A 57,671-nucleotide genomic window follows, 5' to 3' on the forward strand; every position below is an offset into this window, starting at 1 on the left:
CACCCTCCGCTCAGCTCAGCTCAGCCGCTCGATGACCATCGCCATGCCCTGGCCGCCGCCCACGCACATCGTCTCCAGGCCGAACTGCTTGTCGTGGAACTGCAGGGAGTTGATCAGCGTGCCGGTGATGCGGGCGCCCGTCATGCCGAAGGGGTGGCCGACCGCGATCGCGCCGCCGTTCACGTTCAGCTTGTCGATGTCGATGCCCAGGTCCCGGTACGAGGGGATGACCTGCGCGGCGAACGCCTCGTTGATCTCGACCAGGTCGATGTCGTCGATGGTCAGACCGGCGCGGGACAGCGCCTGCCGGGACGCCTCGACCGGGCCGTAGCCCATGATCTCGGGCGACAGCCCGGAGACGCCGGTGGAGACGATGCGGGCCAGCGGGGTGAGACCCAGCTCACGCGCCTTGGTGTCGGACATGATCACCAGGGCCGCGGCGCCGTCGTTGAGCGGGCAGCAGTTGCCCGCCGTCACCAGGCCGTCCGGGCGGAAGACGGGCTTGAGGCCCTGGACGCCCTCCAGCGTGGTGCCCGCGCGCGGGCCGTCGTCCTGCGTCACCACGGTGCCGTCGGGCGTGGTGACCGGGGTGATCTCCCGCTCCCAGAAGCCCTTCTTGATGGCTTCCTCGGCGAGGTTCTGGGACCGGACGCCGAACTCGTCCATCTCCTGGCGGGTGATGCCCTTGAGCCGGGCGAGGTTCTCCGCGGTCTGGCCCATCGCGATGTACGCGTCGGGGATCAGGCCGTCCTCGCGCGGGTCGTGCCAGTCCGTGCCCTCCTGCCCGGCGCGCTCCGCGGTACGGGCCTCGGCGTCGGCGAAGAGCGGGTTGTGGGTGTCCGGCAGCCCGTCCGAGGTGCCCTTCACGCCGCGCGAGACCATCTCCACGCCCGCCGAGATGAAGACGTCGCCCTCGCCGGCCTTGATCGCGTGCAGCGCCATCCGGGAGGTCTGCAGCGAGGAGGAACAGTAACGGGTGATGGTGCAGCCCGGCAGGTGGTCCATGCCCATCTGCACCGCGACGATCCGGCCCAGGTTGTGGCCCTGCTCGCCGCCCGGCAGGCCGCAGCCCAGCATCAGGTCGTCGATCTCGCGCGGGTCCAGCTCCGGCACCTTGGCCAGCGCGGCCTGGATGATCTCGGCGGTCAGGTCGTCCGGGCGCAGGTCCTTCAGGGAGCCCTTGAAGGCGCGACCGATGGGGGAGCGGGCGGCAGAGACGATCACGGCTTCGGGCATCACGGCTCCATGAGGGGAGAAGGCTGGACTGAAGGGGAAGTTACCCGGACGTATAGCGGTGGTCACGGTTTGCGGGCTGTGATGCCGGACTCTTTTCTAAGCGGCCGCTCAGCGAGCTGGGTCCGGTGGGCGCGGCGGAGTCGGGCACCGCGGCGGAGACGGGCCGCGGCACCCGCCCGGCACCCTGCCCGGCACCTGCCCGGCGCCCGGCCCGCCACCTGCCCGGCGCCCCGCCCGGCACCTGCCCGGCGGACCCGCCGCGCGGCCCTGCGGCGACGGCGCGCTCCGCCGCCACCCGGCCGCGCGGCGCCCGCCCGGACCCGAGGGCAGCCGGCTTCCCCGAGCCGGCCGAGGGCGCCCCGGCGCGCCGCCGGTCAGTTCGGCACCGACGGCTCGGCCGCGGACGTCCCCGCCCCGCCGGACACCCCCGGCGCGCCGGCCGCCTCGGCCACCGCCTGCGCCGCCGGAGGCAGCCGCCGGCGGCGACGCCGCAGCAGCAGCGCCCAGGGGCCGCGGGCCGGGGTGACCTCCGTACCGCCCTCGGCCGCCGCCTCCGCGGCGGCCCGCGCCACCGGCAGGTACCCCTCCTGGCGGGCCGGTTCGGGGGTCTCGGCCTGCGGCCACAGCCCGAGCGAGGCGCACAGCGTGGGCAGCACCGCCATCGCGGCGGTCGCGTACCCCTCCGCCGACGGGTGGTACGAGTCCGGGCCGAACAGTTCCCGGGGCCGGGCCGCGAACTCGGGACCGAGCAGGTCGCCCAGCGACACCGTGCGGCCGCCGTGCCCGACCACCGCGATGGTCTGCGCGGCGGCCAGCTGACGGCTCAGGCGGCGGGCGATCCAGCGCAGCGGCTGGTAGACCGGCTCGATGGTGCCCAGGTCGGGGCAGGTGCCCACCACCACCTGGCAGTCGGCCTCGCGCAGCCGGCGCACCGCGTCGGCCAGCAGCCGCACCGACCGGGCGGGCGGCACCCGGTGCGTGACGTCGTTGGCCCCGATCATGATCACGCAGACGTCCGGGAGGCGGTCCGGGTCCGCCAGCAGCAGGTCGACCTGGAACCGGAGGTCCTCCGACCGGGCCCCCGGCCGGGCCACGTTGCGCAGGTCGACGGGGCGCTCGGCCACTGCGGCCAGGCCGGACGCCAGCAGCGCGCCGGGGGTCTGACTGGGCCGGTGCACCCCCTGCCCGGCGGCGGTGGAGTCGCCCAGGAACGCCAGCCGCAGCGGTGTCCGGCCGTTGCGCAGCGCGAACGCGAAGCCGTACCGGCCGTCCGCGGACGGCGGCGACGCCCCGGAATCGCCGATGACCCGCTTGGCCAGCGACACCTCGGTCAGCAGCAGGCCCGCGGCCATCCCGCCGACCAGCCCGACCCCGCCACCGCCGTAGGCCGCCGCGGCGGCGATCCGCCGGGCCACCCTCGCCCTCGACATCGACATCGACGCAGCACCTCCGCTCGCACATGCGGTCAATGTCTTGTTGCCCCGCGTGACCGCTCGTGCAACGCGCCAGGTGGGCGGCGTCGGCGGATTAGGCTGGCAGCACGGGCCGCGACGGCCCACCCCTTGACCGCGGGACGGCGCTCCACCACGAGTGGCGGCTCCCGCACAACCAGGAGTAGGGCGTGCAGTACTACGAATCGATGATCGAGCTGGTCGGCAACACCCCGCTGGTGAAGCTCAACAACGTCACCGAGGGCCTCCAGGCGACAGTGCTCGCCAAGGTCGAGTACTTCAACCCCGGCGGGTCCGTGAAGGACCGGATCGCCGTGCGGATGATCGAGGCGGCGGAGCGCTCCGGCGAACTCAAGCCCGGCGGCACCATCGTCGAGCCGACCTCCGGCAACACCGGTGTGGGTCTGGCCATGGTCGCCCAGCGCAAGGGTTACAAGTGCATCTTCGTCTGCCCGGACAAGGTGTCCACGGACAAGATCAACGTGCTCCGGGCGTACGGCGCCGAGGTCGTGGTCTGCCCGACCGCGGTGGACCCCGAGCACCCGGACTCGTACTACAACGTCTCCGACCGCCTGGTGCGGGAGACCCCGGGGGCCTGGAAGCCGGACCAGTACAGCAACCCCAACAACCCGCGCTCGCACTACGAGAGCACCGGCCCGGAGCTGTGGGAGCAGACCGAGGGGAGGATCACCCACTTCGTGGCGGGCGTCGGCACCGGCGGCACCATCAGCGGCACCGGCCGCTACCTGAAGGACGCCAGCGACGGCAAGGTCAGGGTGATCGGCGCCGACCCGGAGGGCTCGGTGTACTCCGGCGGCTCCGGCCGCCCGTACCTCATCGAGGGCGTCGGCGAGGACTTCTGGCCGACCGCCTATGACCAGACCGTCGCCGACGAGATCGTCGCGGTCTCCGACAAGGACGCCTTCCAGATGACCCGGCGGCTGGCCAAGGAGGAGGGCCTGCTGGTGGGCGGCTCCTGCGGCATGGCCGTGGTCGCCGCGCTCCGCGTCGCCGAGGGCCTCGGCCCGGACGACACCGTCGTGGTGCTGCTGCCGGACAGCGGCCGCGGCTACCTGTCGAAGATCTTCAACGACGACTGGATGGCCGACTACGGCTTCCTGGAGGAGGCCGGCCCGGCGGTCCGCGTCGGCGACGTGCTGCAGGGCAAGGAGGGCGGTCTGCCGTCGCTCGTCCACATGCACCCCGACGAGACCGTCGGCGAGGCGATCGAGGTGCTGCGCGAGTACGGCGTGTCGCAGATGCCGATCGTCAAGCCGGGTGCCGGGCACCCGGACGTGATGGCCGCCGAGGTCGTCGGCTCGGTGGTGGAACGCGAGCTGCTGGACGCGCTGTTCACCCAGCGCGCCTCCCTCGACGACCCGCTGGAGAAGCACATGAGCCCGCCGCTGCCGCAGGTCGGCTCCGGCGAGCCGGTGGAGGACCTGATGGCGGCGCTGGGCGACGCCGACGCCGCCATTGTGCTGATCGAGGGCAAGCCCAAGGGTGTGGTGAGCCGTCAGGACCTGCTCGCCTACCTGGCGAAGAGCAGCCGGTGACGGCCGGAGGGGCCGCCACCGACTGACACCCGTACGGCGGCGGTCGCCCCGGCGGCCGCCGCCGAATGAACGTCAAGAGGACGTCAGGGAAAGGGCTGTCGGCACGGACGGGCGTCAACGGTACGTATGCGTCACGCGCCCGCAGCACGCGCTTAACACTGGTACGGCACATTGGTGGGCGTCGGCAGAAGGACGGCACCGACACCCAGATGCGGCGACACGGACCTCCGGAGCGGCTCCCGGACCTCCCTGGTCGCCCGGACGTGGCAGCCCGGCCCTGACCCCGGCCCCGCGTCCCGCGCGGGGACCGCCGTCGTCCCGCCCTCGGTGCTCACACCGGGGTGCGGTGGTCCCCGCGCCTCATCCCCGCCCCGGGCCTCGTCGCCGCCCTCGCAGCCCTCGCCGTCCGGCCGTCACCGCGGTCATCGCGCCGTCACCACGGTTCTCGGGCCCGGCCGTCGCCGTCCTCACGCCCCGCCGCCACCGCCGGCGTGACGCGGCCGGAAAGGCCGGGGAGCGGCCGCCCGGCTCCGGGCGCCGCACCGCGCCGGACCGGCTCAGTCCCGCTCGCCCTGGCCCTCGCCCTCGCGGTCGCTGCGCCCGCCCCGGCGCAGCAGGGCGAACCCGCCGAACGCGTGCACCGCGTTGACCCCGAAGATGCCGGACCAGGCGATGAGCAGCCCGGGCAGCCCCTCGTTCGCCACGGCGATGGCGGTCAGCGGGATGGCCAGGACCAGCGACACCGCGACGAACCCGAACCGTTCGCCCAGTCCCATGGCGTCGCCCGGTCCGGGCCGGTCCGCGGGCTGCGGGCGGGCGCCGCGCGCGGCGGCCATCTGCTGCTCGGCCAGGTGCCGGCGGACCTGCCGGTCCGCGGTGTCGGCGTACCGCTGCTCGACCTTCTCCAGGAAGGATTCGACCAGTTCGGACTCGTACTCCTCACCCAGCTCCTTGCGGGTCTGGAGGGTCGCGTCGAGTTCTCGTCTCAGCTCGGGGTCGCGGGCGTTCATGATTCCGACGGTACGGTCACCGCGGGGCGGTTGTAAGTAGGGGTAGCCCCCGGAAGTGGGGCGGGGTTCACCCCTCCCGGCCGCGGGGCGGCCCGTCGCCCCGTCGCGCACGCCCCACAGTTGTCCACGGTTGTCGAAGGAGCTGTCCATGGCCGCACCACTGCTGACCTCGCTCACCGAACCGGGTGGCGACCGCCCCGACGCGCTCGTGGTCGCCGGGCGCCCCTGTTCCCGGGAGGACCTGCTGGGCGCCGCGGGCGCGGTGGCCGCCCGCATCGCGGGCGCACCGGTCGTGGCGGTGCGGGCCACCCCCACCCTGGAGACGGTCACCGCCGTGGTGGGCGCTGTGCTGGCCGGGGTGCCGGTGGTGCCCGTGCCGCCGGACTCCGGCCCCGCCGAACGCGACCACATCCTCCGCGACTCGGGCGCCGCGCTGCTCCTCGGCGGCACCGGCGACGACGCGGACGGCCCGGCCGAAGCGGTCCCGGTGGACCCGGCCGAGCGCTCCGGCTGGTCGGAGCCCGAGCCGGAGCCGGACTCCACGGCCTTCATCCTCTACACCTCCGGGACCACCGGCGCCCCCAAGGGCGCGCTGATCTCCCGCCGGGCGGTCGCCGCCGACCTCGACGGCCTGGCCGACGCCTGGGCGTGGACCGCCGAGGACACCCTGGTGCACGGTCTGCCGCTGTTCCATGTGCACGGCCTGGTGCTGGGCGTGCTGGGCGCGCTGCGCACCGGCAGCCGGCTGGTGCACACCGGGCGGCCCACCCCGGAGGCGTACGCGGCGGCGGGCGGCAGCCTGTACTTCGGCGTGCCCACCGTCTGGGGCCGGGTGGTGCGGGACGAGGCCGCGGCCCGGGCCCTGAGCGGTGCCCGGCTGCTGGTCTCCGGCAGCGCGCCGCTGCCCGCGCCGGTCTTCCGGGGGCTGGCGGAGCTGACCGGGCAGCTTCCGGTCGAGCGCTACGGCATGACGGAGACGCTGATCACCGTCTCCACGCGGGCCGACGGCGAGCGCCGCCCGGGGTACGTGGGCCTCCCGCTGCCCGGCATCGCCACCCGGGTGGTGGCCGAGGACGGCGCCGACATCGGGGAGCTGGAGGTGTCCGGCCCGACGCTGTTCGACGGCTACCTCAACCGGCCGGACGCCACCACCGCGTCCTACGCGGCGGACGGCTGGTTCCGCACCGGGGACATCGCCGCGATCGAACCGGACGGCAGCCACCGCATCGTCGGCCGGGCCTCCACCGACATGATCAAGTCGGGCGGCTACCGGATCGGCGCCGGGGAGGTGGAGAACGCGCTGCTGGACCACCCGGCGGTCAGCGAGGCCGCGGTCGTCGGCGCCCCGCACGAGGACCTGGGGCAGGAGATCGTCGCCTATGTGGTCGCCGACGGGGTCGGCGAGCAGGACCTGATCGACTTCGTGGCCGGCCGGCTGTCCGTCCACAAGCGGCCGCGGAAGGTGCGGTTCCTGGACGCGCTGCCGCGCAACGCGATGGGGAAGCCGCAGAAGAAGCTGCTGCCCCCCGCCTGACCCGGCCGGGGGTCCGGCCCGGGCCCGCCGTTTCCGCACCCCTCCCATCGGAGGGGTGCGGAAACGGCCTGGCGGCTGATGCGGCGCGCCGGGCGCCCGGCGTACGTTGGGCGGACCGGGGCCCGAGGGCCCAGCTGTGTGGTGAAGGAGTGGCATGCTCGGCTTCGGTGACCAGGGCCTCAACGTGCTCGTGCTGCGGGACGCGGACGAGCTGGGGCACACCCTGCGGCAGGCGCTGGCCGCCGCGGACGAGGCCGAACGCCCGGGACTGGAACGCGCCCTGGCGCTGATCGGCGAGCACTCGGCGCTGAGCGACGCCGACCTCCGGGTCCGCTGGGTGCGCCGGGCGCTGACCGGCTCCGGCGTCGACGAGCAGACCGACCAGGTGTCGGTGGTGCGGGCGCTGCGCAAGGCGGAACCGGCTCTCGGACTGGCGAGCGCGGTCCGGCTGGCGCACGAGGCGTACGGCCGCAAGGACTGACCGGAGGCCCGGTGCGCCCCCACCGCGGACGCCGTCCGGCTCCCCCTCGCATATGGTTATGCATTCCCTGGGTGTGTGAATGGGGCGGAGGGACGTACGCCATGGGCGCGGGCACCGGAGAAGACCGCGGCGAGCGGCATGCCGCACAGCGCGGCGAACCGCCCTACGGGGGGCGCGGCGGCCGGGACGGGAAGGCGGCGGGCGGCCCGCCCGGCGGCCCGGCATCCCCGGACCCGGCGGAGAGCGGCGGCCCCGGACCCGGCGCGGCCCGGCTGCAGAAGCTCTTCGAGGGGCACCGGCTGACCCCGACCCAGCGGCGCATCGCGCACTGCATGGTGCGCCGGGCCGCGGACGCGCCGTTCCTGTCCAGCGTGGAGCTGGCCGAGCTGGCCGGGGTGAGCCAGCCGTCGGTCACCCGGTTCGCGGTGGCCCTCGGCTTCGACGGCTACCCCGCGCTCCGCAAGCACCTGCGGGACGTCACCCCGGCGCCGGCCGCGCCCGGCGGCGCCTACAACGAGTACCAGCAGGCGGTGCAGGAGGAGATCGAGAACCTGCGCCACCTCGCCGCGCAGCTCGCCGACCCCTCCCCGGTGATCCGGGCCGGCCGGCTGCTCGCCGGTTCCCGGCCGCTGCCGGTCCTCGGGCTGCGCGCGGCGTCCGCGCAGGCCCACGGCTTCGCCTACTTCGCGCGCAAGGTCCACCCCGACGTCCGGCTGCTCGACGAGGGCGGCACCATGCTCGCCGACCGGATCGACGCGGCGGTCCGCGCGGGCGCCGGCGCGCTGCTCTGCTTCGCGCTGCCGCGCCATCCGCGCGAGGTGGTCCAGGCGCTGGAGTACGCGCGCGCGGCCGGCCTGACCGTGGTGACGGTGGCGGACAGTGCGTTCGCCCCGGTGGCCCGGCACAGCGACCTGCTGCTGCCCGCCGCGGTCGGCACCGGGCTGGCCTTCGACACCGCCTGCTCCCCGATGCTGCTGGGGCGGGTGCTGCTGGAGGCCATGTGCGACGCGCTGCCGGACGCCCAGGCGCGGCTGGAGGAGTTCGACGCCGGGGCCGCCGCCCGGGGTCTGTTCATGGAGTGATCCCGCGGCGGGGGGCCGCCGGGCGGCCCGCCCCGCCGGGCGGGCCCGGTCGTGGCTCCCGGACGGCCCGGGACCGCGCCCTTCGGCACGGGTGCCCGGGCGGCGCCGCCCGCGGCCGGGCCCCGGGCCGCCGGCACCGCTCAGTCCAGGCCGGTGAGCGCCCCGGGGTGGGCGCCGCCGCTCTCCGCGACGATCTCCTCGACGCTCTGCGGGCTCCGCACGGTCGCGAAGCGGACCGGGCCGTCCCCGGGCGCCGCGAAGCCGTAGACGCCGGGCCGGGGCAGGCTGTTGTAGGCGAAGTGGTTGGAGAAGTAGTACGCCCCGGTGTCCAGCAGCGCGGCGAGGTCGCCGGAGGCCAGCGGGGGCAGCGGGCGGGCCACCGCCAGCAGGTCGCCGGCGAAGCAGCAGGGTCCGGCGACGTCCTGGGAGACCAGCGGGTCCGCGGGCTTGGGGTGCCCGTCGGGCCCGTACGCGGCGACCCGCAGCGGCCAGGACTCGGGGGCGTACACGGTGCGGACCGCGAGCTGGGCGCCGGCGTGGGTGACCGCGATGGGCCGCCCGCCCGCCGTCTTGGCGTACTCCACCCGGGCGAGCACCGTGCCGTACTTCGCGACCAGGGACCGTCCGAACTCCGTGACCAGGCCGTACCGCCCGTCGAACAGCCCGGGCGCGGCCGTCCGCAGGGCGCCGGCGTAGTCCCCGAAGCCCGGCAGCACGTCGTCGGAGGCGAAGTTGACGGGCAGTCCGCCGCCGATGTCCAGGGTGTCCACCTGCTGCCGGCCGGCGGCCCGGTTGATGTCCTCCGCCAGTTCGTACGCGGCCCGGACGCCCTGGGCCATCAGCTCCAGCGGAACTCCCTGGGAGCCGGTGTGGGTGTGCAGCCGGGTCAGCCACGGCCGGTCCAGGTAGGCGCGCACCACCCAGTCGCGGGCTCCTTCGTCGCGCAGCGCCACCCCGAACTTCGAGGTGGCGGTGGCGGTGCTGAGGGCCTCGATGGTGCCCCCGCCGACCTGGGGGTTGACCCGCATGCCCAGCGGGGAGGCGGTGCGGCCGGCGGCGAGGAGCGCGTCCAGGCGGTTCAGCTCGTCGGGGTTGTCGGCGTTGACGGCGATCCCGGCGGCGAGGGCCTCGCGCAGCTCGGCGGGCGTCTTGGCCGGCGAGTCGAGGACGGTGCGCTCCGGGGGCACGTCCGCCGCGCGGGCCAGCGCCAGCTCGCCCGGGCTGGCCACCTCGCAGCCCATTCCCTCCTCGGCGAGCAGCCGCAGCACCGGAACCAGCGCGGCGGCCTTGACCGCGAAGGTGTGCAGCACCGCGGTGCCGGGTGGGGTGATTCCGGCGAAGGCGGTGCGCAGCGCGGTGGCGGCGGACCGGATGCCGGTGACGTCCAGCAGGCCGATGACCGGCCGGTCGGCGTCGATCAGCCGGTGCGCGACGGCGGCCCGGACCGCGCGGTCGCGTCGTGCGGCGAGCCGGGCGGCGGGTTCCGCGGGCGCCGCGTCGGGGTGGTTCCGGTGCGAGTCGGTCGTCATGCGCTCCAGCCAACCACCGGGCGGGGGCCCGGCGCGCCGGGCCCGAACCTGTTGACTAGAGGTATTCAGTGCAGACAAGATGTGAATATCTTGATCCAGGTCATTCCGAGTCGACACGCCGCGGCGACACGCCAGGCCGATGAGAGGGAGGCACCTCCCATGTCAGGACCGCGCCCCGTACGGGCCCCGCGAGGTACCGAAACGAGCGCTCTGGGCTGGCAGCAGGAAGCCGCCCTCCGGATGCTCCAGAACAACCTCGACCCCGAGGTCGCCGAGCACCCGGACAAGCTCGTCGTCTACGGCGGCACCGGCAAGGCCGCCCGCGACTGGCGCTCCTTCGACGCCATGGTCCGCACCCTGCGCACCCTCAAGCAGGACGAGACGATGCTGGTCCAGTCCGGCCGTCCGGTGGGCGTGATGCAGACCCACGAGTGGGCGCCGCGGGTGCTGATCGCCAACTCCAACCTCGTCGGCGACTGGGCGAACTGGGAGGAGTTCCGCCGTCTGGAGCAGCTCGGCCTGACCATGTACGGCCAGATGACCGCCGGCTCCTGGATCTACATCGGCACCCAGGGCATCCTCCAGGGCACCTACGAGACCTTCGCGGCCGTCGCGGCGAAGAAGTTCGGCGGCACCCTCGCCGGGACCATCACCCTCACCGCCGGGCTCGGCGGCATGGGCGGCGCCCAGCCGCTCGCCGTCACCATGAACGACGGCGTCGCCATCTGCATCGACTGCGACCCGCGCGCCATCGAGCGCCGGATCGAGCACCGCTACCTCGACGTGCGGGCCGACAGCCTCCAGCACGCCCTCCAGCTGGCAACCGAGGCCCGCGACCAGCGCAAGCCGCTGTCCATCGGCGTGCTCGGCAACGCCGCCGAGCTGGTGCCGCAGCTGCTGGAGATGAACGCGCCGATCGACATCGTCACCGACCAGACCTCGGCCCACGACCCGCTGGCCTACCTGCCGCTGGGCGTGCCGTTCGAGGAGATGGCCACCCTGGCAGCCGAGAAGCCGGCCGACTTCACCCAGCGGGCCCGGGAGTCCATGGCGCGGCACGTGGCGGCCATGGTCGGCTTCATGGACGCCGGCGCCGAGGTCTTCGACTACGGCAACTCCATCCGGGGCGAGGCCAAACTGGCCGGCTTCGAACGGGCCTTCGACTTCCCCGGCTTCGTGCCCGCCTACATCCGCCCGCTGTTCTGCGAGGGCAAGGGCCCGTTCCGCTGGGCCGCGCTCTCCGGTGACGCCAAGGACATCGCGGCCACCGACAAGGCCATCCTCGACCTCTTCCCGGAGAACGAGTCGCTGGCCCGCTGGATCCGGCTGGCCGGGGAGCGGGTCCACTTCCAGGGGCTGCCCGCGCGGATCTGCTGGCTCGGCTACGGCGAGCGGGAGAAGGCCGGCGAGCGCTTCAACGACATGGTCGCCGACGGGACGCTCCAGGCCCCGCTGGCCATCGGCCGGGACCACCTGGACTGCGGCTCGGTCGCCTCCCCGTACCGGGAGACCGAGGCCATGCTCGACGGATCCGACGCCATCGCCGACTGGCCGCTGCTGAACGCCATGGTCAACGTCGCCTCCGGCGCCTCCTGGGTCTCCCTGCACCACGGCGGCGGCGTCGGCATGGGCCGGTCCATCCACGCCGGCCAGGTCACCGTCGCCGACGGCACCGCGCTGGGCGGCGAGAAGATCCGCCGGGTGCTCACCAACGACCCGGGCATGGGCGTCATCCGGCACGTCGACGCCGGGTACGACCGGGCCGACGAGGTCGCCACCGAGCGCGGCGTCCGCATCCCCATGCGGGAGGGTGACGAGCGGTGACCCGCCACGACCCGGCCGGACCCGCCACCCCGGGTCCGGCCCCCGGGCCCGCCGCCGCGGCACCCGCCGGGCGGGCCGGCGCCTCCTTCCACGCGATGTGGCGCGACCTGCTGCCGGTGGGCCGCGACGCGGACAGCGGCGGGTACCGCCGGTACGCCTGGACCGCCGCCGACACCGACTGCCGCGCCTGGTTCCAGGACCAGGCACGGTCCCGCGGCCTCGACTACGAGGTGGACCGCAACGGCAACCAGTGGGCCTGGCTGGGCGACCGGGCCGCCGGGGACGCCGTCGTCACCGGCTCGCACCTCGACTCGGTGCCCGACGGCGGCGCGTTCGACGGCCCGCTCGGCGTGGTCTCCTCCTTCGCCGCCCTCGACGAGCTCCGGGCCCGCGGCGCCCGCCCCGTCCGCCCGGTCGCCGTCGTCAACTTCGGCGACGAGGAGGGCGCCCGGTTCGGCCTCGCCTGCGTCGGCTCCCGGCTCGCCGCCGGGCAGCTCACCGTCCCGGCCGCGCACCGGCTGCGGGACGCCGACGGGGTGACCCTGCCCCAGGCGATGGAGCGCGCCGGGTACGACCCCGACGCGATCGGCCCCGACCCGGAACGGCTCGCCCGCATCGGCGCCTTCGTGGAACTCCACGTGGAACAGGGCCGCGCCCTGGACATCTCCGGCGACCGGGTCGGCCTCGCCTCGGCGATCTGGCCGCACGGCCGCTGGCGCTTCGACTTCCACGGCGAGGCCAACCATGCCGGCACCACCCGGCTGGAGGACCGGCGCGACCCGATGCTCACCTACGCCAACACCGTGCTCGCCGCCCGCAAGAAGGCGCGGCTCGCCGGGGCGCTGGCGACCTTCGGGAAGGTCGCCGTCGAACCCAACGGCGTCAACGCCATCCCCTCCCTGGTCCGCGGCTGGCTGGACTCCCGCGCCGCCGACCAGGAGACCCTGGACGCCGTCGTCCGGGAGATCGAGGAGGCCGCGCGGGAGCGCGGCGGGCGCGACGGGGTCGAGGTGCGGGTGACCCGCGAATCCTTCACCCCGGTGGTGGAGTTCGGGCACGCGCTGCGCGACCGGCTGGCCGCGCTCCTGGGCGAGGTGCCGGTGCTGCCCACCGGGGCGGGCCACGACGCGGGTATTTTGTCGGCATCCGTCCCCACCGCCATGCTGTTCGTACGGAACCCCACCGGCGTGTCGCACTCGCCCGCCGAACACGCGGCCGAGGACGACTGCGTCGCCGGGGTGACCGCACTCGCCGACGTACTGGAGGGCCTCGCGTGTCGCTGACAGCGCAGACCTACTGGGCCGAGCACGCACTGCCGGCCCCGGGCCCCGGGACCGGCCCCGGCAGCGGGGTCGAGGCGGGCGTGGTCGTCGAGACCGCCGCCGACGGCCGGATCACCGCCGTCACCACCGGCGTCGCCGCCCCGCCGACCGGCGCCGTCACCCTGCGCGGGCTCACCCTGCCCGGCCTGGCGAACGCCCACTCGCACGCCTTCCACCGCGCCCTGCGCGGTACCGTCCAGGTCGGCTCCGGGACGTTCTGGACCTGGCGGGACGTCATGTACCAGGTCGCCGCCCGCCTCACCCCGGACACCTACTTCGCGCTCGCCCGGGCGGTCTACGCCGAGATGGCCCTGGCCGGCATCACCTGCGTGGGCGAGTTCCACTACCTCCACCACGCCCCCGGCGGCACCCGCTACGCCGACCCCAACGCGATGGGCGAGGCCCTGATCGCGGCCGCCGCCGAGGCGGGCATCCGCATCACCCTCCTCGACACCGCCTACCTCTCCGCCGGGTTCGGCGAGCCCCCCACCGAACCGCAGCTGCGCTTCAGCGACGGCACCGCCGACGCCTGGGCCGAGCGCGCCGGAGCGCTCACCGACCGCCCGCACGCCCGGATCGGCGCCGCCGTCCACTCGGTCCGCGCGGTACCCGCCGACCAGCTCGCCACCGTCGCCCGCTGGACCGCCGCCCGGAGCGCCCCGCTCCATGTGCACCTGTCGGAGCAGACCGCCGAGAACGACGCCTGCCTCGCCGCCCACGGCCGCACCCCCACCCGGCTCCTCGCCGACCACGGCGTGCTCGGCCCGCGCACCACCGCGGTGCACGCCACCCACCTCACCGACGAGGACATCCGGCTGCTCGGCGAGAGCGGCACCGGGGTGTGCATGTGCCCCACCACCGAACGCGACCTCGCCGACGGCATCGGGCCCGCCGTCCGGGTCCAGGCCGCGGGCAGCCCGCTGAGCCTGGGCAGCGACAGCCACGCCGTGATCGACCTGTTCGAAGAGGCCCGTGCGATGGAACTCGACGAGCGGCTGCGCACCCGGACCCGCGGCCACTGGACCGCCGCCCAGCTGCTGCGCGCCGCCACCGCGGACGGCCACGCGGCACTCGGCTGGGACGCCGCGGGGCGCATCGAACCCGGGGCGCTCGCCGACTTCACCACCATCGGCCTGGACTCGGTGCGCACCGCGGGCCCACCGCCCCGGCTGGGGGCCGAAACGGCGGTGTTCGCGGCCACCGGCGCGGATGTCCGCCACACCGTGGTCGGCGGCCGCCATATCGTGCGTGACGGGAGGCACCAGCTGGTGCCGGACGTCCCACGCGCCCTGTCCGAGACCATCGACGCGCTGCGCGGCTGAGCGGAGCGCGGCCGGCGTGGGCGGACGGGAGATCACCGACGGCCGACCGACCCGCCCCGCCGGAGCACCCGGACCGAGTCCGACGGACCCCACGCCCGGCGTCCGATGAAGGAGAGCACCCCGCGATGACCCCCCAGCCCCACCCGCACACGCACACCCCGCTGGGCGCGGCGGCCGCCCCCACCGGCCCCGCACCCCGGCACACCACCGCCGTCACCAACATCTCCGGCCTGGTCACCAACGACCCCGCGCTCGGCGCGGGCCCCCTCGGCCTGGTCCGGGACGCGGCGGTCGTCATCGAAGGCGACCGGATCGCCTGGGTCGGCCCCTCGGACCGGGCACCCGCCACCGACAACCGGGTGGACGCCCAGGGCCGGGCGGTCATCCCGGGCTTCGTCGACTCGCACTCCCACCTGGTGTTCGCGGGCGACCGCACCGAGGAGTTCAACGCCCGGATGTCCGGCCGCGGTTACACCGCCGGCGGCATCCGCACCACCGTGGCCGCCACCCGCGCCGCCTCCAACAACGTGCTGGCCGCCACCGTCACCCGCCATGTGCGCGAGGCGCGCCGCCAGGGCACCACCACCATCGAGATCAAGTCCGGCTACGGCCTCACCACCGAGGACGAGGCGCGCTCGCTGGACATCGCCGCCGCGCACACCGACGAGGTCACCTACCTCGGGGCGCACATCGTCGCGCCGGAGTTCGCCGACCGCCCCGAGGCGTACGTCGAGCTGGTCACCGGCCCGATGCTGGACGCCTGCGCGCCGCGTGCCCGGTGGGTCGACGTGTTCTGCGAGCAGGGCGCGTTCGACGGCGACCAGGCGCGGGCGATCCTCACCGCCGGAGCCGCCCGCGGCCTGGTTCCCCGGGTGCACGCCAACCAGCTCTCCTACGGGCCGGGCGTGCAGCTCGCGGTGGAGCTGGGCGCCGCCTCCGCCGACCACTGCACCCATCTGACCGACGCGGACGTCGACGCGCTGGCGAACGGCACCACGGTCGCCACGCTGCTGCCCGGCGCGGAGTTCTCGACCCGGGCCACCTACCCCGACGCCCGCCGGCTGCTGGACGCGGGCGTCACGGTCGCGCTGTCGCCGGACTGCAACCCCGGCTCGTCGTACACCAGTTCGATGCCGTTCTGTGTGGCGCTCGCGGTGCGGGAGATGCGGATGACCCCGGACGAGGCGGTCTGGGCGGCCACCGCGGGCGGCGCCGCCGCCCTGCGGCGCACCGATGTGGGGCGGATCACCCCTGGTGCCCGCGCCGACCTCGCGCTGCTCGACGCGCCCTCCCATGTGCACCTGGCCTACCGCCCGGGCGTGCCCCTGGTGACCGCGGTCTGGAAGGACGGCGTACTGGCCACGGACGCCGTCTGAGGCCGTCCCGGCCGGCACACGGCTCCCGGCCGGCTCCCGGCGGACGGGGCCGGCCGTGGCCTCCCGGCGGATGGCCGACGGCCTCCCGGCGGACGGCGGACCGGCGGACGGCCGACGGCGGACCGGCGGGCGCGGCGGCGGTGCCGGAACGCGGGTGAGGGCCCGTCCCGGGACACCCGGGGCAGGCCCTCACCCGTCCGTACCGGGACGGCGGTCCGGCTACTCCTCGACCAGCAGGCCGCGGCGGAGCCGGACCAGGGTCCGGGAGAGCAGCCGGGACACGTGCATCTGGGAGATGCCCAGTTCCTCGCCGATCTCGGACTGCGTCATGTTCGCCACGAACCGCAGGGACAGGATCTCGCGGTCACGCGGCGCGAGGCCGGCGATCAGCGGCTTGAGCGACTCGACGTACTCGATGCCTTCGAGCCCGTGGTCCTCGTAGCCGATGCGGTCCGCCAGCGCGCCTTCGCCGTCGTCCTCCTCGGGCTGGGCGTCCAGCGAGCTCGCGGTGTACGCGTTGCTCGCGGCCATCCCCTCCACGACCTCGTCGGGCGAGATGTCGAGCCGCTCCGCCAGCTCGCCGACGGTCGGCGCCCGGTCCAGCCGCTGGGCCAGCTCGTCCCCGGCCTTCGCCAGGTCGAGCCGCAGCTCCTGGAGCCGGCGCGGGACGCGCACGGACCAACTGGTGTCCCGGAAGAAGCGCTTGATCTCGCCGATGATCGTCGGCATCGCGAAGGTGGGGAACTCGACGCCCCGGCTGAGCTCGAAGCGGTCGATGGCCTTGATCAGGCCGATGGTGCCCACCTGGACGATGTCCTCCATCGGTTCGCTGCGGGAGCGGAACCGGGAGGCGGCGAACTTCACCAGCGCCAGATTGAGTTCGACCAGCGTGTTGCGGACATACGAATACTCGTGTGTCCCTTCCTCCAGCGCCGCCAGGCGCTCGAAGAGAGTCTTTGACAGTGCCCTCGCATCCACCGCTCCCACCTCGTCGTACGGCGGGATCTCGGGCAGGTCCTCCAGCGGACCGGTGTGCCCGGACAGGGTGGTCTCCTCATGCGAGGCGGCCGACGAGGCGGCGTCCCGGGTGTGGGTACGCGATTCGTCGAGCTGGGGTGACATGGCGTCTCCTCCATCATTCTCGGCATATGGCAGCCGAAGCCATAAGTGATCCTGCGGTGAGCGGCGCCTCCAAAGCCGGCCGGGTCGGGTGTGTCTTTACTACGCCTACCGGTATCGGACCGGCGATGGCAAGTCCATGATGTCCGCCTTTGGCGATGTATGAGAATTGTTCGGCTACCGAAGGGCGTGGTGAAGGCGTAATGTTCAACGCGCGCAATCGAAAGCTACGAGACGCCAGAAGAGGTGCGCACATGGACCGCGGGATGGTCGGCAGCACGAGCAAAGGCCGGCTCCAGGTCGACGTTCGGCACCACGGGGCGAGCACCGTCGTGACCCCGGTGGGTGAGCTCGACCACCACACCGCCGAGGTGTTGCGGGAGCCGCTCGAAAAGAGCGTGGAGGAGGGCAGGACCCGCCTGGTCGTGGACTGTTCCGGGCTGGACTTCTGCGACTCCACCGGACTCAACGTGCTGCTCGGTGCCCGCCTCAAGGCGGAAGCCGAAGGGGGCGCGGTCCATCTGGCCGCCATGCAGCCGGTCGTCGCCCGGGTCTTCGAGATCACGGGGGCGGAAGCCGTCTTCACCGTGCACGACGACCTCGACGCCGCGCTCGACGAGAAGGCGTGACCATTTCCACCGGTTGTCTCCGTCACATGACCCGTACGAAGAAGTGGGTGTTCTCACGCCGGGTACGGGCAGGAGACAGCTGTACCCGTTGAGCACAAAACTCAGCAGTCCAGATGTTCGTCTTCTTGAATCGGTGAATCGGTGAGGTGAAGCGCTGATGAGCACCACGCGGCCGTACCCACCGGGCGACCTCGGCCCGGAGTCGGACGGCGCAGCCGCGGGCCCGTCCGCGCCCCCGTCCGGCCAGGCCCGCACGCTCCGCCTGACCGGCGCCAGCGGCGTGGTCCCCAGCGCCCGCGACTTCACGCGGGAGGCCCTGCGGGAGTGGGGCTGGCTGCCGGCCGCCAGCGCCGACCAGCGGGCCGCCGCGGAGGACGTGCTGCTCGTGGTCTCCGAGCTGGTCACCAACGCCTGTCTGCATGCGGAGGGCCCGGAGGAGCTCCGGGTCAGCCGGCACGGCAAGGTGCTCCGGCTGGAGGTCGCCGACCTCGGGGCCGGGAACCCCGCGCCCCGCACCCCGCACCGCGCCGGGCGTCCCGGTGGGCACGGCATGTTCATCGTGCAGCGGCTCTGCCTGGACTGGGGCGTGGTCCGCAACGCGCAGGGAGCCGGCAAGACGGTCTGGGCGGAGCTGGCCGCCCCTTCCTGACCGCGGCCCGCCCGCGCACCGCGACGTTCCCACCCGCACGCACCGCGCCATCCCCGCCCGCGCATCGCGGCACCCCCGCCCGCGCACCGCGCCATCCCCGCCCGCGCATCGCGGCACCCCCGCCCCCGGCAGCCGCCCGGTCCCCCGGCCGGCACCTGCCCTCCGGGCCTCCGGACCTCCCGCGTGAACCGCGTGGCACCCCCATCCGCCCCTCCGCCCGGCCCATGCCTGCCCTCCCCGGCTGCCCGGCCCGTGACGCCCGCCGGGTGCCCGTCAGCTCCTCGGCCGCCCCGCCTCCCGCTCTCGCTGCCCGGCCCGTGACGTCCGCCGGGTGCCCGTCAGCTCCTCGGCCGCCCCGCCTCCGCTTCGGTACGCGCGCCCCCTCTGGCCCTCCGGCCCGTGACGCCCGGCGCGCACCCTCCCGCTCCCCGTCCCGGCCGCGCTGCCCGGCCTCCGGCGCGAGCCCGCCCGTTCCCCGCTCCCGCTCCCCGTCCCGCCCGGCACCCGTCCGGCATCCCCCGTCGCCGCGAGTTCCCCCGCGGGAGCGTCCGCCCACCCCGCGGGAACGCCGGAAGGGCCCGGCGCGGTGTTCCCGCGCCGGGCCCTTCCGGCTCATCGGCGATGTGCCGCGTGCCGCGGCCGCCTCAGTGGTCGTGGCCCAGCAGCTGCACCATCTTCTTGCGGTACATCCACACCGCGACGCCGGCCAGCACCGCGAGCGTGGCCTCCAGGGCGATCACGCCCTGCCCGCTCAGGTCGACGCCCGCGATGGTGAGCAGACCCGTGGTGCAGTCACCGGCGGTGACGGCGAGGAACCAGACACCCATCATCTGGCTGGCGTACTTGGCCGGCGCCATCTTGGTGGTCACCGACAGGCCCACCGGGGAGAGGCACAGCTCACCGATCGTCTGGACCATGTAGATGGAGACCAGCCACATCGGGCTGACCGTGTCGCCGTCCGAGGCCATCCCCATCGGCACCACGAAGATGAAGAACGAGGCGCCGATCAGGACCAGGGCCATGGCGAACTTCACCGTGGTGCTGGGCTCGCGGTTGCGCCGCGCCAGCGCCAGCCACATCGACGCGAAGACCGGGGCCAGCGCCATCACCCAGAGCGGGTTGACGGACTGGAACCAGGACGCCGGGAAGTTGATGCCGAAGAGGCTGTCCGAGGTCTTGGAGTCGGCGAACGACGACATCGTCGAGCCGCCCTGGTCGTAGATCATCCAGAACACGGCGGCGGCCACGAAGAACCAGATGTAGCCGGTCATCTTCGTCTGCTCGGTCGCCGACAGGTCCTTGTCCCGCTTGATGCGGATCAGCACACCCGCCGGGATGATCAGGCCCGCCACGGTGATCGGGACCATCGCCCAGTTGAGCGTGAAGTGGCCGGTCGCCACCACGATCGTGTAGAAGACCGCGGCGACGGCGAGCCAGATCAGGCCCTTGCGCAGCCAGGTGTTGCGCTCCTCGAGGGTCAGCGGGGTCGGGACCTCGCTGGAGCGGGGGGACAGGTGGCGGGTGCCGATCAGGAACTGGATCAGACCCAGCGCCATGCCCACGGCGGCGAGCGCGAAGCCCAGGTGCCAGTTGACCTTCTCACCGACCGTGCCGATGATCAGCGGCGCGGCGAAGGCACCGATGTTGATGCCCATGTAGAAGACGGTGAAGCCACCGTCCCGGCGCGGGTCGTCCGGCCCCTCGTAGAGGTGGCCGACCATCGTGGAGATGTTGGCCTTCAGCAGGCCGGAACCGAGCGCCACCAGCGCCAGGCCGGCGAAGAACATCGCCTCGCCGGGCACGGCCAGCGCCAGGTGGCCGGCCATGATGATGCCCGCCGCGACCGCGACGGTCTTCCGCGGTCCCCACACCCGGTCACCGAACCACCCACCGGGCAGGGCGAGCAGGTACACCATGGCGAGGTAGACCGAGTAGATGCCGATGGCACTCGCCTCGTCCATCGCCAGGCCGCCGCCCTGGCTCCCCTCGCCCGCGTCCGGGCCGCCGGAGATCAGATACAGGACGAGCAGGGCCCGCATGCCGTAGAAGCTGAAGCGCTCCCACATCTCGGTCATGAAGAGAGTGGCCAGTCCGCGGGGGTGGCCGAAGAAGGTCGTGGTGCCGGCCGGGGGGTTGCCCCGGCCCGCGCCGTCCTTCGTCAGGCTGGACGCCATGGATGTTTCCTTCGATTCAGTCGCTCTGCAGCCACCCGGAGGTGGTTCCAGCACGGCTCCTGACACAGCGAAGACCTCCGGCGCGTCGTGCGAGCCAAAGGTCCCCGGAAAGTGCTACTACAGACGTACCGTCACGATAAGCCACGGCATCGCCCGGATTGGGTTTGTTGAGAGATACGTCACGGGTGTTCCGTGCAACTGTTCACGCTCCGTGACGAGCGGAGTGCGGCCTCCGGGCGTATACCCGGCGGGACTACCATCACTCCATGACCCGAGTACTGCTCGCCGAGGATGACGCATCCATCTCGGAGCCACTCGCCCGCGCCCTGCGCCGCGAGGGGTACGAGGTCGAGGTGCGGGAGGACGGACCCACCGCGCTCGACGCCGGCCTGCAGGGCGGGGTCGACCTGCTCGTCCTCGACCTGGGTCTGCCCGGGATGGACGGCCTGGAGGTCTGCCGCCGGCTGCGGAACGAGGGCCACGGCTTCCCGGTGCTGGTGCTCACCGCCCGTGCCGACGAGGTTGACACCGTTGTCGGACTCGACGCCGGAGCCGACGATTACGTCACCAAGCCGTTCCGGCTCGCGGAGCTGCTCGCCCGCGTCCGGGCCCTGCTGCGGCGCGGCGCCGTGGAGACCCAGCAGCAGCCCACCACCCACGGCGTCCGGATCGACGTGGAGTCGCACCGGGCCTGGATGGGGGACGAGGAGCTCCAGCTGACCGCCAAGGAGTTCGACCTGCTGCGCGTGCTGGTGCGCGACGCCGGGCGGGTGGTCACCCGCGACCAGCTGATGCGCGAGGTGTGGGACACCACCTGGTGGTCCTCCACCAAGACCCTCGACATGCACATCTCCTGGCTGCGGAAGAAGCTCGGCGACGACGCGGCCAACCCGCGCTACATCGCCACCGTCCGCGGTGTCGGCTTCCGATTCGAGAAAAGCTGACCCCGCCTGACACGGTAGGGCCATGCGCCGTCGCCTGATCAATTCCACGCTCGCCGTGGTGCTCGTCGTCATCGCCGTCTTCGGCGTGTCCCTGGTGATCGTCGAGACCCGCACCATCGAGAACAGCGCCCAGGAGAGCGTGGACTCCGACGCGGTGCGGCTGGTCAGCATCGTCGACAGCCGGCTGATCGGCGGCGAGGGCATCACCCCCGACGTACTGCGGGACCAGATCGAGGAGGGCCGGTACGCCCGGATCGAGATGCCCGGCGAGAAGCCGGTGGAGGTCGGCGACCGGCCCTCGGGCCGTGTGATCTCCGCCGAGCGGGACGGCGCCCAGGGCGAGACGGTGACCGTCGAGGCGTCCCGCTCCACGGTGAGCAAGGAGGTCGGCCGCACCCTGCTGATCATCCTCGCGGTGGCGCTGCTCGCCGTCCTCGCCGCGGTGCTGCTCGCGGTGCGCCAGGCCCACCGGCTGTCCGCGCCGCTCACCGACCTCGCGGAGACCGCCGAGCGCCTCGGCTCGGGCGACCCGCGCCCGCGCCACCGCCGCTACGGGGTGCCGGAGCTGGACCGGGTCGCCGATGTGCTGGACGCCAGCGCGGAACGCATCGCCCGGATGCTCACCGCCGAGCGGCGGCTGGCCGCCGACGCCTCCCACCAGCTGCGCACCCCGCTGACCGCGCTGTCCATGCGGCTGGAGGAGATCACCCTCACCGACGACCTGGACACGGTGAAGGAAGAGGCGACGGTCGCCCTCACCCAGGTGGAGCGGCTCACCGACGTGGTGCAGCGACTGCTGACCAACTCGCGCGACCCGCGCACCGGCTCCGCGGTCGCCTTCGACCTCGACGAGGTCGTCAAGCAGCAGATCGAGGAGTGGCGGCCGGCCTCCCGCAGCGAGGGCCGGGCCATCGTCCGCTCCGGCAAGCCGGGGCTGCGGGCCGTCGGCACCCCCGGCGCGGTCGCCCAGGTGCTCGCCACCCTCATCGAGAACTCGCTGATGCACGGGGACGGCACGGTCGCCATCCGCACCCGGGTCACCGGGAACCAGGCGGTGGTGGAGGTCACCGACGAGGGGCCGGGTGTGGCGCCCGACCTGGGCGCCCGGGTCTTCGAGCGGAGCGTCAGCGGCCGCAACTCCACCGGGCTGGGGCTCGCCGTGGCCCGCGACCTGGCGGAGGCGGACGGCGGGCGGCTGGAACTCCTCCAGCTGCACCCCCCGGTCTTCGCGCTCTTCCTCAGCCGGTCCGGGGACCAGCGGGACCAGCCGTCCGACGACGCCTGACCCCGGGCGGGGCCGCTACTTCTCGTCGGTCAGTCCGGCCCGGGCCGGGCGGCGGCCCGGCCGCCCGTCCTCGGCGAGGAAGGACTCGGCCGTCTCCACGGCCTCCCGGGCGGGCAGTGTCCGGAACACCCAGGTCCGGTAGGACCAGAAGCGGAAGAGGGTGGCCACGCCGATGCCGAGGAACTTGAAGATGTTGCTCTGCAGCTGGCTGTCCCACCCGAAGCCGTAGGTCGTGGTGTAGAGCAGCCCGTTCTCGATCACCAGGCCGACCCCGCTGAACAGCAGGAACAGCGTGAGTTCCTTGGTGCGCCCGCCCTTGTCGCGGTCCCGGTAGGTGAAGTAGCGGAAGCCCAGGTAGTTGAAGGCGATGGCGACGGCCGTCGCGACGATGCCCGCGCGGACCATCGGCAGCTCGGTGTTGTGCCGCACCAGGTTGAAGACGCCGAGATTGACCAGGACCCCGAGGCCGCCGACCGCACCGAATTTCGCGATCTCGCGGGTGAGCTGCTCCACCTGCGCGCGCAGTGTGCGCCGTTCACTCATGGTGACGCTCAGCCCCGTCCGATCGGCATTGACAACTCGGACCATGCTAACCAGCCGCCACCCTCGCCGCCCTTGCGGCATGGGCATCCGGGGGTACTTCCGGGCCCTTCGGCCGGCCCGCTGCTCGGACGATCCTCCAAGGCCGAGGCGGAGCCCGTTCGCCGGGCGTTTACTCTGGGGGGGTGACTTTCCCGGTGGTCGGCATGGTCGGCGGTGGCCAGCTCGCTCGTATGACCCACGAGGCGGGCATCCCGCTCGGCATCAAATTCAAGCTGCTCAGTGACACTCCGCAGGATTCCGCGGCCCAGGTGGTGAGCGACGTCGTCATCGGCGACTACCGCGACCTGGACACCCTTCGTGCTTTCGCACAAGGCTGTGACGTGATCACCTTCGATCACGAGCACGTGCCCACCGAGCACCTGCGGGCCCTGGAGGCCGACGGCATCGCCGTGCGGCCCGGGCCCGACGCGCTGGTGCACGCCCAGGACAAGGGTGTGATGCGGGCCCGGCTCAGCGAGATCGGTGTGCCGTGCCCCCGGCACCGCATCGTGGCCGACCCGGCCGACGTGGCCGCCTTCGCCGCCGAGGGCACCGGTTTCCCGGTGATCCTCAAGACCGTGCGCGGCGGCTACGACGGCAAGGGCGTCTGGGTGGTCCGCACCGAGCAGGAGGCCGCCGAGCCCTTCCGGGCCGGGGTGCCGGTGCTCGCCGAGGAGAAGGTCGACTTCGTACGCGAGCTGGCCGCCAACGTCGTCCGGTCCCCGCACGGCCAGGCCGTCGCGTACCCGGTGGTGGAGTCCGTGCAGACCGACGGGGTGTGCGACACGGTGATCGCCCCCGCCCCCGGGCTCACCGAGGAGCTGTCCGCCCGCGCCCAGCAGCTCGCCCTGCGGATCGCCAAGGAACTCGGCGTGGTGGGGCACCTCGCGGTCGAGCTGTTCGAGACCCGCGACGCCGACGGGACCCCCGGCATCCTCGTCAACGAGCTGGCGATGCGCCCGCACAACTCCGGGCACTGGACCCAGGACGGCGCCGTCACCTCCCAGTTCGCCAACCATGTGCGGGCCGTGCTGGACCTGCCGCTCGGCGACCCGCGGCCGCGTGCGAAGTGGGCCGTGATGGCCAATGTGCTGGGCGGTGACTACCCGGACATGTACCAGGCCTATCTGCACTGCATGGCCCGGGACCCCGGATTGAAGATCCACATGTATGGCAAGGATGTGAAGCCGGGTCGTAAGGTCGGCCATGTCAACACCTACGGCGACGACCTGGCGCAGGTGCGCGAGCGCGCCCGGCACGCCGCCGACTACCTCCGAGGGACCATCACCGAATGAGCAACTCCTCCACCGGGGCCGTCCCGGGCCCCGTCGTCGGCATCGTCATGGGCTCCGACTCCGACTGGCCGGTCATGGAGGCCGCGGCCAAGGCGCTCGACGAGTTCGAGATCCGGTACGAGGTCGACGTGGTCTCCGCGCACCGGATGCCGCGCGAGATGATCGCCTACGGGGAGAGCGCCGCCGTCCGCGGGCTGAAGGCCGTCATCGCCGGGGCGGGCGGCGCCGCCCACCTGCCCGGCATGCTCGCCTCGGTCACCCCGCTGCCGGTGATCGGGGTCCCCGTCCCGCTGAAGTACCTGGACGGCATGGACTCGCTGCTGTCGATCGTGCAGATGCCCGCCGGCGTGCCGGTGGCCACGGTCTCCGTCGGCGGCGCCCGCAACGCCGGTCTGCTGGCCGCCCGCATCCTCGCCGCGCACGACGCCGAACTGCTGGAGCGGATGCGGCACTTCCAGGACGAGCTGAACGAGCAGGCCACCGAGAAGGGCAAGCGGCTGCGCTCGAAGGTGGAGGGCGCGGGCCGCTTCGGCTTCGCCCACTGATCCGCGGTCCGGCCGCCCGCCGCGGGCCGCGTCCCGGCGGGCGCCCCCGCGGCGGGTGCTCCGGGCAGTCCGCGGGGCGTGACTTCGCCGGTGGCCCGTACGAGGATGGGGCGATGACCGATCTTCTCGCGCAGGCCCGCGAACTGCTGGCGGCCCACCCCGTCGTCGACGGCCACAACGACCTCCCGTGGGCGCTGCGCGAGCAGGTCCGCTACGACCTCGACCGGCTCGACATCGCGGCCGACCAGACCGGCCGGCTGCACACCGACATCCCCCGGCTGCGGGCGGGCGGGGTCGGCGCCCAGTTCTGGTCCGTCTACGTACGGTCGGACATGGCCGGGGACGACGCGGTGAGCGCCACCCTGGAACAGATCGACGTGGTCCGGCGGCTGGCCGACCGCCACCCGGACGACCTGCGGCTCGCCTTCACCGCCGACGACATGGAGGCGGCCCGCGCCGAGGGCCGGATCGCGTCCCTGATGGGCGCCGAGGGCGGGCACAGCATCAACTGCTCGCTCGCCACCCTGCGCGCCCTGTACGACCTGGGCGTGCGCTACATGACGCTCACCCACAACGACAACGTCCCGTGGGCGGACTCCGCCACCGACGAACCGCGTGCCGGCGGGCTCACCCAGTTCGGCGAGGAGGTCGTCCGGGAGATGAACCGGCTCGGCATGCTGGTCGACCTGTCGCACGTGGCGGACGGCACCATGCGCGACGCGCTGCGGGTGTCCGCGGCGCCCGTGGTGTTCTCGCACTCCTCGGCGCGCGCCGTCTGCGACCACCCGCGGAACATCCCGGACGACGTGCTGGCCCAGCTGCCCGCCAACGGCGGGGTGGCGATGGCCACCTTCGTGCCCAAGTTCGTGCTCCCCGCGGCGGTGGCCTGGACGCACGCCGCGGACGAGAACATGCGGGCGCACGGGCTGCACCACCTGGACACCACCCCGGAGGCGATGGCCGTGCACCGGGCCTTCGAGGAGTCCCACCCGCGCCCGGTGGCGACCGCGGCGACCATCGCCGACCACCTGGACCACATGCGCGAGGTCGCGGGCGTGGACCACATCGGCATCGGCGGCGACTACGACGGCACCGCCTTCACCCCGGCCGACCTCGCCGACGTCGCCGGGTACCCGCGGCTCGTCGCCGAACTGCTGGACCGCAAGTGGTCGACCGCCGACCTGGCCAAGCTCACCTGGCAGAACGCGGTACGGACGCTGCGCGCCGCCGAGGACGTGTCGCGCGAGCTGCGGTCGGCCGCCCGGCCGTCCATCGCCACCATCGACCGGCTCGACGGCTGAGGCCGGGCACCGGACCGCGGCCTCGGCCGGCGGCCCGGTGCCCGCCGGTCAGCAGACGCAGAGGCAGAACGGGTGACCCACCGGGTCGAGGTAGACCCGGAAGTCCCGCTTCCCGCCGTCGTCACCCTGCGCCAGGGTCGCCCCGAGCGCGAGCACCTCGCGCTCGGCGGCGTCCATCCGCTCCCGCTCCACGTCGAAGTCCAGGTGGAGCTGCTGGGAGTGCTCCTCGCTCGGCCACCGCGGCGGTACGTACCCCGGCACCCGCTGGAAGGCGAGCACCCGCCCGCGGCGTCCGCCGGGCGACAGGTGCACCTCGACCCAGTCCTCCCGGTCGCCCTCGACCGTGCCGCCCAGCACCTGGGCGTAGAAGTCGGCGAGCTTCCGCGGCTCGGGGCAGTCCAGAACCGTGACGCCCAACGTGGCGATGGCCATGTCTTCCTCCCTCGGTCGCGTTACCGGTGACCCTTGTCTACCGGTAACCGTTACCTCATCATCCCGCCTTGCCGGTAACCCGGCAACCGTGAAACGCGGCACCGCCGCGCCGCTCGCCGCCCCCGGCCCGGGAAAGGGCCGGGGAGGGACCGAGGACACCCGGCCCCGGACCGGGGGGACGGGACGGCGGGGCGGGCCCGAGCGGTTCCGGGACGGGCCCGGCTCGGGGCGGGACGGGGGCCGCGTACCCGGAGCCGACGGCCGCACACCGCCGGCGCACCCGGTGACCGCATCGCGGCTCGTGCCGGTAACGGCTCCGGTAGCCTGGCGAAGGTGCAGCAACCAGGCCACCGGAGCCCCGCCCCCGCCCCCCTCGACCTCGTCCAGGACCTCGTGAACACCCTGGACGTCGAATCCGGCCGGGACGCGCTGGCCACCGCCGAGGGACTCGCGGGGTTCCTGGCCGCGCGATGGCCGGCGGGCCCCGGCCTGGGACCGGCGGACGTCCCGGCGCTCCAGCGGCTGCGGGAGGCGCTGCGCGCCGCCTGCCTCGCCCACACCGGAACCGACGCCCCGCCGGACGCCACCGCGACCCTGGACCGGCTGCTCGCCGAGGCCCCGCTGGTGCTCACCGTCGACGCGGCCGGCGGCACCGCACTGCGCCCCGCCGCCGGACTCACCGGGGTGCCCGCGCTGACCGCCCGGATCGCCGCCGCGATCGCCACCGCGGCCGCCGACGGCAGCTGGCCGCGGCTGAAGGCGTGCGCGGCCGACCGGTGCCGCTGGGTGTACTACGACCGCAGTCCGGCCGGCCGCAGCCGCTGGTGCAGCATGGCGGTCTGCGGCAGCCGGGCGAAGATGCGGGCCTACCGCGCCGGGCGCGCCCGGCGGAGCTCCTGAGTTCCATCCCCGGGGGCAGGGGGCAGGGGGCAGGGGGCAGGGGCCAGGCGGTGGGCGGTCGGCGGCGGGCGACAACCGCGGCAAAAGTGAAAAAATGCGACATATGGATGTGTTGCGCAGGAACCACGTGGTCGTGACCGGCCGGGAGGGCGGCCCCGTGGTGATGCTCGCCCACGGATTCGGCTGCGATCAGAATTTGTGGCGCCTGGTGGTGCCCCCGCTCGCGGCGCGGTTCCGGGTGGTCCTCTTCGACCACGTCGGCGCCGGTTCGGCCGACCCGGCGGCCTGGGACGAGCAGCGGTACTCCACGCTGGACGGGTACACCACCGACGTCCTGGAGATCTGCCGGGCCCTCGGCCTCGGCCCGCTGACCTTCGTCGGGCACTCCGTGAGCGCCATGATCGGCGTCCTGGCGGTGGCCAGGCAGCCGGAGCACTTCGAAGGGCTGGTCCTGCTCACCCCCTCCCCCTGCTACATCGACGACGAGGACTACCGGGGCGGATTCAGCGCGGAGGACATCGACGAACTCCTGGAGTCCCTGGACAGCAACTACCTGGGCTGGTCCGCGACGATGGCTCCGGTGATCATGGGCAACCCCGGCCGTCCGGAACTGGGGGAGGAGCTGACCAACAGTTTCTGCCGCACCGACCCGGCCATGGCGCGCGTCTTCGCCCGCACGACCTTCCTGTCCGACAACCGTTCCGACCTGAGCCGGGTGACCGTGCCCACCCTGGTGGCACAGTGCGCGCGGGACGCCATCGCGCCGCCGGAGGTCGGCGACTTCGTGCACGCGCGGATCCCGGGCAGCCGGCTGGTCACCCTGGAGGCCACCGGGCACTGCCCCCAGCTGAGTGCCCCCGAGACCACCGCCGCCGCGATCACCGCATTCGTCGCGGACCTGCGGTGACCTCCGGCGACGACCACCGGCTCCCCGGCCCCGACCCCGGGGCCGACCCCGCGGTGCTCGACGCCCTGGCGGCGGAGAGCGCCGAGGACCTGTACGAGAACGCGCCGTGCGGCTACCTATCCACCCTGCCGGACGGGCGGATCATCAAGGTCAACGCCACCCTGCTGGGCTGGCTGGGCTACCGGCGCGGCGAACTCGTGGGACGCAGGCGGTTCTCGGACCTGCTCACGGCGGGCGGCAAGCTCTACCACGAGACGCACTTCGCGCCGCTGCTGCGGATGCAGAACGAGGTGCGGGCGATCGCCCTGGAGCTCAAGGCGGCCGACGGCAGCCGGCTGCCGGTCCTCGCCAACTCGGCCGTCCGGACCGACGACGCCGGAGAGCCCAGGCTCATCCGCACCACCGTCTTCGACGCCCGCGACCGCCGGGACTACGAAAGGGAACTCCTCCGCGCCCGCCGCGAGGCCGAACGGGAACGCCGGCGCCTGGAACGGGTGTCGGCCACCCTCCAGCGCACCCTGCTGCCGCCGGCCCTCGAACCGGTGCCCGGGCTCGACGTGGCCGCCCACTACCACATCGCCTCGGCGGACGAGGTGGGCGGCGACTTCTACGACCTCTTCCCCCGGGTGGAAGGCGTCTGGGCCCTGTTCCTCGGCGACGTACGCGGCAAGGGGGCCGAGGCCGCGGTGGTGACCTCACGCGCCCGGTACACCCTCCGCTCGGGGATCGCCTACGACCCCGACCCCGTCGCGGCGCTCCGCCACCTCAACGACGTCCTCACCGCCGAGTACGCCGACCGGGAGCCGTACTTCCTCACCGTCATCCTGGGCATCCTCGTCCCCGACCCGGACCCCGACTCCGGCGGCTTCCGCCTCACGCTGGCGGGCGGCGGGCACCCTCCGGCCCTGCTCCTGCGCGCGGACGCCACCGTGGACCGCCTGGAGACCCCCGGCGGACAACTCCTCGGCGTGGTGCCGGACGCGGACGTGGCCGAGACCACCGTGCACCTCGCCCCCGGCGACACCCTGCTGCTGTACACCGACGGGCTCACCGAGGCCCGGGTCCCGGAGACCGGGGAACGGTTCGGTGACGAGGCCCTGCTGGACTTCGCCCGGGGCCTGGCACCGACCACCGCGGAGGACGCCGTCGCCGCGGTCCGCCGGCTGCTGGACGGCTTCGGCGAGGGTCTCGACGACGACGCCGCGGTGCTCACGATTGGCGTGCCGGCCGCGGGCCGCGACGGCTCACCCCGCTGAGCGGCGCGCCCGGCGGCCCGTCCGTCAGGCGCGCGGGCGGCCCATCGCGCGGAAGTCCCAGCCGGCCTCGCGCCACTGCAACGGGTCCAGTGCGTTGCGCCCGTCCAGCAGGCGGCGCTCCGCGACCACCTCGCCCAGCGCCGCCGCGTCCAGCTTCCGGAACTCGCTCCACTCCGTCAGGTGCAGCACCGCGTGCGCGCCGCGCGCCGCTTCCAGGGCGCTCGGGGCGTACGCCAGGGTGGGGAAGAGGGCCCGCGCGTTGTCCATGCCCTTGGGGTCGAACACCGTCACCTGGGCGCCCTGGAGGTGGATCTGCCCGGCGACGTTGAGCGCGGGGGAGTCCCGCACGTCGTCGGAGTCCGGCTTGAAGGTGGCGCCGAGCACCGCGACCCGCTTGCCGAGGAAGCTGCCGCCCACCGCCTCCCGGGCGAGCTCCACCATGTGCCCGCGGCGCCGCATGTTGATCGAGTCGACCTCGCGCAGGAAGGTCAGCGCCTGGTCCGCGCCCAGCTCGCCGGCGCGTGCCATGAAGGCCCGGATGTCCTTGGGCAGGCAGCCGCCGCCGAAGCCGATCCCGGCGCGCAGGAACTTCCGGCCGATCCGCTCGTCGTGCCCGATCGCCTCGGCCAGCTTCGCCACGTCGCCGTCCGCCGCCTCGCAGACCTCGGCCATGGCGTTGATGAAGGAGATCTTGGTGGCCAGGAAGGAGTTCGCGGCCGTCTTGACCAGCTCGGCGGTCGGGAAGTCGGTCACCACGAACGGCGAGCCCTCGGAGACCGGGGTGGCGTACACCTCACGCAGCAGCTTCTCGGCCCGCTCGCTGACGACGCCCACCACGATCCGGTCCGGGTGCAGGGTGTCCTGTACCGCGAAGCCCTCCCGGAGGAACTCCGGGTTCCAGGCCAGCTCCGGCTCCACGTCCGGCGGGGACAGTTCCGCCAGCCGGGCGGCGAGCCGGACCGCGCTGCCCACCGGCACCGTCGACTTGCCCACCACCAGCGCCGAACTGCGCAGCCGGGGGGCGAGCGACTCCAGCGCCGCGTCCACGTAGCTCATGTCGCAGGCGTACTCGCCGCGCTTCTGCGGTGTGTTCACGCAGATGAAGTGGACGTCGCCGAACTCGCCGGCCTCCTCGTAGGAGGTGGTGAAGCGCAGCCGGCCGGTCGAGCCCTCGATGCCCGCCACGTGCCGCTGCAGCAGTTCCTCCAGCCCCGGCTCGTACATCGGCACCTTCGCCGCCGCGAGCATCTCGATCTTCTCGGGGACGACGTCCAGGCCCAGCACCTCGAAGCCCAGCTCGGCCATGGCGGCGGCGTGCGTGGCGCCGAGGTAGCCGGTGCCGATCACGGTGATCTTCAAGGCCATGCGGGACTCCATGGTGGGACGGGCGGTGATGCGCTGCCTGAGCATAGTCGGGGCGGCACCGGGGCAGTGCCGCCCCGGTGCCGCCCCGCCCGCCGGAGCCGCCCGGGACCGAAGCCGGGCGGCGGTCCGTCCGTCACTTGTCCGAGACGGTGACCTTCTCGTCGTTGTTCAGCTGCTGGACCAGCTGCTTGACCTTGTTCGAGTCCCAGACCAGGTTGCCGCCGATGCTGCCCGAGATCGGCATGTTCATCGACTTGCCGTCGCCGCCGGTGATGCCCTTCATCGCCCAGAACATCTCCGCCAGGTCGAACAGGCTCATGTCCTTGTCCACCACCAGGGTGTCCAGTCCGGCGCCCAGCGTCGGGTAGAGCTTGAACGGGTTGAGGATGGTGGACGGCGTCGCCGTCTGGTTCGCCAGCGCGGCCAGGAACTTCTGCTGGTTCTTGGTGCGCTCCAGGTCGCTGCCGAAGGCGTACCGGGTACGGACGAAGGCCAGCGCCTCCTTGCCGTCGAGGGTCTGCTTGCCCGCCTCGAAGTCGGCCCCGGACTTCTTGTCCTTGAACGCCTTGGGAATGTCGATCTCGACGCCGCCGACGGAGTCCACGATCTCCGCGAAGCCGCCGAAGCCGATCTCCGCGTAGTGGTCGATGCGCAGCCCGGTGTTGTACTCCACGGTGCGCACCAGCAGCTGCGGGCCGTCGATGGAGTAGGCGGCGTTGAGCTTGTTCTCGCCCAGCGGGCCCTTGACCTTGCCGGACTCCGAGCCCTGGAACGTGGGTATCTTCACATTCGAGTCACGGGGCAGCGAGATCATGGTGTTCCCGTTGTCGCCGACGTGCAGGATCATCATCGAGTCGGTCCGCTTGCCCTCGGCCGACCCGGTGTGCAGCTCCTTCTTGTCCTCGTCGGACATGCCCTCGCGGCTGTCGGAACCCACGATCAGGTAGTTGGTGCCCGAGCCGCCCTCCGGCCGGTCGATGACCTTGCTCAGGTCGACGTCGCGGTTGAGCTTGGCGTCCGCCCAGAAGTAGGTGGCGATCGAGGCCACCAGCAGGAAGGCGACGAACGACACCAGGCCGATGGTGATCCGCTTCTTCCAGTTCTTCGGCCGCGGGGGGCCCGCCGGACGGCGGCCGCCGCGGCCCGGCCCGTCGCCGGGGCCACCGGGGCCGCCGGCGCCACCCGGGCCGTTCGAGGTGCCGTGGCCGTAGACCTGGCCGGTGTTGTAGCCGTCGTCGTGACCGCCGTAGCCGTCCTGCCGCAGCGGCGAGCCGTCGCGCTGCTGCGGGACGCCGTGGGGCGAGAGCTCGGGGGGCAGTGGCGGCTCGGCCGGGCGTCGCCGAGCGCCGGGCGGGGTGTCCCGCCGTACATAAGGCATGGCGCGGGCACTCTCCGGCTCGGCGCTGCCGCTGCCTCGCCCGTACCTCTCTCCGCCGTCGCTGGTCCGCCCCTCGGGCCAATCGTTCATGGGAGGAGTGTGCCCGCTGCGCGCGAGCGCCCACAGGGCGGGTGCCGGATAGCGCCGGGGCTGTTGCAGACCTGATGCAAACGCGCCTGGACTGTGGCTTTTGCCGCTATCGCCCCGCATGTGCTGAGCAGCGTCCCGACCCGCATACAGTGGACACATGATCGAGCAGCCTGCCCCCGAGACTCCGCCCGGGAAGCCCACCGCCGCGTCCCGCACCACGCTCAGCCACATCATGACGGCGAGCGACACCAACCTCCTGGGCACCGTCCACGGTGGTGTGATCATGAAGCTGGTGGACGACGCGGCCGGGGCGGTCGCCGGGCGGCACTCCGGCGGCCCGGCGGTGACCGCCTCGATGGACGAGATGGCGTTCCTGGAGCCGGTCCGGGTGGGCGACCTGGTCCATGTGCACGCCCAGGTCAACTGGACCGGGCGGTCCTCCATGGAGGTCGGCGTCCGGGTACTGGCCGAGAGGTGGAACGAGTCCACCCCCGCCACCCAGGTCGGCAGCGCCTACCTGGTCTTCGCCGCGGTCGACGAGGAGGGCAAGCCCCGGCCCGTACCGCCGGTGATCCCCGAGACCGAACGGGACAAGCGGCGCTACCAGGAGGCCCAGATCCGCCGCACCCACCGGCTGGCCCGGCGCCGCGCCATCAAGGAGCTGCGCGCCAAGCGGGCCGCGGAGGGCATCGACGACTGAGCGGCCCCGGCCGCCCGGCCCCGCCCCGCCCTGGCCGCCCGGCCCCGCCCCGGCCGCCCGGCCCCGCCCGGCGACCCCCGCCGGCCCCGTGATCAGGGGCAGTCGACCTGGTCGCCGGTGACCGCCCCCTGGCTGCCGTCGGCCCGCGCGAGCGGCGTGTCGACCCGCACCGGCCGTACCTCGCGGTGCCCGGCGCCCACCGTCACCCGCATCACCGGGCCCCGCCCCGGCACCGCCTCCAGCCGCGCCCCCGGCAGCGCCGCCCGCAGTGAGCGCGCCGAGCGGTCCCAGCCCGGGTCGTACTCGATCACGGTGTGCTGCGCGTCCCGCACCGCGGCGTTGGCCGGCGCCCGGGTGGTGGCGAAGCCGGCGGCCCGCAGCTCGCGGTCGACCCGGGCGCCCAGCCCCTCGGCCGGGGTGCCGTTGAGCACCTGGACGCGGATCCGCGCGGGCGCCACCTCGACCAGCGCGGGCGGTGCCGTACGCCGCTCGGCGTGCGGGGCGAGCGGGCGGTCCAGGCGTACCGATTCGAACAGCCGCCGGGCCTTCGCCGGGTCCCAGGTGACCGTCGAGCCGACCCCCGGCACCTGGTGGCTGAGGTCGCCGAGCGGCACGGAGGTGAACTCCGAGGACGCCGGGTCCAGCCCGCGCATCGCCCGGCCCAGCGCCACCAGCTCGGCACTGCCGAACCCGTGGTCGGCGCGCACCGAGCCGAGCAGCCCGGAGGCAACCCGGCTGAACCGCACCGGGTTGAGCAGCACCCCGCTGTCCGTCGCCTTGCGCAGCAGGGCGGCGAGGAACTGCTGCTGGCGGCTCATCCGGCCCAGGTCCGAGTCGCCGTCCACATGCCGGGAGCGCACGTACCGCAGCGCCTCCCCGCCGCTGAGGTCGTGCGAGCCGGCCGCCAGATCCAGGCCGGTGTGGGTGTCCCGCAGCGGGCGCGGGGTGCAGATCCGCACCCCGCCGACCACGTCCACGGTCTTCATGAAGCTGGTGAAGTCGACTTCCAGGTAGTGGTCGACGTGCACCCCGGTCAGGTGCTCCACGGTGCGCACGGTCAGGCTGGGGCCGCCCTCCGCGTACGCCGCGTTCAGCTTCTGCGGGTGCGCCGGGCGGTGCGTGCCGGTCAGCGGATCGGTGTGGGCCGGGATGTCCGCGTAGGAGTCCCGCGGCAGGCTGATCACGCTGGCCCGGTCCCGGTCCGCCGACAGGTGCACCAGCATGATGGTGTCGGTGCAGTGGCAGGGCGCGCCGCCCAGCCGGTAGCGCGTCTTCTCCTCCTCGGTGATCTTGTCCCGGCCGTCGGTGCCGACCACCAGGATGTTCATCCCGTCACTGCTGCGCGGCCGGTCGTTCAGGCCGCTGAAGGCGTCCACCCGCTCGATGCTCGACTCCAGGCCGGTGAGCATCGCGTGCCCGACCCCCGCGGTGGCGAGCACCACCACCGCGGCCGCGGTGGTCAGGCGCAGGCCCCAGCGGCGGCGGCGGCGCGGTGCGGGGTCGGGGTGCGGGGGGCGGGCCGGTGCGGTCACGGGGGAGACCTCCGCATGCGGAAGAGGGACGGCGGGGCGTAGCGACCGTAGGCCCATACGATGAGCGCCGCGGACCCCCACGCCGCCCGCGGGGCCCACTGCCACCCGGGCGGGGCGTTCCGGTGTCCCCCATTAGCGGTAACGTGGGCGCGATACTTGCAGTCACCCTTCAGGCGCTGCCGCTCTTGGCGGCTGCCGCCACGTGGCCGACCCCCGAGGAACGATGTCTGAGCAGCAGCCTCCGGCCGTCTCCGTGATCATGCCGGTGCTCAATGAGGAACGCCATCTCCGCAACTCCGTGCGGCACATCCTGGCGCAGGAGTACGCCGGCGAGATGGAGGTGGTGATCGCGCTCGGCCCGTCCACGGACCGCACCGACGAGATCGCCGCCGAGCTGGTGCGGGAGGACCCGCGCGTGCACACGGTGCCCAATCCCACCGGCCGCACCCCGGCCGCGCTGAACGCCGCGATCAAGGCGTCCCGCCACCCGGTCGTGGTGCGGGTCGACGGCCACGGCATGCTTTCGCCGAACTACATCGCCACCGCCGTCCGGCTCCTGGAGGAGACCGGCGCGCAGAACGTCGGCGGGATCATGCACGCCGAGGGCGAGAACGACTGGGAGCACGCCGTCGCGGCGGCCATGACCTCCAAGATCGGCGTCGGGAACGCAGCCTTCCACACCGGTGGCGACGCGGCCCCGGCGGAAACCGTGTATCTGGGCGTCTTCCGGCGCGAGGCGCTGGAGCGGCAGGGCGGCTACAACGAGGAGTTCATCCGCGCCCAGGACTGGGAGCTGAACTTCCGGATCCGCGAGGCCGGCGGGCTGATCTGGTTCTCGCCCGAGCTGAAGGTCTCCTACCGGCCGCGGCCGAGCGTGAAGGCGCTCGCCAAGCAGTACAAGGACTACGGCCGCTGGCGGCACGTGGTCGCCCGCTACCACCAGGGCTCCATCAACCTGCGCTACCTCGCCCCGCCGACCGCCGTGGTGGCGATCGCCGCGGGCGCGGTCACCGGCGCCCTGCTCACCCCGTGGGGCTTCGTGGTGCCGGCCGGCTACCTGGCGGCGATCGCCGCGGGCTCCGTCCCGGCGGGCAAGGGGCTGCCGGTCAAGGCGCGGCTCCGGATCCCGGTGGCGCTGGCCACCATGCACATGTCGTGGGGCTGGGGCTTCCTGACCAGCCCGCGCTCCCTGGCGAAGAAGGTCATCGCCAGCCGCCGCCCGGCGGTCCTCACCGACTGAGGCGGGGGCCGCGGCCGCCCGGTGCGGGACGGCCCGTGCCGGGCACCGGCGAGCAGACGGCGGAGGGCCGGACCACCGATGGTGGTCCGGCCCTCCGCCGTGCTCGTCCCGCCCGCTCCCGGTACGGGTCAGAAGGTGTGCCCGGCGTCGACCGGCATGCAGGCGCCCTTGTCGTCACCGTTGAGCAGGTCGGCGGTCTTCGGGGTCTTGCCGTCCTCCTCGTCCTTCCCGTCGCCGTTCGCCTTCGGGTAGACGGAGCCGTCGCGCCAGTCGGAGCCGATCACCAGCGTCACCTGGGTGACCGTGGCGGAGTGCTTGACCGCGCTCTTCGGCAGGCCGAGCTTCTTGGCCACCGCCAGCGCGTCCCCGTGCAGCTTCTCGTTCGGGTAGGTGACGGTGGTGTCCGCCTGCGACTTGGGCGTCGCGTCGGCCTCCGCCCTGGCGTAGCCGCCCTGCACCAGCAGGTCGGCGACGACCGCCGCGCGCTGCGGGACCGGGCCCAGCGTGGTGGTCCTGGTGCCGTTCTGCACGGTGACCGGAAGCTCGTTGACCGCCATCGACGGCTTCGGGGCCGGCTTCTTCTTCGGCTTCTTCTTGTCCTTGCCGTCCAGCGCGACGTCGTTGCGGACCAGCGAGAACAGCTTCTCGGCGTCCTCCGGGTCCGGGATCACGTGCGCCCTGGGGTCCAGCGGGTCGGGGACCCACGGCATCGTCGTCATGGTGATCCGCTTGGTCGGCACCCGCTTGAGGTCGTTCCCCAGGTCGTACAGCTTCTTCACGGTGCCCAGGCCGTGGTCGACGGTGAGCGCGTTGGTGGCGGCCTCCGCCAGGTCCATCAGCTTGCCGGGGTCGGACAGCTTGGCGTTCTTCTTCAGCTGCCGGACCATCGAGTTCATGTACATGTGCTGGGCCTTGGCCCGGGCGATGTCGCTCTGGCCCTCGAACCCGTGCCGGGTCCGCAGCCACTGGAGTGCCTGCTCGCCCTTGACGTAGGTCTCGCCCTCCTCCAGTCGCAGGCCGGAGGACTTGTCGTAGACGTTGTCCCGGACACACACCGGGACACCGCCGACGGCGTCGGCCATGTCCACCACACCGGAGAACTCGATCTTCATGAAGTGGTCGATCGGGATGCCGGTGAGCTCCTCCCAGGTGGCCACCGTGCACCCCGGACCGCCGTGCTGCATGCTGGCGTTGATGATCTTCTTCTCGGTCTCCGGGAAGGTCTCGTCGGTGTCCTCGTCGTAGCACTCCGGGATCTTCACCCGGGTGTCGCGCGGGATGCTGATCACCGACATGTTGCTGCGGTCGGCCGAGACGTGCAGCAGCATCTGCACATCGGCGCGCGGCTTCTCACCGACCGTGTCGCGGGCGCCGCCGAGCTTCAGGTTCTCCTTGGAGTTCCGGCTGTCCGAGCCCAGCAGCAGGATGTTCAGCGGCGTCTGGCCGTCCGCGTTCGGCGCCGCCTTGTCGAGCCGGTTCTTGCCGAGGTTGAGGTCGTCCTTGCGCAGGTTGTTGTTGAGGTGCTGGTAGTACAGGTAGCCGGCGCCGGCCGCACCGAGGATGAGCACCGCGAGGCCCAGCGCGGACCACTTGAGTATTCGCACGCCCTTGCCGCGCTTCTTGCGCGGGGCGCGCCGCCGCCGGCGTCCGCCGTCCCGCGGGCCCGGCGCGGCCGCCGGCCCGGAGCCGGACCCGGCACCATCACCGGCACCGGACGCGCCCGCGGCCGGGGACCTCGCGGGGTCGCCGGCCGGGTCCGGCGAGGTGCCACCGGCCGGGCCCGCCGCGTCCTGGCCCTCGTACAGGCTGTCGTCCCAGCCGAGTTCGCCGGCTTCGGGCGCCCGTCGGCGGCGGCCCTCCCCCCGCACACTTCTCTCCTGCCCCATCGGGCCTCCCCGTCGTCAGGCGGTGCCTCCGGCCCGATGGGCGGGCGTGCTCCGGTCCGTCGTCGTCTCACCGCGGCGACATGGCGCCGCGGTCCTTGCTGGCGTTGCTGCTGGGGCCGGCCCGGCCGGCGTCCATGATGGTACGGGCGTTACCCGGCGCAGAGGTTCTTGTCGTCGGCCCCGACCCGCTGAAGGTCCTTGGGAGCCTTCTTCGGGGCGGCGATGGGCGTACCCGCGCCCTTGAAGTCGGCACCCAGCACGAGCGTCATCTCGGCCATCGGCTCGGCGTCCGCCTTGCCGGGCTTGAGGGCCGAGCCCGGCAGCCCCATGCTGGCGGCCAGCCGGCGGGCCTGATCGGCCTGGTTGGGGGCGTACTCGAGCGTCGTCTTCTGCTGCTCTGCCGGGGCGTTCCCACCGTTGCCGGAGCGGATCATGCCTTCGGTGTTCTGCATCCACTCGACCGTGTCCTGGGCGGCGCCGAACCGGCCGCTACCGTTCAGTACTCTGACTCGGACGTCGGCCGGGTCGGCCTTGGTTCCCTTGAGCCGGGCGTCCGCCGCGGCCTTGGCGGCCTTCTCCTTCTTCTTCACCTCGGTCAGCGACACGTCGTCACGGACCATCGCGAACAGCGGCTCGGCCTTCGCCTTGTCCAGCAGCACGGTGGCGCCGTCGGTGTTGTCGACGACCGGGACGGTGGCGAAGGTGACGTGCTTGAGGTCGACCTTGCTCATGTTGGTCGCCAGGTCCTTGAGCTTGCCGACACTGCCTATGCCGTCGTCCACGGTGAGCGCCTTGGTCGCGGCGTTCGACAGTTTCCACAGCTTCTTCGGGCTGGTCAGGGTCCCGCCCGACTTCATCTTCCGCATCATCGAGCCGAGGAACTGCTGCTGGAGCTTGATCCGGTCCAGGTCGCTCTCGAAGCCCACGCTGTGCCGGGTGCGGACGAAGGCCAGCGCGTCCTCGCCCGAGATGGTGTGCCGCCCCTCGCTCAGCTTCAGGTGGGACTTGGGGTCGTCTATGTCGTGGGCCAGGCAGACCTCGACCCCGCCGACCGCGGACGAGAGCGTCTTGACCGCGTTGAAGTCGGCCATCATGAAGTGGTGCACGTCCAGACCGGTGAGCTTCTCCACCGTCTTCCAGGTGCACCCGGGGTCGCGCCCGTTCTGCCCGAGGCTGGTGTTGAACCGGACCCCCTGCTCGCCGGGGATCACCTTCTCCGAGCCGTCCTCCTGGACGGTGGGGCAGTTCGGGATGTCGGTGATCATGTCGCGCGGGATGCTCAGCGCGGTGGCGTTGGAGCGGTCCTCGGAGACGTGGAACAGGATGGTGGTGTCGGCGTGACCGACGCTGCCCTCGTCGCCGTACCCCTCGTTGCCCTTGCCGTCGCGCTTGTCGGTGCCGATGACGAGGATGTTCATCGGGCCGTCGATCACCGCGGCGTTGTCCTCACCGGGCACCCGGACCTTGGTGATGTTGCCGTTGAGGTGCTGGTAGATCAGGTAGGCCGCGACCGAGGTGCCCAGCAGCAGGAACGCCAGCGTGCCGCCGCCCCAGTACAGGGCCTTCTTCGCCTTGGACTTCTTCGGCTTCTTCTTGCGGCGGCTCACCGGGCCGGAGGATTTGTCGGGTTCGTCGGAACCACCCTGTTTGCCCGGGGAGTTCTTTCCGGCCGCCCGGCGGCGACCGCCGCGCGACTCCGGGGCGGGGCGCTGCTCGGGGACCGGGCGCCTGCGGCGGCCACCGGATCTACCGGGCACCGGACCGTCGGAGGTGGGCGCCGGATCTCCGGCAGGGTCCAGTCGCAGCTCATAGCTGCCGGTGTTCGGGTCGAACACCCACTGATCGGCGGGGTCGATGCCGTCGCCCTGCCCACGGCCTTGCGCGTCCACGGTCGCCTGTGTCCTCCGTCGGTGCCACGCGGCGCCTCCCCCTCAAGGCGCTCGGTAAATCAACTGTTCAGTGCGCGGCGAGCTGGTCGAGCGCGCCGGGATCGCTCACACTATCCGCCCAGTTCAGCGTCAAGCGACGCCGGTGACAAATTCCACTCCCATACAACTGGGCAATCTGCCCAATCCTTTCGAGATCGCTTCGAGATCCCGTCGACATCGATTGCCGTTCCTCATGTACGTCTCCGTCCCTCTCATCCACATATTCCGTGAGGGGTTGTGGCGAGTGTCTCCAGCGACGAGTGCTCGGGGCCCGGCTCTTGTGGTGACTTCGGGGACTTCCGGGGCGCGGGCGCCCCGGCGGTCCGCGGCGCCTCCGGTGACCGTGCGGTCCGTGCCGACCCCGGGGTTTCCGGTGTCCCCGGTGTCCCCGGCGTCCCCGGCGTCTTCGGTGATGAAGACGGTGAGTCGGGGCCGAGGGTTTCACCGTCCTCCCCGCCGGTCGCCGGGGACACCTCCAGGTCCAGCCGCAGCTGCCGGAAGAGGCGGTCCGCATCGGGCTGTACCAGCTCGTCCCGGTTGGGGTTGAGCGCATACGGCTGGCGCGGCACCGTCATGAACCGGATCCGGTCCTCCGGGACGTCACGGATGTCCTGGGTCAGCGAGTACAGCTTCCGCAGCGAACCGAGTCCCGGGTCGGTGGTCAGCGACGAGGTCGCCGCGTCGAGCACCGGATACAGACGGGTCGGGTTGAACAGGACCCCGTTGCTCCGCACCTTCTTCAGCAGCGACCCCAGGAACTCCTGCTGCCGCGCCATCCGGGAGGTGTCGCTCCCGTCGCCCATGCTGTAGCGGGCCCGGACGTACCCCAGTGCGTCCTCCCCGTCCAGCGTCTGCCGGCCGGCCGGCAGCCGCAGATGGGCCTCCGCGTCGTCGACCGGCTCGTCCAGGCAGACCTCGACGCCGTCCACCGCGTCCACCATCCGCTTGAAGCCGCTGAAGTCGACGATCATGTGGTGGTCGATCCGGATGCCGGTGAGCTTCTCCACCGTCCGGATGGTGCACGCCGCGCCCCCGAACTGGTACGCCCAGTTGAACTGCGCCTGCTGCGCCTTGCCCTCGGTGCCGGTCGTCGAGCGGCAGGCCGGGATGTCCACCATCAGGTCGCGCGGGATGCTCACCGCGGTCGCGCTCTCCCGGTCCGCCGCCAGGTGCAGCAGGATCGTGGTGTCCGAACGCTGGGTGCCCGAGTCCTGGCCGTACTTGCCGTTGCCCGTGCCGCCGCGCGAGTCGGAGCCGATGAGGAGGATGTTCCGGGCGTCGCGCACCACCGATACCGGACGCTCCGCCTCGTGCTTCGCGAGCTCCTTCGCGGTCGCCACGTCGGTCCGTATGTTGGCGTCCAGACGCTGGTACAGCCACCAGCCGGTGCCCGCGGTGGCCAGCACCAGCAGCGCCGCCGCCAGTGCCAGCAGGCGCAGCCGGCGACGCCTGCGCTTCGGGCGCGGGCCGGGGGTGGCGGCGTCGGCAGGTGAGGCGTCGGTGTCGGCGGTGTCGGTGTCGGCGGTGGCGGTGGTCGCGGCGTCGGCCGGTTCGGGGTCGGCGGGCGCGGCGGCCCGTTCCGCGGCGGTGGCGTCTGCCGGTTCGGTGGTGGCGTCGGTCGCCTCGGGGGTGCCGGGTGCGGCGGTGGCGGGGTCGGCGGGGCCTGCCTGGCTCTCCGGGTCGTCCGCGCCGTCGCCGGTGTCCGCGGCGTCGCTGTCGCCGTCGTCCGGGGCGCCGGTTCCGCGCCCGCCGCCGGGGCGGGCGGCCCGGGTGGCCCCGGTGTCCGGTCCGCCGGCCCCGGTGCCGGCGGTCGCGCCGGGGCCATCGGCGGCGCCGGAGCCGTCACGTGTCACGTCGGGGTCCCCTTCGCCGGTCACGTCCGGATCCTCCTCGACCATCAGGACCGGCCCCACGGGCGGTTCCGTCCGCAGACGCCTCCTGGGGCGTCGATTACAGGACCAGACAGACGAACCTCCCGCATGGTTGTACGGGTTCGGATCATCTGTACGGATGGTGGAGCGAGGGTCGGATCCGGCGGGGGAGCGGCCCGGGAGCGGTGTCACCACCGGCTCCCGGCCCGTCACCGGCGGCGCTCAGAGGGCGACGGCGGTGACCCGCTCGCTCTCCCGGCGCTTGTCGAGCCCTTCGGTGTCCAGCCGTTCCACATGGCGGCAGAGCACCACCGAGCCGCCGCCGGCCAGCGGAGCGAACAGCCCGGCGGACACGCCCTCCCAGCTGTCGTACGGCAGGCCGGACAGCAGCCGGGAGCCGGGGCCGAGTCCGCGCCGCTCGGCGTCGGCCCGCGCGCGGTCCACGAGCTGCGCCCCGGTCAGTTCCACGCCGCCGACCGCGAGCGCGGGCGCGTCCGGGTCCACCGGCGCATACGGGGTGAACCGGTCGCCCTGGCCGGGTACCTCCACCGCGTAGTCGGTGAAGCCCGGAGGCGGCTGCGGGAACCGTCCGCCGAGCGGACGCAGGGCCAGCGCCATCCGCTCACCCGGGCAGGTGAGCGCCTCCTGGAGGGTGTCCGGCCCGCTGACCACGAGGTCGGCCGCCGCCGGGTCCCCGCCGAGGTCGGCGACGACGCCGGTCGAGGAACAGGCCAGCAGCCAGACCGCGGTCTGCCAGTGCGCGGGCAGCAGCAGGGCCAGCCGGTCGCCCGGTTCGGCGGCCAGGTCTCCCTGGAGCAGGTTGGCGGTCTTCGCCACCCAATTGGCGAGGGTGGCCACGGAGAGTTCGACGCGCTCGCCGGTGGCGTCGTCGTAGAAGGTGACAAGCGGACGGCCCGGGTCCGCGGTGAGCGCGGATCGCAGCAGGTCGGCAGGGGTGCGGTCGGTGGCGTTCATCGCCGCCAGGGTACGCGCCGGGTGCCTGCCGCCGGGCCGGTCGCGGGGGCCGCCGGACCGGCGTCGGCGACGCGTCCGAAGTGTCCGAGAATGGACAGAAGTGTGACGATGTGTTCACCATTCACTACATGCGTGCATTCCTGGCATCCTCCATCGGCGTGGTCTGTGCGACCGCTCTCGCCCTCCCGCTCACGGCGCATGCTTCACCGGCCGAGGCCCCCGCCCCGGTCTCCGCCCGACCACCCGCCGACCTGTCCGGCAGTACCCAGTCGCTGCCGATGACCGCGGTCGGCGGCGGAACGCTGCGCCGGCAGTCCGCGCCCGGCCCGGAACGGGGCGTCGCCGCACGCGACGTACGGCCCTTCTCGCTCGTGGGAGTGGTGTGGGACGACCCCGCGACCCACTTCCACGGCCGGGTACAGGTCCGCACCCGCGCCGCCGGCACCGGGGCCTGGTCCGCCTGGCGGGACCTGCAGACCCACAGCGACGCCCCTGACGCCGGATCATCCGAACGCCGGACCGGCCGGGTCCGCGGCGGCACCGCCCCGCTGTGGGTGGGTGCCTCCGACGGCGTGCAGGCGCGGGTACGGACCGGGGCGGGCGCCACCGCGCCGCTCCCCACCGGGCTCCGCCTGGAACTGGTCGACCCCGGACCGCCGCCCACCGGCCGGGCGCTGACCCCCGGCCCGCCGGGCACCGGCCCGACCGACCCCTCGCCGCCGGAGACCGACCCCGACGACTCCGTCTTCCCGGACATCGGTTTCCCCGAGATCGAACTCCCCTCCTCCGTCGAGACGCCCGGCCCCGAACCCGCCGCCCTGGAGCCGGCGGTGCTGGAGGAGGAAGCCGTGCTGCCCGGCGCCGCGCCCCACGCCGCGCCCCGGCCGCGCATCTACACCCGGGCCGGCTGGGGCGCCGACGAAGGGCTGCGCGAAAGCAAATTCAGCTACACCAGAACCGTCAAGGCCGCGTTCGTCCACCACAGCGCCACCGGCAACGACTACACCTGCGCCCAGGTCCCCTCGGTACTGCGGGCCATCTACCGCTACCACGTCAAGAGCAGCGGCTGGCGCGACTTCGGCTACAACTTCGCCGTCGACAAGTGCGGCAACATCTACGAGGGCCGGGCCGGCGGGGTCGCCCGAGCGGTCATGGGCGCCCACACCCTGGGCTTCAACACCAACACCATGGGCGTCGTCGTCCTCGGCAGCTACGGCTCCTCGTCCCCCTCCAAGGCCGCCACGAGAGGACTGGCGCAGCTCACGGCCTGGAAACTGGGCCTGTTCGGCCGCAACCCGAAGGCCACCACCACCCTGGTGTCGGCGGGCAGCAACAAGTACCGCAAGGGCGCCAAGGTCAGGCTCAAGGTGATCTCCGGGCACCGGGACGGCTTCGTCACCAGCTGCCCCGGCGACCGTCTCTACAGCAAACTCGGCACCGTCCGGGCGACCGCCGCCCGGCTCCAGGGCCGCTGACCGAGGCCGGCCGGGCGGCTGCATACACTGACGCGGGCGCGGCGCCCGGCCGGCGGCGGCATCACCAGCAGTACGAAAGCACCAGCAGGAAGCAGAGACGACACGTGGCATTCCCGTCGAACCCGCCGGAAGCGATCCTGCTGGTCGGTGGCAAGGGCACCCGGCTGCGCCCGCTCACGGTGCGCACCCCCAAGCCGATGGTCCCCGCGGCCGGGGTCCCGTTCCTCACCCACCAACTGGCCCGCGCCCGGGCCGCCGGCATCGAGCACATAGTGCTGGCCACCTCCTACCTCGCCGAGGTCTTCGAGCCGTACTTCGGTGACGGCTCCGCCTTCGGTCTCCACCTGGAGTACGTCACGGAGGAGGAGCCCCTCGGTACGGGCGGGGCCATCCGCAACGTCGCCTCCCGGCTGCACTCCGGCCCGCACGACCCGGTCCTGGTGTTCAACGGCGACATCCTCACCGGCCTCGACATCCGCGCCCTGGTCGACACCCACCGCACCAGCGGCGCCGACGTCTCCCTGCACCTGACGCGGGTCACCGACCCGCGTGCCTTCGGGCTGGTGCCGACCGACGGGACCGGGCGGGTGACGGCCTTCCTGGAGAAGCCGCAGACCCCCGAAGAGATCGTCACCGACCAGATCAACGCCGGGGCGTACGTCTTCGACCGGGCGCTGATCGACACCATCCCGGCCGGGCGGCCGGTCTCGGTGGAGCGCGAGACCTTCCCCGGCCTGCTGGCGGCCGGCGCGCACCTGCAGGGGATGGTGGACTCCACGTACTGGCTCGACCTCGGCACCCCGCAGGCGTTCGTCCGCGGCTCCGCCGACCTGGTGCTGGGCCGGGCCCCGTCGCCCGCGGTGCCCGGGCGCCGCGGTGACCGCCTGGTACTGGCCGGCGCGCAGGTCGCCCCGGACGCCAAGATCACCGGCGGCACGGTCATCGGGGCGGGGGCCCGGATCGGGGCCGGCGCCCGGATCGACGGCAGCGCGGTGCTGGACGGCGCGGTCGTGGAGGACGGCGCGCGGCTCCACGACACCCTGGTCGGGGCGGGGGCGCGGATCGGCGCCCGGACGGTGCTGGAGGGCGTGGTCGTCGGCGACGGCGCGCTGGTCGGCGCGGACAACGAGCTGCGGGACGGGGCTCGGGTGTGGTGCGACGCGGACATTCCGGCGGGGGCGGTGCGGTTCTCCTCGGACGTGTGACCGCGGCGACGGCGCGACTCCGCTGGTGGTGTGACCACCGAGGCCGACAGAAGCCGTCACCCATCGCGCCGGCGACGCCACGCGAACCCACCAGCCGGCGGGCGACGGCACGCGAACCCCCGCGACCAGCGACGGCACGCGAACCCACCGGCCGGAGGGCGACGCCACGCAAACCCACCAGCCGGACGGCGACGCCACACGAACCCACCGTCGGCACCGCCGGGGGCGACGCCACGCGAACCCACCGTCGGCACCGCCGGGGGCGACGCCACGCGAACCCACCGTCGGCACCGCCGGGGGCGACAGCTCGCGAACGCACAGGCCGTGGGGGACAGCTCGCGGACCCACCGGCCGGAGGGCGACGGGCCGCAGGGACGGGGCGGCCCTGGACGCTTTCGTATATTTGTGGCGTAATCACGCAGATTCGTACGTCGCCGGGCAACTCGCCGTAAATATACGGTCCAGGGCTCCCCGATCCCGGAGGCCCGGCGCCCGCCCCCACAGACACACCACCAGCGGAACCCCGGTGCGGGTCCGCCTGGCGTCGACCGTCCGGGGTGTGCGGGTGTCACATGGCGCGGAAGTCGCGCACCGAGAAGCGGGGGGCGCGGCGGGGCGGGACCCGGCCGGAGAGCAGCACCAGCCGCGCCGCCCGGTGCCGCTGACCCGCGTACGGCGCGAGCAGTTCCAGCATGGTCGCGTCGTCCGCGCCGCGCTGCCCGGTCAGGGCGTAGCCGACGATGCGGGGCAGGTGCAGGTCCCCGACGGTGATCGCGTCCGGGCAGCCGTTGCTGCGCTGCAGGGTCTCGGCGGCGGTCCACGGGCCGATCCCCGGGATCGCCTGCAGCCGCGTCGAGGCCGCCGCGAGCTCCATGGCCGCGGCCTCCTCCAGCCGCCGGGCGGCGCGGGCCGCCCGGACGATGGTCGCCGAGCGTTTGGCGTCGACCCCGGCCCGGTGCCACTCCCAGGACGGGACCAGCGCCCAGCCGCGGGCGTCGGGCATCACCCGGAGCCGGTCGTTCGGCCCGGGGGCGGGCTCGCCGAAGCGTTGCAGCAGCAGCCGCCAGCCGCGGTACGCCTCGTCGCTGGTGACCTTCTGTTCCAGGATCGAGGGGATCAGCGACTCCAGCACCAGCCGGGTACGGGCCAGCCGCAGGCCCGGGTTCCGGCGGTGCGCCTCGTGCACCAGGCGGTGGCGCGGTGCGAAGACGGAGACGTCGTCGTCGGCGCCGAGCAGGGTGGGCAGACCGTCCAGCAGCCAGCTGCCGCCCGGTCCCCAGGCTTCGGCGACGACCTCTCCGCCGCTGCGCGCGATGCGTAGCGTGCCGGGCCCGGCCGGTGTCCGGCTGGCGCGCCACACCGAGCCGTCCGCCTCCACCCGGAACGCCGGGTCGCCCGGGCCCCGGCGCAGCGGCCCCAGGGTCAGTCCCAGGTCCAGCGGGCCTTCCGGGGTCCACCGCCGCCCCCGCTCCGGGGCGGGGGCGGGGCGGGCGCCGGGCACGGCGACCCGGCCGCCGCGTACGGCGGTGCGGGTGACCGGTCTGTTCTCCACGGAGCCTTCCTGCCCTGGTGCGTCGGTTACGAGGGTAAACCGCAGGGCGGGCGGCTAGCGCACGGTGAGGAAGGCGTCGGCGACCCGGGCCGGGCGGGGCCTGGCGGGTGCCGCCGGGTGGCCGACGGCCACCGCGCCCATCGGGTCCCAGTCGCCGGGCAGCTCCAGTACCTCGCGCACCACGTCCCGGCAGAACATCGTCGACGAGACCCAGGCCGACCCCAGACCCTCGCCCGCGAGCGCGACCAGCAGGTTCTGTACCCCGGCGCCGGCGGCCACGACGAACATCTCCCGTTCGGCCGCCGCGCGCCGCTCGTCCGGGTAGGTGTGCGCCCCGTCGGCGACCAGGCACGGCACCACCAGATAGGGGGCGTTGCGCAGGACGTCCCCGCGCCGTACCCGCTTGGCGATGCTCTGCTCGCCGAACCCGTCCCGCCGCAGGTCGGCGATCCACGCGTCCCGCATCGCGTCGAGCAGCCGCAGGCGTGCGTCCGGGGTCTCCAGCAGGACGAACCGCCAGGGGGTGGTGTGGTGCGGGGCGGGCGCGGTCACCGCGGCCGCGACGGCGCGCCGTACCGCACCGCCGTCCACCGGTTCCCCGGTGAACTCGCGCACCGTGCGGCGGAGCGTGACGGCCTCGCGTACCGCCTCCGAGGTCCCCAGCCGGAACATGTCGGACGCCGGGTCGCGGATCAGCGCCCGGGCTCCCTCGGCGGTGTCGCCGGGCGCCGTCCGCTCCGCCACCACATGGGGCAGGCCGCGTACCACCGCGACCGGCAGACCCTCGGCCTTGCCCTTGACCAGGTCGCCGGCGGCGGCGAGTTCGTCAGCGGTGGCCACCACGGTGGCGTTGAGCGGGTTGCCGTGCGCGTCGGTGCCGCCGCGCAGGTCGTCCAGCACCCGTACCCCGGCGGCGCCGATGGCGACATCGGTCAGCCCGGCGCGCCAGGGGCGCCCGAAGGTGTCGGTGAGGACGACGCCGACCGTCACCCCGAGCGTGTCGCGCAGCCCGTCCCGGATCCGGCGCGCGGACGCGTCGGGGTCCTCGGGGAGCAGCAGGATGGTGCCGGCCGGGGTGTTGGAGGCGTCGACCCCGGCGGCGGCCATCACGAATCCGTGGCGGGACTCCACGATGCGGAGGGTTCCCCGGCGGGCCACCACCCGGGCCGTCTCGGCGTCGATGGCGGCCTCCCGGTCGTCGCCGGGGACGCTCCGCCCCTCGGCCTTGCTGACGATCTTGGAGGTGACGAGGAGCACATCGCCGTCGGCGAGGCCGGGCAGCCCCTCGGCGGTCGCGGCGTCGGCGATCAGCTTGGCGAGGTTGTCGCCGGGGCGCACCTCGGGCAGGCCGGGCAGCGCCCACACCCGGTAGGAGGGGGCCGGGCCGGTGCCGGGGGCGCTCATCCCCGCACCTCCTCGGCGAGGGCGAGCGCGTCGGCGGCCATCCGGGCGGTGGCCGCCGGGTCGGTCATCATCAGCGGCACGGCGCGGCAGCGGATCCCGGCCCGTTCCACTTCCTCGACCGCTCCGGCGTCCACGGTGTCCACCAGCCAGCCGTCCAGCAGGCCGGAACCGTAGTGCCGGGCCACCGCGGCGGCGGTGGACTCCACGCCCACGGCCGCGAGCACCTTGTCCGCCATGCCGCGGACCGGGGCGTCGCCGACGATCGGGGACAGCCCGATCACCGGCACGCCCGCCTCCGCGACGGCCTCCCGGATGCCGGGCACGGCCAGGATGGTGCCGATGCTGACGACCGGGTTGGACGGCGGGAAGAGGATGAGGTCGGCTTCGGCGATGGCCTCCAGGACGCCGGGCGCCGGCTTGGCCTGGTCGGCGCCGACCGGGATGATCGCGTGCGCGGGTACCCCGGCGCGCAGCCGCACCCAGTACTCCTGGAAGTGCACGGCCTTCCGGGCCGGTGTGCCGTCGGGGCCCTCGCCGGAGGCGTCGGGGTCGTCGACGAGTACATGGGTCTCGACCCGGTCGTCGGACATCGGCAGCAGCCGGACGCCCGGCTGCCAGCGGGCGCACAGCGCCTCGGTGACGGCGCTCAGCGGGTAGCCGGCGGCGATCATCTGGGTGCGGACGATGTGGGTGGCGAAGTCGCGGTCGCCCAGCCCGAACCAGTCGGGCCCCACACCGTAGGCCGCCAGCTCCTCCTTGACCGAGAAGGACTCGTCGGCACGCCCCCATCCCTGTTCCTCGTGGATGCCGCCGCCGAGCGTGTACATCACGGTGTCGAGGTCCGGACAGACCTTGAGCCCGAAGAGGTGGATGTCGTCGCCGGTGTTCCCGATGACGGTGATGTCGGCGTCCGGGGCCGCCGAGAGGAGACCGCGAAGGAAACGGGCGCCACCGATACCGCCCGCGAGAACCACAATGCGCATGAGGCGATTGTGTCAGCCGGTCGCGGGGGCCGGCCGATGACGGGGGGTCAGCCGAGCGCCGACCGGGCCGCGGCCCGCTCCTGCGTGGGGTGCATCGGCATGTCGGTCAGGCCGGGGTAGTAGATGTGCAGGCTGACGGCCGGTTCCAGGGCGTCGTTGGCGATGTCGTGGACGTAGCCGGGGGCGAAGACCCGCTGGGTGCCGGCGGTCAGCGTGTGCCGGACGGCCCGCGCGCCGGTGCCGGCGCGTTCGGTGAGCCGGCCCTGCAGCACGGTGAGGACGCCGGAGGACGCGCCGTGGTCGTGCGCCCCGGTGCCCTGGCCGGGCACCCAGCTCAGCAGCCAGACCTCGTAGCCGGGGCCGGTGCGCAGCCGGTGGTACCAGCGGGTGGTGGCGTCGTACCGGACCAGCGGGGCCCAGCTGTCGCGGTCCTCCGCGATCCGGCGGGCCAGGCCGGCGAAGGCGGCGACGGTGGACGGGTGGGCCGGGACGGGCGGCAGCAGGTGCGGGACGGCGAGCGGGTCGCCTGCGATCTGGACGTCGCTGTTCATGTGAGGGGTTCCTCGGCTGGCAATGCAGCGAAAGCTGGAAGCGGAAGATCAGAGGATCGGGCACTCAGAAGCTGGAGCTCGGGGGCATCAACAGCTGGAACAGCGACAGCGAGCCTGCACAGCGCAGCGGAACCCGTGGGTACGGGCCGGCTGGGGCATGTGGGTCACTGGCATGCGGTCAAGGAGAGCGGGTTCGGGGAGCGTCTGTCAACTCGGCGCCCGGTTTGAGGCCAATGTTTCACCTCATCCGGTTACCAGGGTCGCAGAAAGGTTTGTGCAACGAAGAATGGGGAGAGGTGGCGCACAACCGGCGGCCGGCCGCAACGCGGCTGGTCCCAGCGGCGTCTTCAAGCCATGCGGGGGCGCTGCGGAGGCAGCCCGGGGCGGTGTCTGATTTAGGTATATTTGAACACTTTCCGCGCTTCCTTGGTTCCGCAGAGTGAATAAGGGGCTCAATAGCAGATCTCGGCTTGACTGGCCTGGATCGGCACACTTGTAATTTCACTCGTGTCGTTCGACGGGCAACCTTCCTGCTGCGGCACGGGGACGTAAAAACAGACGAGGGGCGCACATGACCGAGTTGTTCCAGCAACTGCTGGTCGAAGAGGCGGATGAAGAGCTCGGTTGGCAGGAGCGCGCACTGTGCGCCCAGACCGATCCCGAGTCGTTCTTCCCGGAAAAAGGTGGATCTACGCGTGAGGCGAAAAAAGTCTGCCTCGCCTGTGAGGTCCGTTCCGAATGCCTCGAGTACGCCCTCGCCAACGACGAACGGTTCGGCATCTGGGGCGGCCTGTCGGAGCGTGAGCGCCGCCGCCTGAAGAAGGCCGCGGTCTGAGGCCCTGGTCCGACCCGGTCCGGCCCGCCCGCGCGACCGGGACATCCGTACAGCTCGCCGCACACCGCACGGTCCGCCTCCCGCGCCCATCGCGCAGGGAGGCGGACCGCTGTTGTGCTCAGCCGTTAGTGTGGGGTCCCCCTGGCCTGGCCCAGGGCCCGAAGCGGCGCGCCGGCGGTCCCCGCCGGACCGCGCGCGTCCACGCAGTCCAGCACCGCAGTCTCCCGGGGGCTCCGGCCACACAGCGGCTCCGCCGCGGGCCCCCGCACCCCCGTCGGAGGGCCCGTACCTCGATGTCCGTGCACAACCAACCGGCAGCCCGCTACCCGGCAGACGCCGCGGCCGTCCCCGAGCGGACGCCCGAGTTCCCCCGGCACGTCGTCACCGCAGTGCTCGTCGCCCACGACGGAGCCCGCTGGCTGCCCGACGCCCTGGCCGGACTGGTCGGCCAGGAACGCCCGGTGCAGAACATCGTCGCCGCCGACACCGGCAGCGCCGACGACTCCGCACAACTGCTCGCCGACGCCCTCGGCCCCGAGCGGGTCCTCCACCTCGCGCGCCGGGCCGGCTTCGGCACCGCCGTCGACGAGGCGGTCCGCACCGCCCCGGTGCTCGGCCCCGACCAGCTGCCCTACCTCAAGCGGCCCAGCGCCTGGGACCCGGCCACCCGCACCTGGCGCGACGACGCCTACGACCAGCCCGAACTCCCGCACGGCGAACCCGTCCAGTGGCTGTGGCTGCTCCACGACGACTGCGCCCCCGCCCCGGACGCCCTCGCCGAACTGCTCCGGGTCGCCGACGGCAGCCCCCACACCGCGATCGTCGGGCCCAAACTGCGCAGCTGGTACGACCGCCGCCAGCTCCTCGAAGTGGGCGTCAGCATCGCCCGCAGCGGCCGCCGTTGGACCGGCCTGGAGCGCCGCGAGCAGGACCAGGGTCAGCACGACCAGGTCCGCCCGGTACTCGCCGTCTCCACCGCCGGCATGCTCGTCCGCCGCGACGTCTACGAAGCCCTCGGCGGCTTCGACCCCCGCCTGCCGCTGATGCGCGACGACATCGACCTGTGCTGGCGCGCCCAGGCCGCCGGCCACCAGGTGCTGGTCGCCCCCGACGCGGTACTGCGGCACGCCGAGGCGTCCGCCCGCGAACGGCGCCCCATCGACTGCGTGGGCCGCTCCGCCTCCCGGCCGGCCGCGGACGGCTCCGCGGCCAAGCGGTTCGCCTCCCACGGCACCTCCCCGCACCGGGTCGACAAGGCCGGCGCCGTCTACACCCTGCTCGTCAACACCCGCGGCGCCCTGCTGCCCTACGTCCTGCTGCGGCTGGTCCTCAGCACCCTGCTGCGCACCGTCGCCTACCTGGTCGGCAAGGTGCCCCGGCAGGCCCTCGACGAACTCGCCGGCCTCTTCGGCACCCTGCTGCGGCCGGAGAAGATCCTCGCCGCCCGGCGGCAGCGCGGGAAGTCGCTCATCGACGCCGCCGAACTCCGCCCCCTCTTCCCGCCGCCCGGCGCGACCGTCCGGGCCACCGTGGAGCAGATCGCCGGCAACATCGGCGGCCGGTCCGAACCCGAACTCTCCGCCGGCGGACGGCACGGGGCGGTCGAATCCGGCCCCGGCGACGACGACGCGGACTTCCTGCAGATCGAGCAGTTCGCCCGGCTCAAGCGGATCGCCCGCAAGCCCGGGCCGATGCTCTTCGCCGTCCTGCTGCTGGTCTCCTTCATCGCCTGCCGCGACCTGATCGGCGGCGGATCGCTGGCCGGCGGCGCCCTGCTGCCGACCCCCTCGGACCTGTGGGACCTGTGGGCCCGCTACACCGACGGCTGGCACCCGGTCGGCACCGGCGGCACCGAGCCCGCACCGCCCTACCTGGCGGTGTTCGCCGGACTCAGCACCGTGCTCCTCGGCAGCACCGGCTTCACCCTCACCCTGCTGCTCGTCTGCTCGGTGCCGCTGGCCGGCATCACCGCCTACTTCGCCTCCCGGCCGCTGGTCGAGTCCCGGCTGCTGCGCGCCTGGGGCAGCGTCGCCTACGCCTTCCTGCCCGCCGCCACCGGCGCCCTCGCCGGCGGCCGGATCGGCACCGCCGCCCTCGCCGTCCTGCTGCCGCTGATGGCCCGCGCCGCCGTCGCGGCCGGCGGCTTCACCGGCTCCGCCGCACAGGCCCGGCCCAGCTGGCGCGCGGCCTGGGCGTACGCGCTGCTGCTCACCTTCACCATGGCCTTCACCCCCGTGGTGTGGCCGCTCGCGCTCGCCCTGGGCCTCGGTGTCCTGGCGTTCCACTTCTCCCGGACCCGCACCGCGCACCTGGCCGCCCACGGACTGCGGCTGCTCGCCGTGCTGGCCACCCCGCTGCTGATCCTGGCCCCCTGGTCGCTTCCGCTGCTGGTCCACCCCGGCCGCTTCCTGGACGAGGCCGGGCTCAGCGACGGCTACGGAGCCGCCTCCGCACTCGACCTGCTCGCCCTCAGCCCCGGCGGGCCCAAGGGCGGCGGCTCGCTCCTCCTGCTCGGTTTCGTGCTGGCCGCCCTGGGCGCGCTGCTCCGCGGCGAACGGCAGCTCGCGGTCCGCACCGCCTGGGTGGTGGCGCTCACCGGCCTGCTGTTCGCGGCGGTCAGCAACCGCTCCGGCTGGGCCGGCCCGGCGACCCTGGTCTACGGGCTGGCGCTGCTGAGCGCCGCCGTGGTCGGAGCCGAAGGCGCCCGGGAACGCGTCGCCGCCCAGAGCTTCGGCTGGCGGCAGCCCGCCGCGCTGCTGGTGGCCGCGGCCTCCGCCGCCGCCCCGCTGCTCGCCGCCCTCAGCTGGATGGCGGGCGGGGCCGACGGCCCGGTGGAGCGGCGCGACCCGGTGCAGGTCCCCGCGTTCGTGGCCGCCGAGGCCGGCAACCGCGACCAGGCCCGCACCCTGGTCCTGGACGGTGACCGGACCGAGGTCGACTACGTCCTGGTACGCGGTGCCGGCGCCCGGCTCGGCGACGCCGAACTCGCCGTCCAGGCAGGCAGCGACCCGCGTCTGGACAAGGTCGTCGCCAACCTGGTCGCGGGCTCCGGCGCCGACCACACCCGCCAGCTCAGCGGCTACGCCGTGCGCTACGTCCTGGTGCGGCCGGGCGCGCCCCGGCAACTGGTCAAGGTGCTGGAGACCACCCCCGGGCTGACCCGGCTCAGCCAGGAGGACGGCACCACCCTGCTCCGCCTGGACCAGCGGGTCTCCCGGGTCTCCGTGGTGCCCGGCCCGGCCGGCGACCGGTCCGCGGCCGGCGCCGGTGACCGGGACGCTCCCGTCCCGGTCGCCTCCGGCCCGGTCGAGTCGCACACCGAGATCCCCGACGGCCCGGCCGGACGCGTCCTGCGCATCGCGGACAAGGCCGCGCCCGGCTGGCAGGCGACGCTGGACGGCAAGCCGCTCAAGTCCACCGAGGTGGACGGCTGGGCGCAGGGCTTCGAACTGCCCGCGGGCGGGGGACGGCTGGACCTCACCTACGAGACGCCGCTCGCCCGCACCGCCTGGGTGTGGGCCCAGGGGCTGCTCGCGGTGGTGCTGCTGGTGCTCGCGCTGCCCGGCCGTCGCCGGGACGTCGACGACGATCTGCCGGAGACGGAGGTCGCGGCAGCCGCCGCGGCCGCCGCGGCGGCGATGGAGGGCGACGGCCGGCGAGCCCGCCGGCTGCGCGCCGCGGCCGAGGCGGCGGGCCAGGCCGACCAGGCCGGGCGGGCTCCGGCGGCACCGGGCGCCCCGGCACCGGGCATCCCCGGACCGCGCTCGGGCGCGGCCCCGGCCGGCCTCCGCACCGGTGCCGGCGCGGGCGCGGCCCCCGGCTCCGGGACGGCTCCCGGCACCGGTACGCCGGGCGCCCCGGGCGGCGCCGCGGACCTGACCGGCAGCGCGGCGCCGGGCGGCTTCCCGGCCCCCGGGACCGGGGCGGGCATCCCGGGCGACCCCACCGGGGGAGCCGTGCCGGCCCCGCCGGTCACCGCCCCCCGGACCCCGTCGGGCGGACCGGCCGTACCGCCGGTGCCACCCGCTCCGCCCGCCGCCCCGGCCCCGTACGCCGCGGGTCCGGCCGGTGCAGGGCACGCCACCGGCCCGGACGCCGGCGGCGCGCCGGCCGGCGGTCCCCACCAGGCCCCGGACGGATCCGGGCAGCCCTACGGCGACTGGCAGGCCCAGCCCTATCCGCCCGCCGGTCACGGCGGCTATCCCGGCGGGCCGTACCAGGCCGCGACCCCGCCGGCCGACGGCGGCTACGCCGCGGACGGCGGCCCGGGGGCGCAGCAGCAGTCCCCGGTGGGCCACGACGGCGGCCCGTATGCGCCCGGCCCCTACGGGAACGGCGGCGGATCCGCCGACGGCGGGTACGGCACCGGCGGGTACGGCACTGATGGGTACGCCGGCAGCGGGTACGCCGGCGGCTACGGCTACGGCGACGGTGGGTACGGCGACGGTGGGTACGGCGGCGACGCCTACCCGGCCGCCGGCTACCCGGTGGAACAGCCGTACCAGCAGGCAGCGCCCTACCCCGCCGCCGGCGGATACCCGCCCCACCACCCGGACGGCGGCCACCCGGCGCCCGGAGACACCCCCTACGACGGCGGCGACGGCGAGCCGCACCGCGACGGGAGCGACCAGCAGCGATGAACCGCACCACCATGTCCCTGATCGCCACCGTCGTGGCGCTCGCCGCGGTCACCGGCGTCGCCACCCTGACCGATCCCGCAGGCTCCTCCGACGGGCCCGCCGCGGCGGCCGTCCGCCTCCCGGTGGACCGGTCGACCGTGCTCTGCCCGGCCCCGAGCTCCTCCGACCTCGCCGAGACCACCTACACCGCCTACACCCCGGAGGGCACGGACGGGCCGGACGGCCCGGGCGCCGGGGGGAAGGGCGCCGCGGCGGCGGCCAAGGAGAAGGACGGCACCGCCGAACTGCTGCCCGCCGCCTCCGCGGCGGCCGAGGACGGAACCACCGGCGAGGAGGACGACGCCGGGGAGGACCGGGAGGCGTCCGCGGCGGACGAACCGGTCGCGCCGCTGAAGAAGCCCGGCACCCCGGTCACCGCCACCACCGACGACTCGGAGGCCCCCGCGCTGATCGGCGAGGCCGGCGGCCGACTGGCCCCCGGCTGGAGCGTCCAGCAGACCACCACCGTCGACGCGGGCGTAGGCCGCGGACTGCTCGGCAGCTCGTGTGCCGCGCCCGACACCGACTTCTGGTTCCCGGCCGTCAGCACCGCCAGCGACCGCCAGGACTACATCCACCTCACCAACCCCGACAGCCGCTCGGCCGTGGTCGACCTGGAGATGTTCGGCGCGGAGGGCGAGGTGGGGGACGAGGACGGCGAGGCGATCAAGGTGCCCGGCCGGTCCACCGTCCCGGTACTGCTCTCCACCCTGACCGAGCAGCCGGAGATCAACGTGACCCTGCACGTCACGGTCCGCTCCGGCCGGGTCGGGGCAGCCGTGCAGGCGTCCGACACCAACCTCGGCGGCGACTGGCTGCCCGCCTCCGCCGCCCCCGCGCCGAGCCTGGTGTTCCCCGGCATCCCCAAGGACGCCACGGCGGTGCGCCTGGTCGCCTACGCACCCGGCGAGGACGCCGACCTCCGAGTCCGGCTGGCCGGCCCGACCGGCTCCATCACCCCGGCCGGAAACGCCTCACTGCACGTCAAGGGCCGGATGACGGCGGCGCTGGACCTCGGTGACATCACCAAGGGCGAGCCCGGTTCGCTGGTGCTCACCCCGGAGAGCCCGGCGAGCGGCAAGCCGGTGGTGGCCGCGCTGCGGGTCACCCGCGGCAAGGGGGACAAGCAGGAGACCGCGTTCATCCCCGCCACCTCGGCCATCGACGAGCGCGGCACCGTGGCGGACAACCGGGCCAAGGGCAGCACGCTCTCCCTGGTCGCCCCGGAAGGGACCGCGAAGGTGCGCGTCACCGCCTCGGCCACCACCGAGGGCGGCGCCGCGGTGCGGAAGACCTACACCGTCAAGGGCGGGACGACGATGGCGGTGGACGGTCTGCGGCCGGCCGGCGACAAGGGCACGTACGGGCTGAGCGTGGAACACCTCTCCGGCGGGCCGGTGCACGCCGCCCGGATCCTCGCCCTGCCGCGGGACGGCGTCCCGATGTTCACCGTGCAGACGCTCCCGGACGACGGCGGCACGGTCGAGGTCCCGGAGGCCGAACAGGACCTGTCGCTGCTCAACCACTGACCGCGCCGGGCCCCGCGCGCATCGCGCTACCGCGGGGCGGGGCCCGCCGCGGCCCGGTCACTGCTGCCCGCAGCGCGGGTCGACGGTCTGCGGGGGAGGCGGGTCACTCCTGTCCGTAGCGCGGGTCGACCGACTCCGGGGCGAGGCGGGTCACTCCTGTCCGCAGCGCGGGTCGACGGTCTGCGAGGGGAGGCCGGTCACTCCTGTCCGTAGCGCGGGTCGACCGACTCCGGGGCGAGCCCGAGCAGTTCGGCGACCTGCTCCACGACCACCTCGTGGATGAGCGACGCCCGCTCGTCACGGCTCTTGGAACGGATCTCCACCGGGCGCCGGTAGACCACGATGCGGTCCCGGCCGTCCCCGTGGCCGGCGACGTACCGGCCCAGCGGCACCGATTCGCCGTCCCAGGGCGGCCCGCCGTCCGGCCCTGATCCGTCATGGCCGAAAACCGGCACCTCCAGAACCGTGAACTCCACCGAGGACAGCTGCGGCCAGCGCCGCTCCAGCCGCTCCGCCGAGTCGTGCACCAGGTCCAGGAAGGACTCAGCGCGACTGACCGAGAGCGGCACCTGTGGGGGAGCGAGGGGCCCGCGCATACCGCGGCCGTGCCGGTCGCGGCGGCGCGGACGCGGGTCGGACGGAGGGGGTGGCGGTACGGACCTGGTCATCACTGACGAGAGTAGCCGTCGAGGGCCGCCGGGCAGGCGCCTTCGGTGAGCGCAAGCCGGTCACCGCATCAACATTCCGGCCAT

The 57,671-nt window shown here is 73.8% G+C and carries 45 protein-coding genes; 25 read left to right on the plus strand and 20 right to left on the minus strand.

The features are described 5' to 3' along the window. Positions 1–15 precede the first annotated feature (15 nt). Positions 16–1,236 (minus strand): acetyl-CoA C-acetyltransferase, encoded by a 1,221-nt coding sequence (locus ACH4B3_RS28920; RefSeq protein ID WP_398467708.1) that lies wholly within the window; start codon positions 1,234–1,236, stop codon positions 16–18. A gap of 374 nt (positions 1,237–1,610) precedes the next feature. Further along, entirely contained in the window at positions 1,611–2,672 is a 1,062-nt protein-coding gene (locus tag ACH4B3_RS28925; RefSeq protein ID WP_398467710.1) for an SGNH/GDSL hydrolase family protein, read from the minus strand. 185 nt (positions 2,673–2,857) lie between these two features. On the opposite strand from ACH4B3_RS28925, the gene ACH4B3_RS28930 reads away from it, so the two are divergent. Further along, complete coding sequence (locus ACH4B3_RS28930) at positions 2,858–4,243, plus strand: cystathionine beta-synthase (protein ID WP_398467712.1); 1,386 nt, start codon at positions 2,858–2,860, stop codon at positions 4,241–4,243. Between the two features lie 557 nt (positions 4,244–4,800). Here ACH4B3_RS28930 and ACH4B3_RS28935 read toward each other — a convergent pair. Continuing rightward, on the minus strand, positions 4,801–5,253 hold the full coding sequence (locus ACH4B3_RS28935) for a hypothetical protein (protein ID WP_398467714.1): 453 nt from the start codon (positions 5,251–5,253) through the stop codon (positions 4,801–4,803). Positions 5,254–5,401: 148 nt separating this feature from the next. On the opposite strand from ACH4B3_RS28935, the gene ACH4B3_RS28940 reads away from it, so the two are divergent. The 3 genes from ACH4B3_RS28940 to ACH4B3_RS28950 all read left to right on the plus strand — a co-directional run bounded on the left by ACH4B3_RS28940 (position 5,402) and on the right by ACH4B3_RS28950 (position 8,350). Then, the gene (locus ACH4B3_RS28940; protein WP_398467715.1) at positions 5,402–6,787 is read left to right on the plus strand and encodes an acyl-CoA synthetase; all 1,386 of its coding nucleotides are present in this window, start codon (positions 5,402–5,404) and stop codon (positions 6,785–6,787) included. 154 nt (positions 6,788–6,941) lie between these two features. Then, entirely contained in the window at positions 6,942–7,268 is a 327-nt protein-coding gene (locus ACH4B3_RS28945) for a hypothetical protein (RefSeq protein WP_398467717.1), read from the plus strand. Positions 7,269–7,369: 101 nt separating this feature from the next. Then, the gene (locus tag ACH4B3_RS28950) at positions 7,370–8,350 is read left to right on the plus strand and encodes a MurR/RpiR family transcriptional regulator (protein WP_398467719.1); all 981 of its coding nucleotides are present in this window, start codon (positions 7,370–7,372) and stop codon (positions 8,348–8,350) included. Positions 8,351–8,490: 140 nt separating this feature from the next. On the opposite strand, the gene ACH4B3_RS28955 is transcribed toward ACH4B3_RS28950, so the two are convergent. Next, positions 8,491–9,879: a diaminopimelate decarboxylase gene (locus ACH4B3_RS28955; RefSeq protein WP_398467721.1), complete on the minus strand. Its 1,389-nt coding sequence runs from the start codon at positions 9,877–9,879 to the stop codon at positions 8,491–8,493. A gap of 159 nt (positions 9,880–10,038) precedes the next feature. Between ACH4B3_RS28955 and hutU the strand changes: the two genes are divergently transcribed. The 4 genes from hutU (at position 10,039) to hutI (ending at position 15,723) form a co-directional block, all read left to right on the plus strand. After that, a complete protein-coding gene (gene hutU, locus ACH4B3_RS28960) occupies positions 10,039–11,703 on the plus strand; it encodes a urocanate hydratase (protein ID WP_398467723.1) in 1,665 nt (554 codons plus the stop codon). A 95-nt stretch (positions 11,704–11,798) separates the two neighbouring features. Beyond that, the gene (locus ACH4B3_RS28965; protein ID WP_398467813.1) at positions 11,799–12,986 is read left to right on the plus strand and encodes an allantoate amidohydrolase; all 1,188 of its coding nucleotides are present in this window, start codon (positions 11,799–11,801) and stop codon (positions 12,984–12,986) included. Continuing rightward, entirely contained in the window at positions 12,983–14,347 is a 1,365-nt protein-coding gene (locus tag ACH4B3_RS28970; RefSeq protein ID WP_398467815.1) for a formimidoylglutamate deiminase, read from the plus strand. Before ACH4B3_RS28965 ends, ACH4B3_RS28970 begins: the two co-directional genes overlap by 4 nt. 125 nt (positions 14,348–14,472) lie before the next feature. Then, on the plus strand, positions 14,473–15,723 hold the full coding sequence (gene hutI, locus ACH4B3_RS28975; protein ID WP_398467725.1) for an imidazolonepropionase: 1,251 nt from the start codon (positions 14,473–14,475) through the stop codon (positions 15,721–15,723). 219 nt (positions 15,724–15,942) lie between these two features. On the opposite strand, the gene ACH4B3_RS28980 is transcribed toward hutI, so the two are convergent. Beyond that, the gene (locus ACH4B3_RS28980) at positions 15,943–16,845 is read right to left on the minus strand and encodes an RNA polymerase sigma factor SigF (RefSeq protein WP_398467727.1); all 903 of its coding nucleotides are present in this window, start codon (positions 16,843–16,845) and stop codon (positions 15,943–15,945) included. Between the two features lie 251 nt (positions 16,846–17,096). Between ACH4B3_RS28980 and ACH4B3_RS28985 the strand changes: the two genes are divergently transcribed. Together ACH4B3_RS28985 and ACH4B3_RS28990 are read left to right on the plus strand one after the other, a co-directional pair. Beyond that, positions 17,097–17,471: an STAS domain-containing protein gene (locus ACH4B3_RS28985; RefSeq protein WP_398467729.1), complete on the plus strand. Its 375-nt coding sequence runs from the start codon at positions 17,097–17,099 to the stop codon at positions 17,469–17,471. A gap of 157 nt (positions 17,472–17,628) precedes the next feature. Next, a complete protein-coding gene (locus ACH4B3_RS28990; protein ID WP_398467730.1) occupies positions 17,629–18,120 on the plus strand; it encodes an ATP-binding protein in 492 nt (163 codons plus the stop codon). A 644-nt stretch (positions 18,121–18,764) separates the two neighbouring features. Here the strand turns inward: ACH4B3_RS28990 and ACH4B3_RS28995 are convergent. Further along, a complete protein-coding gene (locus ACH4B3_RS28995) occupies positions 18,765–20,294 on the minus strand; it encodes a peptide MFS transporter (protein ID WP_398467732.1) in 1,530 nt (509 codons plus the stop codon). Positions 20,295–20,560: 266 nt separating this feature from the next. On the opposite strand from ACH4B3_RS28995, the gene ACH4B3_RS29000 reads away from it, so the two are divergent. Together ACH4B3_RS29000 and ACH4B3_RS29005 are read left to right on the plus strand one after the other, a co-directional pair. Next, on the plus strand, positions 20,561–21,238 hold the full coding sequence (locus ACH4B3_RS29000; RefSeq protein ID WP_398467734.1) for a response regulator transcription factor: 678 nt from the start codon (positions 20,561–20,563) through the stop codon (positions 21,236–21,238). Positions 21,239–21,260: 22 nt separating this feature from the next. Further along, positions 21,261–22,523 carry an ATP-binding protein gene (locus ACH4B3_RS29005; protein WP_398467736.1) on the plus strand — a complete coding sequence of 421 codons (1,263 nt, stop codon included), beginning with the start codon at positions 21,261–21,263 and terminating at the stop codon, positions 22,521–22,523. Between the two features lie 15 nt (positions 22,524–22,538). Here ACH4B3_RS29005 and ACH4B3_RS29010 read toward each other — a convergent pair whose 3' ends face one another. Next, positions 22,539–23,066, minus strand: a complete 528-nt coding sequence (locus tag ACH4B3_RS29010; RefSeq protein WP_398467738.1) for a GtrA family protein — start codon at positions 23,064–23,066, stop codon at positions 22,539–22,541. Between the two features lie 182 nt (positions 23,067–23,248). Between ACH4B3_RS29010 and ACH4B3_RS29015 the strand changes: the two genes are divergently transcribed. From ACH4B3_RS29015 to ACH4B3_RS29025, 3 genes are all read left to right on the plus strand, one after another. Then, positions 23,249–24,400, plus strand: a complete 1,152-nt coding sequence (locus ACH4B3_RS29015; protein ID WP_398467740.1) for a 5-(carboxyamino)imidazole ribonucleotide synthase — start codon at positions 23,249–23,251, stop codon at positions 24,398–24,400. Next, positions 24,397–24,945 carry a 5-(carboxyamino)imidazole ribonucleotide mutase gene (purE, locus tag ACH4B3_RS29020; RefSeq protein WP_398467742.1) on the plus strand — a complete coding sequence of 183 codons (549 nt, stop codon included), beginning with the start codon at positions 24,397–24,399 and terminating at the stop codon, positions 24,943–24,945. Before ACH4B3_RS29015 ends, purE begins: the two co-directional genes overlap by 4 nt. Positions 24,946–25,058: 113 nt before the next feature. Further along, positions 25,059–26,246 carry a dipeptidase gene (locus ACH4B3_RS29025; protein WP_398467744.1) on the plus strand — a complete coding sequence of 396 codons (1,188 nt, stop codon included), beginning with the start codon at positions 25,059–25,061 and terminating at the stop codon, positions 26,244–26,246. Positions 26,247–26,294: 48 nt separating this feature from the next. On the opposite strand, the gene ACH4B3_RS29030 is transcribed toward ACH4B3_RS29025, so the two are convergent. Beyond that, a complete protein-coding gene (locus ACH4B3_RS29030; protein ID WP_398467746.1) occupies positions 26,295–26,678 on the minus strand; it encodes a VOC family protein in 384 nt (127 codons plus the stop codon). A gap of 333 nt (positions 26,679–27,011) precedes the next feature. On the opposite strand from ACH4B3_RS29030, the gene ACH4B3_RS29035 reads away from it, so the two are divergent. The 3 genes from ACH4B3_RS29035 to ACH4B3_RS29045 all read left to right on the plus strand — a co-directional run bounded on the left by ACH4B3_RS29035 (position 27,012) and on the right by ACH4B3_RS29045 (position 29,741). Further along, the gene (locus ACH4B3_RS29035; RefSeq protein ID WP_398467748.1) at positions 27,012–27,578 is read left to right on the plus strand and encodes a CGNR zinc finger domain-containing protein; all 567 of its coding nucleotides are present in this window, start codon (positions 27,012–27,014) and stop codon (positions 27,576–27,578) included. Positions 27,579–27,681: 103 nt separating this feature from the next. Beyond that, entirely contained in the window at positions 27,682–28,485 is an 804-nt protein-coding gene (locus tag ACH4B3_RS29040; protein ID WP_398467750.1) for an alpha/beta fold hydrolase, read from the plus strand. Further along, positions 28,482–29,741, plus strand: coding sequence for a PP2C family protein-serine/threonine phosphatase (locus tag ACH4B3_RS29045; RefSeq protein WP_398467752.1), 1,260 nt, complete (start codon positions 28,482–28,484; stop codon positions 29,739–29,741). The genes ACH4B3_RS29040 and ACH4B3_RS29045 overlap by 4 nt, the downstream gene beginning before the upstream one ends. Positions 29,742–29,765: 24 nt before the next feature. Here the strand turns inward: ACH4B3_RS29045 and ACH4B3_RS29050 are convergent, their stop codons facing one another. Together ACH4B3_RS29050 and ACH4B3_RS29055 are read right to left on the minus strand one after the other, a co-directional pair. Further along, entirely contained in the window at positions 29,766–31,106 is a 1,341-nt protein-coding gene (locus ACH4B3_RS29050; RefSeq protein ID WP_398467754.1) for a UDP-glucose dehydrogenase family protein, read from the minus strand. 133 nt (positions 31,107–31,239) lie between these two features. Continuing rightward, the gene (locus ACH4B3_RS29055; RefSeq protein ID WP_398467756.1) at positions 31,240–32,574 is read right to left on the minus strand and encodes an LCP family protein; all 1,335 of its coding nucleotides are present in this window, start codon (positions 32,572–32,574) and stop codon (positions 31,240–31,242) included. A 157-nt stretch (positions 32,575–32,731) separates the two neighbouring features. Here ACH4B3_RS29055 and ACH4B3_RS29060 point away from each other — a divergent pair, with 157 nt between their 5' ends. Next, a complete protein-coding gene (locus ACH4B3_RS29060) occupies positions 32,732–33,274 on the plus strand; it encodes an acyl-CoA thioesterase (RefSeq protein WP_398467758.1) in 543 nt (180 codons plus the stop codon). Positions 33,275–33,366: 92 nt separating this feature from the next. Here ACH4B3_RS29060 and ACH4B3_RS29065 read toward each other — a convergent pair whose 3' ends face one another. Then, positions 33,367–34,806 (minus strand): LCP family protein, encoded by a 1,440-nt coding sequence (locus ACH4B3_RS29065; RefSeq protein ID WP_398467760.1) that lies wholly within the window; start codon positions 34,804–34,806, stop codon positions 33,367–33,369. Positions 34,807–35,029: 223 nt separating this feature from the next. Between ACH4B3_RS29065 and ACH4B3_RS29070 the strand changes: the two genes are divergently transcribed. After that, positions 35,030–36,046, plus strand: coding sequence for a glycosyltransferase family 2 protein (locus tag ACH4B3_RS29070; RefSeq protein WP_398467762.1), 1,017 nt, complete (start codon positions 35,030–35,032; stop codon positions 36,044–36,046). Positions 36,047–36,174: 128 nt separating this feature from the next. Here ACH4B3_RS29070 and ACH4B3_RS29075 read toward each other — a convergent pair whose 3' ends face one another. The 4 genes from ACH4B3_RS29075 to ACH4B3_RS29090 form a co-directional block, all read right to left on the minus strand. Further along, complete coding sequence (locus ACH4B3_RS29075; protein ID WP_398467764.1) at positions 36,175–37,932, minus strand: LCP family protein; 1,758 nt, start codon at positions 37,930–37,932, stop codon at positions 36,175–36,177. Positions 37,933–38,081: 149 nt separating this feature from the next. Next, positions 38,082–39,821, minus strand: coding sequence for an LCP family protein (locus ACH4B3_RS29080; protein WP_398467765.1), 1,740 nt, complete (start codon positions 39,819–39,821; stop codon positions 38,082–38,084). A gap of 251 nt (positions 39,822–40,072) precedes the next feature. Further along, entirely contained in the window at positions 40,073–41,758 is a 1,686-nt protein-coding gene (locus tag ACH4B3_RS29085; RefSeq protein WP_398467817.1) for an LCP family protein, read from the minus strand. A gap of 195 nt (positions 41,759–41,953) precedes the next feature. Further along, positions 41,954–42,706, minus strand: a complete 753-nt coding sequence (locus ACH4B3_RS29090) for a TIGR03089 family protein (protein ID WP_398467767.1) — start codon at positions 42,704–42,706, stop codon at positions 41,954–41,956. Positions 42,707–42,834: 128 nt separating this feature from the next. Here ACH4B3_RS29090 and ACH4B3_RS29095 point away from each other — a divergent pair, with 128 nt between their 5' ends. After that, positions 42,835–44,181: an N-acetylmuramoyl-L-alanine amidase gene (locus tag ACH4B3_RS29095; RefSeq protein WP_398467769.1), complete on the plus strand. Its 1,347-nt coding sequence runs from the start codon at positions 42,835–42,837 to the stop codon at positions 44,179–44,181. A 104-nt stretch (positions 44,182–44,285) separates the two neighbouring features. Continuing rightward, positions 44,286–45,386 carry a sugar phosphate nucleotidyltransferase gene (locus ACH4B3_RS29100; RefSeq protein WP_398467771.1) on the plus strand — a complete coding sequence of 367 codons (1,101 nt, stop codon included), beginning with the start codon at positions 44,286–44,288 and terminating at the stop codon, positions 45,384–45,386. A gap of 568 nt (positions 45,387–45,954) precedes the next feature. Here ACH4B3_RS29100 and ACH4B3_RS29105 read toward each other — a convergent pair. The 4 genes from ACH4B3_RS29105 to ACH4B3_RS29120 form a co-directional block, all read right to left on the minus strand. Beyond that, positions 45,955–46,887 (minus strand): DNA-3-methyladenine glycosylase family protein, encoded by a 933-nt coding sequence (locus tag ACH4B3_RS29105; protein ID WP_398467819.1) that lies wholly within the window; start codon positions 46,885–46,887, stop codon positions 45,955–45,957. Positions 46,888–46,992: 105 nt separating this feature from the next. Continuing rightward, on the minus strand, positions 46,993–48,342 hold the full coding sequence (locus ACH4B3_RS29110) for a coenzyme F420-0:L-glutamate ligase (RefSeq protein WP_398467773.1): 1,350 nt from the start codon (positions 48,340–48,342) through the stop codon (positions 46,993–46,995). After that, positions 48,339–49,325 carry a 2-phospho-L-lactate transferase gene (cofD, locus tag ACH4B3_RS29115; RefSeq protein WP_398467775.1) on the minus strand — a complete coding sequence of 329 codons (987 nt, stop codon included), beginning with the start codon at positions 49,323–49,325 and terminating at the stop codon, positions 48,339–48,341. Before cofD ends, ACH4B3_RS29110 begins: the two co-directional genes overlap by 4 nt. 47 nt (positions 49,326–49,372) lie before the next feature. Next, a complete protein-coding gene (locus ACH4B3_RS29120) occupies positions 49,373–49,876 on the minus strand; it encodes a cysteine dioxygenase (RefSeq protein ID WP_398467777.1) in 504 nt (167 codons plus the stop codon). Between the two features lie 571 nt (positions 49,877–50,447). Here ACH4B3_RS29120 and ACH4B3_RS29125 point away from each other — a divergent pair. From ACH4B3_RS29125 to ACH4B3_RS29135, 3 genes are all read left to right on the plus strand, one after another. Beyond that, complete coding sequence (locus ACH4B3_RS29125) at positions 50,448–50,711, plus strand: WhiB family transcriptional regulator (protein WP_004952403.1); 264 nt, start codon at positions 50,448–50,450, stop codon at positions 50,709–50,711. Positions 50,712–51,004: 293 nt separating this feature from the next. Further along, positions 51,005–55,351: a glycosyltransferase gene (locus ACH4B3_RS29130; protein ID WP_398467779.1), complete on the plus strand. Its 4,347-nt coding sequence runs from the start codon at positions 51,005–51,007 to the stop codon at positions 55,349–55,351. Continuing rightward, a complete protein-coding gene (locus ACH4B3_RS29135) occupies positions 55,348–56,919 on the plus strand; it encodes a DUF5719 family protein (protein WP_398467781.1) in 1,572 nt (523 codons plus the stop codon). The genes ACH4B3_RS29130 and ACH4B3_RS29135 overlap by 4 nt, the downstream gene beginning before the upstream one ends. 197 nt (positions 56,920–57,116) lie before the next feature. Here ACH4B3_RS29135 and ACH4B3_RS29140 read toward each other — a convergent pair whose 3' ends face one another. After that, positions 57,117–57,587, minus strand: a complete 471-nt coding sequence (locus ACH4B3_RS29140) for a metallopeptidase family protein (protein WP_398467783.1) — start codon at positions 57,585–57,587, stop codon at positions 57,117–57,119. Positions 57,588–57,671: the final 84 nt, after the last annotated feature.

Origin of the sequence: Streptomyces sp. NPDC018031 (assembly GCF_044327625.1) — a bacterium.
Lineage (GTDB): Bacteria > Actinomycetota > Actinomycetes > Streptomycetales > Streptomycetaceae > Streptomyces.

Bases quoted from the DNA above. Each gene is read 5' to 3' on its own strand.
- ACH4B3_RS28940 (WP_398467715.1), top strand. From the start codon at position 5,402: ATGGCCGCACCACTGCTGACCTCGCTCACCGAACCGGGTGGCGACCGC.
- purE (WP_398467742.1), top strand. From the start codon at position 24,397: ATGAGCAACTCCTCCACCGGGGCCGTCCCGGGCCCCGTCGTCGGCATC.
- ACH4B3_RS28985 (WP_398467729.1), top strand. From the start codon at position 17,097: ATGGACCGCGGGATGGTCGGCAGCACGAGCAAAGGCCGGCTCCAGGTC.
- ACH4B3_RS29120 (WP_398467777.1), bottom strand. From the start codon at position 49,876: ATGAACAGCGACGTCCAGATCGCAGGCGACCCGCTCGCCGTCCCGCAC.
- ACH4B3_RS28925 (WP_398467710.1), bottom strand. From the start codon at position 2,672: ATGTCGATGTCGAGGGCGAGGGTGGCCCGGCGGATCGCCGCCGCGGCG.
- ACH4B3_RS29030 (WP_398467746.1), bottom strand. From the start codon at position 26,678: ATGGCCATCGCCACGTTGGGCGTCACGGTTCTGGACTGCCCCGAGCCG.
- ACH4B3_RS29040 (WP_398467750.1), top strand. From the start codon at position 27,682: ATGGATGTGTTGCGCAGGAACCACGTGGTCGTGACCGGCCGGGAGGGC.
- ACH4B3_RS28980 (WP_398467727.1), bottom strand. From the start codon at position 16,845: ATGTCACCCCAGCTCGACGAATCGCGTACCCACACCCGGGACGCCGCC.
- ACH4B3_RS28920 (WP_398467708.1), bottom strand. From the start codon at position 1,236: ATGCCCGAAGCCGTGATCGTCTCTGCCGCCCGCTCCCCCATCGGTCGC.
- ACH4B3_RS28965 (WP_398467813.1), top strand. From the start codon at position 11,799: ATGTGGCGCGACCTGCTGCCGGTGGGCCGCGACGCGGACAGCGGCGGG.
- ACH4B3_RS28950 (WP_398467719.1), top strand. From the start codon at position 7,370: ATGGGCGCGGGCACCGGAGAAGACCGCGGCGAGCGGCATGCCGCACAG.
- ACH4B3_RS29010 (WP_398467738.1), bottom strand. From the start codon at position 23,066: ATGAGTGAACGGCGCACACTGCGCGCGCAGGTGGAGCAGCTCACCCGC.
- ACH4B3_RS29050 (WP_398467754.1), bottom strand. From the start codon at position 31,106: ATGGCCTTGAAGATCACCGTGATCGGCACCGGCTACCTCGGCGCCACG.
- ACH4B3_RS28990 (WP_398467730.1), top strand. From the start codon at position 17,629: ATGAGCACCACGCGGCCGTACCCACCGGGCGACCTCGGCCCGGAGTCG.
- ACH4B3_RS29110 (WP_398467773.1), bottom strand. From the start codon at position 48,342: ATGAGCGCCCCCGGCACCGGCCCGGCCCCCTCCTACCGGGTGTGGGCG.
- hutI (WP_398467725.1), top strand. From the start codon at position 14,473: ATGACCCCCCAGCCCCACCCGCACACGCACACCCCGCTGGGCGCGGCG.
- ACH4B3_RS29000 (WP_398467734.1), top strand. From the start codon at position 20,561: ATGACCCGAGTACTGCTCGCCGAGGATGACGCATCCATCTCGGAGCCA.
- ACH4B3_RS29125 (WP_004952403.1), top strand. From the start codon at position 50,448: ATGACCGAGTTGTTCCAGCAACTGCTGGTCGAAGAGGCGGATGAAGAG.
- ACH4B3_RS29070 (WP_398467762.1), top strand. From the start codon at position 35,030: ATGTCTGAGCAGCAGCCTCCGGCCGTCTCCGTGATCATGCCGGTGCTC.
- ACH4B3_RS29055 (WP_398467756.1), bottom strand. From the start codon at position 32,574: ATGAACGATTGGCCCGAGGGGCGGACCAGCGACGGCGGAGAGAGGTAC.
- ACH4B3_RS28995 (WP_398467732.1), bottom strand. From the start codon at position 20,294: ATGGCGTCCAGCCTGACGAAGGACGGCGCGGGCCGGGGCAACCCCCCG.
- ACH4B3_RS29075 (WP_398467764.1), bottom strand. From the start codon at position 37,932: ATGGGGCAGGAGAGAAGTGTGCGGGGGGAGGGCCGCCGCCGACGGGCG.
- ACH4B3_RS29130 (WP_398467779.1), top strand. From the start codon at position 51,005: ATGTCCGTGCACAACCAACCGGCAGCCCGCTACCCGGCAGACGCCGCG.
- ACH4B3_RS28935 (WP_398467714.1), bottom strand. From the start codon at position 5,253: ATGAACGCCCGCGACCCCGAGCTGAGACGAGAACTCGACGCGACCCTC.
- ACH4B3_RS29060 (WP_398467758.1), top strand. From the start codon at position 32,732: ATGATCGAGCAGCCTGCCCCCGAGACTCCGCCCGGGAAGCCCACCGCC.
- ACH4B3_RS29135 (WP_398467781.1), top strand. From the start codon at position 55,348: ATGAACCGCACCACCATGTCCCTGATCGCCACCGTCGTGGCGCTCGCC.
- ACH4B3_RS29005 (WP_398467736.1), top strand. From the start codon at position 21,261: ATGCGCCGTCGCCTGATCAATTCCACGCTCGCCGTGGTGCTCGTCGTC.
- ACH4B3_RS29085 (WP_398467817.1), bottom strand. From the start codon at position 41,758: ATGGTCGAGGAGGATCCGGACGTGACCGGCGAAGGGGACCCCGACGTG.
- ACH4B3_RS29090 (WP_398467767.1), bottom strand. From the start codon at position 42,706: ATGAACGCCACCGACCGCACCCCTGCCGACCTGCTGCGATCCGCGCTC.
- ACH4B3_RS29140 (WP_398467783.1), bottom strand. From the start codon at position 57,587: ATGACCAGGTCCGTACCGCCACCCCCTCCGTCCGACCCGCGTCCGCGC.
- ACH4B3_RS28945 (WP_398467717.1), top strand. From the start codon at position 6,942: ATGCTCGGCTTCGGTGACCAGGGCCTCAACGTGCTCGTGCTGCGGGAC.
- hutU (WP_398467723.1), top strand. From the start codon at position 10,039: ATGTCAGGACCGCGCCCCGTACGGGCCCCGCGAGGTACCGAAACGAGC.
- ACH4B3_RS29025 (WP_398467744.1), top strand. From the start codon at position 25,059: ATGACCGATCTTCTCGCGCAGGCCCGCGAACTGCTGGCGGCCCACCCC.
- ACH4B3_RS29095 (WP_398467769.1), top strand. From the start codon at position 42,835: ATGCGTGCATTCCTGGCATCCTCCATCGGCGTGGTCTGTGCGACCGCT.
- cofD (WP_398467775.1), bottom strand. From the start codon at position 49,325: ATGCGCATTGTGGTTCTCGCGGGCGGTATCGGTGGCGCCCGTTTCCTT.
- ACH4B3_RS28955 (WP_398467721.1), bottom strand. From the start codon at position 9,879: ATGACGACCGACTCGCACCGGAACCACCCCGACGCGGCGCCCGCGGAA.